Origin of the sequence: Massilia sp. BHUDP2, assembly GCF_046236355.1 — a bacterium.
Classification (GTDB): Bacteria; Pseudomonadota; Gammaproteobacteria; order Burkholderiales; family Burkholderiaceae_D; genus Telluria; species Telluria varians.
The window spans coordinates 1-56,140 of the sequence record NZ_JBJUVW010000001.1 but is presented as its reverse complement, the minus strand read 5'-3'; the positions used below and the strand labels follow the sequence as shown (position 1 = coordinate 56,140).

General features: G+C 66.4%; 51 protein-coding genes and 1 pseudogene (1 of these 52 cut by a window edge). 24 read left to right on the top strand and 28 right to left on the bottom strand.

The annotated features are described in order from the left end of the window. The 3 genes in view from murU to ACK6C6_RS00250 are tightly spaced (each overlapping or abutting the next) and all read left to right on the top strand, a layout consistent with a single transcriptional unit that may run on beyond the window. On the top strand, positions 1-620 hold the 3' portion of the coding sequence (gene murU / locus ACK6C6_RS00260; RefSeq protein WP_209587112.1) for an N-acetylmuramate alpha-1-phosphate uridylyltransferase MurU. It extends 100 nt beyond the left edge of the window; 620 of the gene's 720 nt are visible here — the last part of the coding sequence; its start codon lies off the left edge, out of view; it ends in the stop codon at positions 618-620. Further along, a complete protein-coding gene (locus ACK6C6_RS00255; protein ID WP_409265321.1) occupies positions 617-1,981 on the top strand; it encodes an aminopeptidase P N-terminal domain-containing protein in 1,365 nt (454 codons plus the stop codon). The genes murU and ACK6C6_RS00255 overlap by 4 nt, the downstream gene beginning before the upstream one ends. Next, complete coding sequence (locus ACK6C6_RS00250) at positions 1,962-3,110, top strand: UbiH/UbiF/VisC/COQ6 family ubiquinone biosynthesis hydroxylase (protein WP_409265320.1); 1,149 nt, start codon at positions 1,962-1,964, stop codon at positions 3,108-3,110. Before ACK6C6_RS00255 ends, ACK6C6_RS00250 begins: the two co-directional genes overlap by 20 nt. Before the next feature lie 3 nt (positions 3,111-3,113). Here the strand turns inward: ACK6C6_RS00250 and ACK6C6_RS00245 are convergent, their stop codons facing one another. The 4 genes from ACK6C6_RS00245 to ACK6C6_RS00230 all read right to left on the bottom strand — a co-directional run bounded on the left by ACK6C6_RS00245 (position 3,114) and on the right by ACK6C6_RS00230 (position 6,406). After that, positions 3,114-3,338, bottom strand: coding sequence for a hypothetical protein (locus ACK6C6_RS00245; protein ID WP_409265319.1), 225 nt, complete (start codon positions 3,336-3,338; stop codon positions 3,114-3,116). A gap of 145 nt (positions 3,339-3,483) precedes the next feature. Continuing rightward, the gene (locus ACK6C6_RS00240; protein ID WP_409265318.1) at positions 3,484-4,938 is read right to left on the bottom strand and encodes an NAD(P)(+) transhydrogenase (Re/Si-specific) subunit beta; all 1,455 of its coding nucleotides are present in this window, start codon (positions 4,936-4,938) and stop codon (positions 3,484-3,486) included. Then, a complete protein-coding gene (locus tag ACK6C6_RS00235) occupies positions 4,935-5,270 on the bottom strand; it encodes a proton-translocating transhydrogenase family protein (RefSeq protein WP_409265317.1) in 336 nt (111 codons plus the stop codon). Before ACK6C6_RS00235 ends, ACK6C6_RS00240 begins: the two co-directional genes overlap by 4 nt. 23 nt (positions 5,271-5,293) lie before the next feature. Continuing rightward, on the bottom strand, positions 5,294-6,406 hold the full coding sequence (locus tag ACK6C6_RS00230; RefSeq protein ID WP_409265316.1) for a Re/Si-specific NAD(P)(+) transhydrogenase subunit alpha: 1,113 nt from the start codon (positions 6,404-6,406) through the stop codon (positions 5,294-5,296). A gap of 246 nt (positions 6,407-6,652) precedes the next feature. On the opposite strand from ACK6C6_RS00230, the gene ACK6C6_RS00225 reads away from it, so the two are divergent. Together ACK6C6_RS00225 and mnmA are read left to right on the top strand one after the other, a co-directional pair. Continuing rightward, positions 6,653-7,135 carry an NUDIX hydrolase gene (locus ACK6C6_RS00225; protein ID WP_036213455.1) on the top strand — a complete coding sequence of 161 codons (483 nt, stop codon included), beginning with the start codon at positions 6,653-6,655 and terminating at the stop codon, positions 7,133-7,135. Between the two features lie 15 nt (positions 7,136-7,150). Continuing rightward, a complete protein-coding gene (mnmA, locus tag ACK6C6_RS00220; RefSeq protein WP_209587104.1) occupies positions 7,151-8,254 on the top strand; it encodes a tRNA 2-thiouridine(34) synthase MnmA in 1,104 nt (367 codons plus the stop codon). 34 nt (positions 8,255-8,288) lie between these two features. Here the strand turns inward: mnmA and ACK6C6_RS00215 are convergent, their stop codons facing one another. Then, positions 8,289-10,049, bottom strand: a complete 1,761-nt coding sequence (locus tag ACK6C6_RS00215; RefSeq protein ID WP_409265315.1) for an EAL domain-containing protein — start codon at positions 10,047-10,049, stop codon at positions 8,289-8,291. 157 nt (positions 10,050-10,206) lie between these two features. Here ACK6C6_RS00215 and ACK6C6_RS00210 point away from each other — a divergent pair, with 157 nt between their 5' ends. Next, positions 10,207-10,938, top strand: a complete 732-nt coding sequence (locus tag ACK6C6_RS00210) for a GAF domain-containing protein (RefSeq protein WP_409265314.1) — start codon at positions 10,207-10,209, stop codon at positions 10,936-10,938. 8 nt (positions 10,939-10,946) lie between these two features. Here ACK6C6_RS00210 and ACK6C6_RS00205 read toward each other — a convergent pair whose 3' ends face one another. Genes ACK6C6_RS00205 through ACK6C6_RS00195 form a run of 3 tightly spaced genes read right to left on the bottom strand, consistent with a single transcriptional unit; the run spans position 10,947 to position 12,868 of the window. Continuing rightward, entirely contained in the window at positions 10,947-11,345 is a 399-nt protein-coding gene (locus ACK6C6_RS00205) for a response regulator (RefSeq protein ID WP_209587101.1), read from the bottom strand. A gap of 12 nt (positions 11,346-11,357) precedes the next feature. Beyond that, a complete protein-coding gene (locus ACK6C6_RS00200) occupies positions 11,358-12,143 on the bottom strand; it encodes a 5'-3' exonuclease H3TH domain-containing protein (protein WP_292041280.1) in 786 nt (261 codons plus the stop codon). A 56-nt stretch (positions 12,144-12,199) separates the two neighbouring features. Next, positions 12,200-12,868 carry a glutathione S-transferase gene (locus ACK6C6_RS00195; protein ID WP_036213469.1) on the bottom strand — a complete coding sequence of 223 codons (669 nt, stop codon included), beginning with the start codon at positions 12,866-12,868 and terminating at the stop codon, positions 12,200-12,202. Between the two features lie 82 nt (positions 12,869-12,950). On the opposite strand from ACK6C6_RS00195, the gene ACK6C6_RS00190 reads away from it, so the two are divergent. Continuing rightward, entirely contained in the window at positions 12,951-13,838 is an 888-nt protein-coding gene (locus ACK6C6_RS00190; protein WP_409265313.1) for a DUF72 domain-containing protein, read from the top strand. Positions 13,839-13,882: 44 nt separating this feature from the next. Further along, positions 13,883-14,263 (top strand): hypothetical protein, encoded by a 381-nt coding sequence (locus ACK6C6_RS00185; protein ID WP_409265311.1) that lies wholly within the window; start codon positions 13,883-13,885, stop codon positions 14,261-14,263. Between the two features lie 16 nt (positions 14,264-14,279). Here the strand turns inward: ACK6C6_RS00185 and ACK6C6_RS00180 are convergent, their stop codons facing one another. The 3 genes from ACK6C6_RS00180 to ACK6C6_RS00170 are packed head-to-tail and all read right to left on the bottom strand — an operon-like array spanning position 14,280 to position 16,689. Further along, positions 14,280-14,543 (bottom strand): DUF6587 family protein, encoded by a 264-nt coding sequence (locus tag ACK6C6_RS00180; protein ID WP_292041272.1) that lies wholly within the window; start codon positions 14,541-14,543, stop codon positions 14,280-14,282. A 3-nt stretch (positions 14,544-14,546) separates the two neighbouring features. After that, positions 14,547-16,427 carry a ferrous iron transporter B gene (locus tag ACK6C6_RS00175; RefSeq protein ID WP_409265310.1) on the bottom strand — a complete coding sequence of 627 codons (1,881 nt, stop codon included), beginning with the start codon at positions 16,425-16,427 and terminating at the stop codon, positions 14,547-14,549. A 4-nt stretch (positions 16,428-16,431) separates the two neighbouring features. Next, complete coding sequence (locus ACK6C6_RS00170) at positions 16,432-16,689, bottom strand: FeoA family protein (protein ID WP_027866507.1); 258 nt, start codon at positions 16,687-16,689, stop codon at positions 16,432-16,434. A gap of 221 nt (positions 16,690-16,910) precedes the next feature. On the opposite strand from ACK6C6_RS00170, the gene ACK6C6_RS00165 reads away from it, so the two are divergent. Together ACK6C6_RS00165 and bfr are read left to right on the top strand one after the other, a co-directional pair. Further along, on the top strand, positions 16,911-17,120 hold the full coding sequence (locus ACK6C6_RS00165; RefSeq protein WP_027866506.1) for a bacterioferritin-associated ferredoxin: 210 nt from the start codon (positions 16,911-16,913) through the stop codon (positions 17,118-17,120). 221 nt (positions 17,121-17,341) lie between these two features. Beyond that, on the top strand, positions 17,342-17,812 hold the full coding sequence (gene bfr, locus ACK6C6_RS00160; RefSeq protein WP_027866505.1) for a bacterioferritin: 471 nt from the start codon (positions 17,342-17,344) through the stop codon (positions 17,810-17,812). A gap of 51 nt (positions 17,813-17,863) precedes the next feature. Here bfr and ACK6C6_RS00155 read toward each other — a convergent pair whose 3' ends face one another. Then, positions 17,864-18,796, bottom strand: coding sequence for a PfkB family carbohydrate kinase (locus ACK6C6_RS00155; protein WP_409265309.1), 933 nt, complete (start codon positions 18,794-18,796; stop codon positions 17,864-17,866). Further along, a complete protein-coding gene (locus ACK6C6_RS00150) occupies positions 18,793-19,407 on the bottom strand; it encodes a glutathione S-transferase C-terminal domain-containing protein (RefSeq protein WP_209587095.1) in 615 nt (204 codons plus the stop codon). The genes ACK6C6_RS00155 and ACK6C6_RS00150 overlap by 4 nt, the downstream gene beginning before the upstream one ends. Before the next feature lie 157 nt (positions 19,408-19,564). Here ACK6C6_RS00150 and purB point away from each other — a divergent pair, with 157 nt between their 5' ends. Then, on the top strand, positions 19,565-20,944 hold the full coding sequence (gene purB, locus ACK6C6_RS00145) for an adenylosuccinate lyase (protein WP_409265308.1): 1,380 nt from the start codon (positions 19,565-19,567) through the stop codon (positions 20,942-20,944). 56 nt (positions 20,945-21,000) lie between these two features. Here the strand turns inward: purB and ACK6C6_RS00140 are convergent, their stop codons facing one another. Then, positions 21,001-22,974: a TonB-dependent receptor plug domain-containing protein gene (locus tag ACK6C6_RS00140; protein ID WP_409265307.1), complete on the bottom strand. Its 1,974-nt coding sequence runs from the start codon at positions 22,972-22,974 to the stop codon at positions 21,001-21,003. A gap of 206 nt (positions 22,975-23,180) precedes the next feature. Here ACK6C6_RS00140 and ACK6C6_RS00135 point away from each other — a divergent pair, with 206 nt between their 5' ends. From ACK6C6_RS00135 to ACK6C6_RS00125, 3 genes are read left to right on the top strand one after another with little or no spacing between them, the layout of a single operon-like run. Then, positions 23,181-23,726: a cytochrome b gene (locus ACK6C6_RS00135; RefSeq protein ID WP_409265305.1), complete on the top strand. Its 546-nt coding sequence runs from the start codon at positions 23,181-23,183 to the stop codon at positions 23,724-23,726. Beyond that, entirely contained in the window at positions 23,726-24,277 is a 552-nt protein-coding gene (locus ACK6C6_RS00130) for a YceI family protein (RefSeq protein ID WP_409265304.1), read from the top strand. The genes ACK6C6_RS00135 and ACK6C6_RS00130 overlap by 1 nt, the downstream gene beginning before the upstream one ends. Before the next feature lie 41 nt (positions 24,278-24,318). Beyond that, positions 24,319-24,894 (top strand): YceI family protein, encoded by a 576-nt coding sequence (locus ACK6C6_RS00125; protein ID WP_209587091.1) that lies wholly within the window; start codon positions 24,319-24,321, stop codon positions 24,892-24,894. 75 nt (positions 24,895-24,969) lie between these two features. Here ACK6C6_RS00125 and ACK6C6_RS00120 read toward each other — a convergent pair whose 3' ends face one another. Next, positions 24,970-26,478: a hypothetical protein gene (locus ACK6C6_RS00120; protein WP_409265303.1), complete on the bottom strand. Its 1,509-nt coding sequence runs from the start codon at positions 26,476-26,478 to the stop codon at positions 24,970-24,972. A 283-nt stretch (positions 26,479-26,761) separates the two neighbouring features. Between ACK6C6_RS00120 and ACK6C6_RS00115 the strand changes: the two genes are divergently transcribed. The 4 genes from ACK6C6_RS00115 (at position 26,762) to ACK6C6_RS00100 (ending at position 31,942) form a co-directional block, all read left to right on the top strand. Continuing rightward, a complete protein-coding gene (locus ACK6C6_RS00115) occupies positions 26,762-27,031 on the top strand; it encodes a GlsB/YeaQ/YmgE family stress response membrane protein (protein WP_036212790.1) in 270 nt (89 codons plus the stop codon). Between the two features lie 82 nt (positions 27,032-27,113). Next, on the top strand, positions 27,114-28,400 hold the full coding sequence (gene cls / locus ACK6C6_RS00110) for a cardiolipin synthase (protein ID WP_409265302.1): 1,287 nt from the start codon (positions 27,114-27,116) through the stop codon (positions 28,398-28,400). A 125-nt stretch (positions 28,401-28,525) separates the two neighbouring features. After that, on the top strand, positions 28,526-30,691 hold the full coding sequence (locus tag ACK6C6_RS00105; RefSeq protein WP_409265301.1) for a S46 family peptidase: 2,166 nt from the start codon (positions 28,526-28,528) through the stop codon (positions 30,689-30,691). Between the two features lie 162 nt (positions 30,692-30,853). Then, positions 30,854-31,942 carry an alpha/beta fold hydrolase gene (locus ACK6C6_RS00100; protein WP_409265300.1) on the top strand — a complete coding sequence of 363 codons (1,089 nt, stop codon included), beginning with the start codon at positions 30,854-30,856 and terminating at the stop codon, positions 31,940-31,942. Here the strand turns inward: ACK6C6_RS00100 and ACK6C6_RS00095 are convergent. Then, on the bottom strand, positions 31,923-32,570 hold the full coding sequence (locus tag ACK6C6_RS00095) for a CatA-like O-acetyltransferase (RefSeq protein ID WP_409265299.1): 648 nt from the start codon (positions 32,568-32,570) through the stop codon (positions 31,923-31,925). The two genes, ACK6C6_RS00100 and ACK6C6_RS00095, sit on opposite strands and share 20 nt — an antisense overlap. Positions 32,571-32,574: 4 nt before the next feature. Then, positions 32,575-34,035, bottom strand: a complete 1,461-nt coding sequence (locus ACK6C6_RS00090; RefSeq protein ID WP_409265298.1) for an APC family permease — start codon at positions 34,033-34,035, stop codon at positions 32,575-32,577. A 226-nt stretch (positions 34,036-34,261) separates the two neighbouring features. Here ACK6C6_RS00090 and hmpA point away from each other — a divergent pair, with 226 nt between their 5' ends. Beyond that, a complete protein-coding gene (gene hmpA / locus ACK6C6_RS00085; RefSeq protein ID WP_409265297.1) occupies positions 34,262-35,449 on the top strand; it encodes an NO-inducible flavohemoprotein in 1,188 nt (395 codons plus the stop codon). A gap of 128 nt (positions 35,450-35,577) precedes the next feature. On the opposite strand, the gene ACK6C6_RS00080 is transcribed toward hmpA, so the two are convergent. The 10 genes from ACK6C6_RS00080 to ACK6C6_RS00035 all read right to left on the bottom strand — a co-directional run bounded on the left by ACK6C6_RS00080 (position 35,578) and on the right by ACK6C6_RS00035 (position 50,958). Further along, complete coding sequence (locus tag ACK6C6_RS00080; protein ID WP_409265295.1) at positions 35,578-36,447, bottom strand: head GIN domain-containing protein; 870 nt, start codon at positions 36,445-36,447, stop codon at positions 35,578-35,580. A gap of 127 nt (positions 36,448-36,574) precedes the next feature. After that, positions 36,575-37,687, bottom strand: a complete 1,113-nt coding sequence (locus ACK6C6_RS00075) for an NADH:flavin oxidoreductase/NADH oxidase (protein WP_409265293.1) — start codon at positions 37,685-37,687, stop codon at positions 36,575-36,577. Positions 37,688-37,795: 108 nt separating this feature from the next. Beyond that, complete coding sequence (locus tag ACK6C6_RS00070; RefSeq protein ID WP_409265292.1) at positions 37,796-38,785, bottom strand: succinylglutamate desuccinylase; 990 nt, start codon at positions 38,783-38,785, stop codon at positions 37,796-37,798. 16 nt (positions 38,786-38,801) lie between these two features. Next, on the bottom strand, positions 38,802-43,523 hold the full coding sequence (locus tag ACK6C6_RS00065; RefSeq protein WP_409265290.1) for an NAD-glutamate dehydrogenase domain-containing protein: 4,722 nt from the start codon (positions 43,521-43,523) through the stop codon (positions 38,802-38,804). A 120-nt stretch (positions 43,524-43,643) separates the two neighbouring features. Further along, on the bottom strand, positions 43,644-44,987 hold the full coding sequence (astB, locus tag ACK6C6_RS00060) for an N-succinylarginine dihydrolase (RefSeq protein ID WP_409265289.1): 1,344 nt from the start codon (positions 44,985-44,987) through the stop codon (positions 43,644-43,646). Positions 44,988-44,991: 4 nt separating this feature from the next. After that, entirely contained in the window at positions 44,992-46,473 is a 1,482-nt protein-coding gene (gene astD / locus ACK6C6_RS00055; RefSeq protein WP_409265288.1) for a succinylglutamate-semialdehyde dehydrogenase, read from the bottom strand. Next, a complete protein-coding gene (astA, locus tag ACK6C6_RS00050; RefSeq protein WP_209587078.1) occupies positions 46,466-47,500 on the bottom strand; it encodes an arginine N-succinyltransferase in 1,035 nt (344 codons plus the stop codon). The genes astD and astA overlap by 8 nt, the downstream gene beginning before the upstream one ends. 11 nt (positions 47,501-47,511) lie before the next feature. After that, a complete protein-coding gene (locus ACK6C6_RS00045; RefSeq protein WP_036212825.1) occupies positions 47,512-48,552 on the bottom strand; it encodes an arginine N-succinyltransferase in 1,041 nt (346 codons plus the stop codon). Between the two features lie 75 nt (positions 48,553-48,627). Next, positions 48,628-49,869, bottom strand: coding sequence for an acetylornithine/succinyldiaminopimelate transaminase (locus ACK6C6_RS00040; RefSeq protein ID WP_409265287.1), 1,242 nt, complete (start codon positions 49,867-49,869; stop codon positions 48,628-48,630). 150 nt (positions 49,870-50,019) lie between these two features. Continuing rightward, entirely contained in the window at positions 50,020-50,958 is a 939-nt protein-coding gene (locus ACK6C6_RS00035) for a GlxA family transcriptional regulator (protein ID WP_051996700.1), read from the bottom strand. 173 nt (positions 50,959-51,131) lie between these two features. On the opposite strand from ACK6C6_RS00035, the gene ACK6C6_RS00030 reads away from it, so the two are divergent. The 5 genes from ACK6C6_RS00030 to ACK6C6_RS00010 all read left to right on the top strand — a co-directional run bounded on the left by ACK6C6_RS00030 (position 51,132) and on the right by ACK6C6_RS00010 (position 55,827). Then, complete coding sequence (locus ACK6C6_RS00030; RefSeq protein ID WP_229445950.1) at positions 51,132-51,554, top strand: MarR family winged helix-turn-helix transcriptional regulator; 423 nt, start codon at positions 51,132-51,134, stop codon at positions 51,552-51,554. Next, entirely contained in the window at positions 51,551-51,832 is a 282-nt protein-coding gene (locus ACK6C6_RS00025; RefSeq protein ID WP_409265286.1) for a hypothetical protein, read from the top strand. Before ACK6C6_RS00030 ends, ACK6C6_RS00025 begins: the two co-directional genes overlap by 4 nt. A gap of 76 nt (positions 51,833-51,908) precedes the next feature. After that, positions 51,909-52,754, top strand: a complete 846-nt coding sequence (locus ACK6C6_RS00020; protein WP_209587075.1) for an HDOD domain-containing protein — start codon at positions 51,909-51,911, stop codon at positions 52,752-52,754. 150 nt (positions 52,755-52,904) lie between these two features. After that, positions 52,905-55,247: a family 43 glycosylhydrolase gene (locus ACK6C6_RS00015; protein WP_409265285.1), complete on the top strand. Its 2,343-nt coding sequence runs from the start codon at positions 52,905-52,907 to the stop codon at positions 55,245-55,247. Positions 55,248-55,272: 25 nt separating this feature from the next. Continuing rightward, positions 55,273-55,827, top strand: coding sequence for a PEP-CTERM sorting domain-containing protein (locus tag ACK6C6_RS00010; RefSeq protein WP_409265283.1), 555 nt, complete (start codon positions 55,273-55,275; stop codon positions 55,825-55,827). 30 nt (positions 55,828-55,857) lie between these two features. On the opposite strand, the pseudogene ACK6C6_RS00005 reads toward ACK6C6_RS00010, so the two are convergent. Continuing rightward, positions 55,858-56,140: pseudogene (locus ACK6C6_RS00005) on the bottom strand (IS1595 family transposase); the annotation flags it as partial.

Sequence of the window (56,140 nt, the reverse complement as noted above, 5' to 3'; positions counted from 1 at the left end):
TTACCTACCACGTGCTGAACCTGGTGCGCGCCGGGATCAAGGACATCGTCATCAACCACTCGCACCTCGGCCACATGATCGAGGACGAGCTGGGCGACGGCAGCAAGTACGGTGCGCGCATCGTGTACTCGCACGAGCCGACCCCGCTCGAGACCGCGGGCGGCATCGCCAATGCCCTGCACCTGCTGGGCGACGAACCCTTCCTGGCGGTGTCGGGCGACATCTACGCGCCCTACTTCGACTTTTCCCAGGTGTTCGACGTCCTGAAGGACAAGGACATGCTGGGCATCCCCTACCCGCCGGACAAGCGCGACATCGCCTGGCTGTGGCTGACGCCGAATCCCTGGCACAACCCCGAGGGCGACTTCGCGCTCGACATGTACACCCTGCGCAACGACGGCCCGGCCAAGTGGAACTTCGCCGGCATCGGCGTCTACCGTCCCGAGATGTTCGAAGGGATCAAGGCCGGCGACTTCGTCAAGTTCGGCCCCCTGATGCGCAAGTTCATCGAGCAGGGCCGCGTGGGCGGCGAGCTGTACAACGGCCAGTGGGTCAACGTCGGCACTGCCCAGCAGCTGGAAGAACTCAACGCGCCGCTGGCGGCCAAGACGGGGTCATGACGGCCGCGGTCGCGCGCCATATCGAACGCCGTGCGCGCCTGGCGGCGCGCATGCAGCCGGGATCGGTCGCGGTGCTGGCCACCGCGCCGGAAGTGCTGCGCAACGGCGACAGCGACTATCCCTACCGGCACGACAGCTATTTCTATTACCTGACCGGTTTTACCGAACCGGAGGCGGCGCTGGTGCTGCTCGCCCCTTCGGGCGACACGCCTGCGCGCTCGATCCTGTTCTGCCGCGAGAAGAACCCCGAACGCGAGATCTGGGACGGCTATCGCCATGGACCAGAAGCGGCGCGCATCGCCTTCGGTTTCGACGAGGCCTATCCGGTCGGCGAACTCGATGCGCAGATGGGCAAGCTGCTGGCCAACGTGCCGGCACTGTACTACGCGCTGGGCCACAGCGCCGCCCTCGACGCCCAGGTTGCAAGCTGGCTCAAGGCCGTGCGCGCGCAGGGCCGCAGCGGGATCACGGCGCCCGGCAGCACCCACCACCTGCTCGGCATGCTCGACGAGATGCGCCTGCTGAAGGATGCGGACGAACAGGCGCTGATGGGGCGCGCCGCCGGCATCGCCGCAGCCGCCCACGCCCGTGCGATGCGGTTTACCCGTCCCGGCGTGTTCGAATACGAGATCGAGGCCGAGCTACTGCACGAATTCCGCCGCAACGGCGCCCAGTTCCCGGCCTATACCCCGATCGTCGCTTCCGGCAGCAATGCCTGCGTCCTGCACTACAACCAGAACGACCGCCAGTGCCGCGAGGGCGAACTGGTGCTGGTCGATGCCGGCTGCGAGCTGGATGGCTATGCCTCGGACATCACGCGCACCTGGCCGGTGGGTGGCCGTTTCAGTGCGCCGCAGAAAGCCTTGTACGAGCTGGTCCTGCGCGCGCAGGAAGCGGCGTTTGCCGCGATCGCGCCCGGACAGCCGTACAGCGGCATGCACGAGGCGGCGGTCAAGGTGCTGGCCGCGGGCATGCTCGATATCGGCCTGCTCGACAAGCAGAAATACGGTTCGCCCGAAGATGCGATCGCCGACAAGGCGCACCTGCAGTTCTACATGCACGGCACCGGCCACTGGCTCGGCATGGACGTGCACGACGTCGGCCCGTACCGCGACCTGAGCGTGGCCGATAAACCCTCGCGCCCCCTGCTGCCTGGGATGGCGCTGACGGTGGAGCCGGGCATCTACGTGCGTCCGGCGGAGGGCGTGCCGGAAGAGTATTGGAACATCGGCATCCGGATCGAGGACGACGTGATCGTCACGGACGACGGCTGCCGGGTGCTCTCGTGCGATGCACCGAAGGGCGTGGCCGAGATTGAGAACATGATGAAGGAGCGCTTGAATGGCGGACGAAGGCATTGACGTCGACGTGGCGATCTGCGGCGCCGGCCCGGTCGGACTGGCGCTGGCGGCCTTCTTGGTCCGGCGCGGCGTCGAGGGCAAGCGCATTGCCCTCATCGACGGCAAATCGCTGGGCCAGGCGATCACCGATCCGCGCTCGATCGCGCTGTCCTGGGGCAGCGTGCAGCTGCTCGAAGAAGTGCGCGCCTGGCCGCTGCCGGCCACGCCGATCCACGAGATCCACGTCTCGCGCCGCGGCCAGCTGGGCCGCAGCCTGATGGACCGCGCCGAGCACAGGCTGCCGGCGCTGGGCTATGTGGCGCGCTACGGCGACGTGGTGGATGCGCTGGCGCGCGCCTGCGACAAGGCCGGCGTGGCGACCCTGCGCCCGGCCCGCGTCGCATCCTTCGACGAAACGGGCGATGGCGTGGCGTTGCGCCTCGACGACGGCCGCACCGTGTTCGCCCAGGTGGCGGTGCAGGCGGAAGGCGGCGTGTTCGGCCAGCAGGAAAGCAAGGCGCAGCAGCGCGACTATGGCCAGACGGCCCTGATCGCGCGCGTGAGCGTGAGCGAGCCGCTTGCCCACCGCGCCTTCGAACGCTTCACCGACGAGGGCCCGCTGGCCTTGCTGCCGCAGGACGGTGGCGACGGCCACCAGTATGCGCTGGTGTGGTGCATGCGGCCGGAACGGGCGCTGGATGTCCAGCTGCTCGACGATGCCGGTTTCCTGGCCCAGCTGGGCGAGGCCTTCGGCACCCGCCTCGGACGGTTCACGTCGGCCTCGCCGCGCTTCGCCTTCCCGCTCGGCCTGAACGCCGAAGCGCGCGCCACCGCGCGGACGGTCGCGATCGGCAATGCCGCCCAGACCCTGCACCCGGTCGCCGGCCAGGGCCTGAACCTCGGCCTGCGCGACGCCGCCGTCCTGGCGCGCCAGCTGGGCCGCGGCGCCACCCCAGGCGCGCTCGAGGGCTTCATGCGCGAACGCGCCCAGGACCGCAGTCTGACGATCTCCCTGACGGACACGATGGCCCGCGCCTTCGCGGGCAGCGGCCCGCTGCAGCCCCTGCTGGGCCTGTCGCTGGCGGCGCTGGACGTCGTCAAGCCGGCCCGCCTGCTGCTGGCCGACCTGATGATGTTCGGCCGCCGCTAGGACCTAATTTGCAGGGAGGCGCTCGACCGTATTGCGCCTTGGGGTCGCGTCTTCATGGAACAGGTCGGCCAGGTAGTCGGCCAGCCCATCCTCGGTGACATCGGCGGGAACGATGAAATCGGCCGGCCGGCGCGTGCCGTCGTTGCCGGGATAGAAGGCCTGCCATGCACCTGGCTTGCCGCTGATGGCAACCAGGGTGCCGAAAACATTGAAACGGTGTGTGTTCATGGAGGGGGATTAGGGCAGCGCCGAATGATTCGCCAGGCATCCTGGATCGGTTGAGGAGGCGCCATGTTTGATTCAAGCGCGACCGATCGCGGGATCACCTGGAAAATAATTCAACGCTGACCCTAATGAGGTTTGCAAGAGTTGATCAGTCGACGGCCTTGACCATCGATTCGATCACCTTCTTGGCGTCGCCGAACACCATCATCGTGTTCGGCTGGTAGAACAGATCGTTATCCAGGCCGGCATAGCCGGAGGCCATCGAGCGCTTGTTGACGATGATGCTCTTGGCCTTGTAGGCCTCGAGGATGGGCATGCCGGCGATCGGCGACTTCGGGTCCTTGGCGGCGGGGTTGACCACGTCGTTCGCGCCCAGCACCAGCACCACGTCGGTCTGGCCGAACTCGCCGTTGATGTCTTCCATCTCGACCACCTGGTCGTAAGGCACCTCGGCCTCGGCCAGCAGCACGTTCATGTGGCCCGGCATGCGGCCCGCCACCGGGTGGATCGCGTAGCGCACCTGCACGCCGTGCTCGGTCAGCTTGTCGACCAGTTCCTTCACCGAGTGCTGGGCGCGCGCCACCGCCAGGCCGTAGCCGGGGACGATGATCACCGATTCCGCGTTCTGCAGGATGAAGGCGGCGTCGTCGGCCGAGCCGGACTTCACCGGGCGCTGTTCCTTCGCCGCGCCATCGTCCACCGCCGCCTCGCCGCCGAAGCCGCCCAGGATCACGTTGAAGAAGGAGCGGTTCATCGCCTTGCACATGATGTACGAGAGGATCGCGCCGCTCGAGCCCACCAGCGAACCGGCGATGATCAGCATCGAGTTGTTCAGCGAGAAACCGATGCCCGCCGCCGCCCAGCCCGAATAGGAGTTCAGCATCGAGACCACCACCGGCATGTCGGCGCCGCCGATCGGGATGATGATCAGGACGCCCAGCACGAAGGACAGCGCGGCCATGATGATGAACGGGGTCCAGTTGGGCGCCACGCCATCGGCGAAGCAGAACACCAGCCCCAGCGCGATGATCGCGATCGCCAGCACCAGGTTGAGGATGTGCTGCCCGGCGAAGCGCACCGGCGCGCCCTGGAACAGGCGGAACTTGTATTTGCCCGACAGCTTGCCGAAGGCGATCACCGAACCGGAGAAGGTCACCGCACCCACGAAGGTGCCGATGAAGAGTTCGAGGCGGTTGCCGAAGGGCAGCGGGGTATCGCGCGTGGCGATATTGAAGGCCCAGGGCTCGGACACCGCGGCGATCGCGATGCACACGGCGGCCAGGCCGATCAGCGAGTGCATCGCCGCCACCAGCTCCGGCATCTTGGTCATCTCGACCTTCTTTGCCGCCACCGCGCCGATCGCGCCGCCCACCACCACACCCAGCAGCACCAGGGTGAAGCCCATGCCGCCGGTGGCGAGTTGCGCCTGCAGCTTGAACATCAGGGCGATGGTGGTCAGGACGGCAATCGCCATGCCGGCCATGCCGAAGGTATTGCCGATGCGCGCCGTGGACGGCGAGGACAGGCCCTTGAGCGCTTGGATGAAGCAGACCGAGGCCACCAGGTAGAACAGGGTCACGACGTTCATGCTGATGAAGTTCATGCCTGTTCTCCCGCGGCCGAGCCCGGGGCGGCCTTGGCAGCCTTGGGCTCCTTCTTCTTGAACATCTCGAGCATGCGGCGCGTGACCATGAAGCCGCCGAACACGTTCACCGCGGCCAGCGCCACCGCGACGGTGCCGGCCACCTGCCCGGCCAGGCCTTCGGTAAGGCCGGCGGCCAGCATGGCGCCGACGATGATGATGGCCGAGATCGCGTTGGTCACCGCCATCAGGGGCGTGTGCAGCGCGGGAGTGACGTTCCAGACCACGTGAAAGCCGACGTAGATGGCCAGCACGAAGATGATCAGGTTGATGATGGTGTGGCTGATTTCCATGCTTCGCTCCTCGGGTCCTGTTCTTAGGTACGCAATACCGCGCCGTCCGCGCACACCAGCGTGGCGCGCACGATCTCGTCCTCGCGGTCGATCACGAACCGGTCTTCCTTGTCGATGACGAGCTTGAGGAAGTCCAGCACATTGCGGGCATACAAGGCGGAAGCGTCGGCCGCCACCATCGAGGCCAGGTTCGGCTCGCCGATGATGACCACGCCATGCTTCACCACCGTGCGGCCCAGCTCCGTGAGCGGGCAGTTGCCGCCCTGCTCGACCGCCATGTCGACGATTACCGAACCCGGCTTCATGGCCTGCACCGTCTCTTCGCCGATCAGGATCGGCGCCTTGCGGCCCGGGATCAGGGCGGTGGTGATGATGATGTCGGCCAGCTTGGCGCGCTCGTGCACCAGCGCCGCCTGGCGCTGCATCCAGCTGGCCGGCATCGGGCGCGCATAGCCGCCCACGCCTTGCGCGATCTCGCGTTCCTCTTCGGTTTCGTAGGGCACGTCGATGAACTTGGCGCCGAGCGACTCCACCTGCTCCTTCACCGGCGGGCGCACGTCCGAGGCTTCGATCACGGCGCCCAGGCGCTTGGCGGTGGCGATCGCCTGCAGGCCGGCCACGCCCACGCCCATGATCAGCACGCGCGCGGCCTTGACCGTGCCCGCCGCCGTCATCAGCATCGGCATGAAGCGCTGGTAGGTGTTCGCGGCCAGCATCACGGCCTTGTAGCCGGCGATGTTGGCCTGCGAGGAAAGCACGTCCATCGACTGGGCGCGCGTGATGCGCGGCGCGGCCTCGAGGGCAAAGGCGGTCAGGCCGGCGCCGGCGAGCGCCGCCAGGTTCTCGACATCGAAGGGATTGAGCATGCCGACCAGGACGCTGCCCGGGCGCATCCGGGCGCGCTCGGCGCCGTCCGGGCTGCGGACCTTGAGCACCATGTCCGCGCCGAAGGCGGTGGCCGCGTCGACGATGGTGGCGCCGGCCGCCTCGTAAGCCGCATCGGGGTAGGAAGCGCGCACCCCGGCGCCGCTCTCCACCAGCAGCTGGTGCTTCGCGGCCAGCTTCTTGACGGTTTCGGGAGTTGCAGCAACGCGGGTCTCGCCCGGCCTGGTCTCGGCCGGTATGCCAATTCTCATGAATCCCTCCGTTCAGTGGACACATCGGTCCCCAATCTATCATGTAATTACGCTAATTGCTCAAAAACAAATACTAAAAGTAATATTTGACTGTCACGAAAACCCATCACTGTAACGGGCGCCACGAATCATTTGTTTGCAATGAATCAAGGCCATTTAACGACAGGCAAGCGCACCGTAGCGGAGGTGGATGAGCAGAGATGCCTGCTGTCAAGGTAAAATATCGGCTCATTTTCAAGGACGCGCATGACCGATATCTTCAAACCATCCGTGACCGTCGCCGCGATCATCGAGCGCGATGGACGCTTCCTGCTGATCGAGGAAGAGACGAGCGAAGGCGTGAAGCTGAACCAGCCGGCCGGGCACCTCGACCCGCACGAATCGCTCGAGCAGGCGGTGGTGCGCGAGGCGCTGGAGGAAACCGCGCACGAATTCATCCCGACCGCGCTGGTGGGCATGTACATGTCGCGTTACCATTCGAAGTCGCGCGGCGCCGACGTCACTTACCTGCGCTTCACCTTCTGCGGCCATGCCGGCCGCGAGCTGGACCAGCCGCTCGACGAAGGCATCCTGCGCACCATGTGGATGACGCGCGACGAGATCGCCGCCACCGCCGACCGCCACCGCAGCCCGATCGTGCTGCAGTGCGTGGACGACTACCTGGCCGGCCATCGCACCCCGCTGCGCCTGCTGTACACCCATCCCTCGGTTTTCGAGGGTGGAATCTAAGAATACGGACGTAACATGAGCAAGAAAAAAGTCGTGATCGGGATGTCGGGCGGTGTCGACTCCTCGGTCGCGGCGTGGATGCTGAAGGAACAGGGCTACGAAGTCATCGGCCTGTTCATGAAGAACTGGGAAGACGACGACGATTCGGAATACTGCTCGACGCGCCAGGACTGGATCGACGCGGCCAGCGTGGCCGACGTGGTCGGCGTGGACATCGAGGCCGTCAACTTCGCCGCCGAATACAAGGACCGCGTGTTCGCGGAATTCCTGCGCGAGTACCAGGCCGGCCGCACCCCGAACCCGGACGTGCTGTGCAACGCCGAGATCAAGTTCAAGGCCTTCCTCGACCATGCGATGAAGCTGGGCGCCGACCTGATCGCGACCGGCCACTACGCGCGCGTGCGCGAGAACGACGGCCGTTTCGAACTCCTGAAGGCATTCGATCACACCAAGGACCAGAGTTACTTCCTGCACCGCCTGAACCAGGCGCAGCTGTCGAAGTCATTGTTCCCGCTGGGCGAAATCCCGAAGACCGAAGTGCGCAAGATCGCCGAACGCCTGGGCCTGCCGAACGCGCAGAAGAAGGACTCGACCGGCATCTGCTTCATCGGCGAGCGCCCGTTCCGCGAGTTCTTGAACCGCTACCTGTCACACAAGCCGGGCCCGATGAAGCTCGACACCGGCGAGACCGTGGGCGAGCACATCGGCCTGTCCTTCTACACCCTGGGCCAGCGCAAGGGCATCGGCATCGGCGGCCTGAAATCGCGCAAGAACGCGGACGGCACCAGCGAGCCGTGGTTCGTGGCGCGCAAGGACGTGGCCAGCAACACGCTGTACATCGTGCAGGGGCACGACCATCCGTGGCTGCTGTCGCCGCACCTGGAAGCCGGCCAGGCCAGCTGGACCGCGGGCGAACCGCCTGTCGGCGGCAAGACCCTGTCGGCCAAGACCCGCTACCGCCAGGCCGACGTGGCCTGCACCGTGCATGCCGAGGGCATGGACCGTTTCGCGCTCGATTTCGAGGAAGCGCAGTGGGCGGTCACGCCGGGGCAGTCGGCCGTGCTGTATGACGGCGACGTGTGCCTGGGTGGTGGGATTATCGATACCAGCGCCACCTGAACCACGATGGGCGGCCCGGCCGCCCATTTTTACATCAACGTCCTGCCAGCCAATCGGCCAGCGCCGCGGGCGCCATCGGCCTTCCATAGTAATACCCCTGCGCCTCGTCGCAGCCCGCCGCGCGCAGCAGCTGCGCCACCTCCTCCGTCTCCACGCCTTCCGCCACCACCCGGTGGCCGAGGTCGTGCGACAGCTTGATCATGGTCGTTACCAGGGCAAGCGTGCGCTCGTCCTTTTCCATGCCGCGTACGAAAGACTGGTCGATCTTGACCACGTCCGCCGGCATGTCCTGCAGGTAGGACAGGCTGCTGTAGCCGGTGCCGAAGTCGTCGATGGCGATCTTCACGCCGCCCTCGGCCAGCCGCGCCATCGTGTCATGCGCAATCTTCGGCTTGCGCATCAGCGCGCTTTCCGTCATTTCCAGCGCCAGGCAGGCGGCCGGCAGGCCGTGCCGCGCCAGCCCTTCCAGTACGCGGTCGCTGAAGTCCGGTTCCTCGAGGTTCACCGCGGAGACGTTGACGGCGACCTGCAGCGACACGCCATCAAGGCGCCAGGCCGCCAGCTGGCGCAGCGCCGCCTCCAGCACCCATTCGGTGGTGGCGCGCGCCAGCGCGGTGGTTTCGACGATCGGCATGAATTCGCCCGGCGGGATCGGGCCGGCGTCGGGATGCGTCCAGCGCAGCAGGGCTTCCACGCCGAGGCAGCTGCCGTGGTGCAGGGAAACCTTGGGCTGGAACACGAGATGCAGCTCGCTCGCCTGCGCCAGCGCGCGTCCGAATTCGCTGATCAGCCAGAAGCGGTGGCGGTAGGCGGCATCCTGCTCGGGCGAATACACGCGCAGGCCGGATTCGGCGTCGCGCGCATCGTGGGCGGCGCTGTGCAGGTTGCGCAGCACGTCGAGCGGCGCGTCCTGGCCCACGGCGAAGCGGACCAGGCCGACCGTGGCCGTGGTCAGGAAGCCGCACTGCCCCATCGGCTTGCGTTCGCCCAGCCAGGCCATCAGGGTGCCGCTGAAGCGCGCCAGGGACAGGCCGAGCGGCGCAAGGAAGGCGAACTGGGTCGGCGCGACGTGGTAGACCTTGCCGCCGCCGGCCAGCCTGCGCAGGGCCGGCACGGCATCGCGCACGATGTCGTCGAGCCAGGTGCCCCCCATCACCCGCATGGCGTCGCTCAGCTCTTCCGGCGTGGCCAGGCTGACCAGGGCCGCCAGCTGGGGCGCCCCCTCGGCCGTGACCAGGCCCAAGTCGCGCACGTCGCTGACGAACTGGCTGCGGTTGGGCAGGCCGCTGACCGGATCGATCCGTCCCAGCGCGTGTTGCAGCTCGATCTGCGCCATGACCATGGCCGCCAGGTCGGCCAACGTGGCGCGGTCGGCGTCGCTCACGCTGCGCGGCTCGGTGCCGAGCACGCACATCGCGCCCAGGCAGTGCCCGGTTTTCGTCACCAGCGGCGCGCCGAGGTAGAAGCGGATCCCGCTGTCGGCGAGGGGGCTGTCGCGGAAGCACTCGCTTTCCAACAGGTCCGGCACTTCCAGCATCCGGCCGCTGTCCGCCACCGCGGCGCAGGGCGCCTTGATGCGCGGGATCGCATCCTGCGCGACACCCACCTTCGACTTGAACCACTGACGGTCGCTATCGGTCAGCGACACCGCCGCGATCGGCAGCTGGAACAGCTGCGCGGCCATGCGCGTGATGCGGTCGAAGGCTTCGCTGGGTGCGGTGTCGAGCAGCTCCAGCTGGCGCAGGGCTTCCAGCCGGCTGACTTCCTCGAGCGACGGGTCATACAGTGAATTCATGGGCGGCCTTGGCAGTCGCACACCCAGGAAAGGCGCACGTATTTATCGGAAGTGACGATTACAACGCTATTCTGGCGTTATATAATGCTTACAGTCAACAGTTATTCCAATCGTGCGCGCATTTTCGTCAAATATTGTCGGGTTTCGGTTAGAATAAGTGTATCGACTACAAATTACCAAGAAGATGAGCGAGGACGATCCAATCCTGACGACGCGGGAAGCGGCCCACATGCTGGGCGTTGCCGTCAGCACCGCCCAGCTCTGGATGGAAAGCGGCGCACTGCCGGCTTGGAAGACGCCCGGCGGCCACCGGCGCGTGCGCCTGAGCGCGGTGCGCCAGCTGCAGGCGCGGCAGGGCGGCGCTGGCATGGCGCCGGGTGCGCCGGCGGGCCCGGGCACGGCGTCCCTGCCTGCCCCAACGGCGCCCGCGCCGCGGGAGACCGGCGCGCCGGACGGCCATGCCCTGCTCAATACGCCGCCCGAAGACGTCTTCGACCGCCTGGCGCGGCTGGCCGCGCAGGTGACGGATTGCCCGATCGCGCTGGTGACGGTGCTGGCCGGGGAGCGCCAGTGGTTCAAGGCCCGCGTCGGCCTCGACCTGCAGGAAACACCGCGTGAATGGGCATTCTGCAATCATGCGCTGGCCAGCGGCGAGGCATTCGTGGTGGGCGACGCCGCCCTCGATGCGCGCTTCGCCGCCAATCCGCTGGTGACGCGCGCGCCGCACGTGCGCTTCTATGCCGGGGTGCCATTGGAAGATGCGCAGGGCCGCCGTTTCGGCACCCTGTGCGTGCTGGACCGCGAGCCGCGCCGGTTGCGCGAACGCGAGCTGCGCGCCCTGCGCGAGCTGGCGGCGATCGCTTCGGACGAGATCAAGCGGCGCGGCTGAGCGCCTGGTTATTCCACGCTGCCCGAGGCGGCCTGCTGCTTGCGGACGACCGCGATCACGGTATTGCGGATCGTCTTGAGCACGGCGTCGGCCTTGAAGGGCTTGACGATGAAGCCGTGTACGCCGCGCCCGAGCGCGTCCTGGATGGCGGCGGCGTCGAGCGTGCCCGACACCATGAAGATCATCGCCTTCGGCAGCTGGGCGCGCAGTTCCTCGACGATGCGGCTGCCGTCCTCGACCTGTTCGCGCGCGATGCAGACGATCTGGGGGCGGTGCTTCATCGCCAGGCCGTAGCCGAGCGTGCCGGTATGCGTCTGTGCGACGACGTCGTAGCCGCCATCGGTCAGTACGGTGTTGAGCAGGCCGCGCGCGATGGCGCTGCCGTCCACGATCAATGCCTTCAGCATCGGCGCTTTCCTTCAATGGGATTCATAGGCCAGCATGTTCCAGGTGACGCCCAGCCGCACGTCCAGCTTGAGCGACACCAGGCAGCGCGACATCTCGAGTATCTCACGCTCGGCGCGCAGCCTTTCGCCCAAAGGCGTCTTGAGGATGCCGGCGCCCGCCATCACGGCGTCCAGGCTGCCGTAGGCGTTGAGCAGGCGCGCCGCGGTCTTCATGCCGATCTTGGACACTCCCGGCACACCGTCGGTCGGGTCGCCCATCAGGGCCAGCAGGTCGTGCAGCAATTCGGGGGCGACGCCGAAGCGCTGGCGCACCCAGGCGTCGTCATGCCATTCGTTCTTGAAGTGGTCCCACACCAGCGCGCCGTGCGCGATCAGGATGTGCAGGTCCTTGTCGGTGGTGGCCACGATGGCCTCGCCCCGCCCTTCCCCCAGCCAGCGCATGACGCCGGTGGCGATCACGTCGTCGGCCTCGACCTCGGGTATCGCCAGCACGTGCAGGCCGGCCTGGCGCAGGCGCTCGTGGAATTCCGGCAGGGCTTCGCGCAGCGGCGCCGGCATGGCGGCGCGTCCTTCGCGGTAGCGCGGATAGAGGGCATGGCGCCAGTTGGGGCCGCCGTAGTCGAAGGCCGCCAGCACGTGCGTGGGCGCGTGCGCTTCCAGCACGTTGCGGAAGGACGAGAACGCGTGGCGCAGCGCGATGCTGGCCTTCAGGTCGGAGTCCGGTTCGGGGCTGGCTTCGTACACGCGGCGCACGATGTTCAGGCCGTCGATGGCGAGCAGCTTTCCCTGTTTGCTCATGGTGGTGCGTCTATCGGAGTAATCACTGGCGCCGCCATGATAAACCGAGGGGCCCGTCAGGCATAGTCGTACTTGCCGCCGCGCTCGAGCGCGCGCGCGTAGGCCGGGCGCGCGTGGATCCGCGCCAGGAAAGCGGACAGCTTCGGATACTGGCTGCCCAGCCCTCCGCGCGAGGCGGCCGCTTCCAGCGCAAAGCTCATCTGGATGTCGGCGGCGCTGAATTCCTCGCCGGCGAACCAGGTCGACTTGCCCAGTTCGCCCTCCAGGAAGTCGAGCTGGCTGCGGATGTTCGGCATGACGAAGCTGTCCTTGACCTTGCGTGCGATCGAGCGCGCGATCGGCTTGGCAAAGAAGGGCATCGGGCTGTTCTCGACCTTGTCGAACACCAGCTTCATCAGGAGCGGCGGCATGGCCGAGCCCTCGGCAAAGTGCAGGAAGTAGGTATAGCGCAGGCGTTCCGGGGTGCCGGGCGCCGGCACCAGGCGTCCGTTGCCGTAGCGGCCGGTCAGGTATTCCACGATCGCGCCGGATTCGGCCACCACCAGTGCATCGTCGGTGATCACCGGCGATTTGCCGAGCGGGTGAACCGCCTTCAGTTCCGGCGGCGCCAGCATGGTCTTCGGGTCGCGCTGGTATTTCTTGATCTCGTAGTCGAGCCCGAGCTCTTCGAGCAGCCAGAGGATGCGCTGCGAGCGCGAATTGTTCAGGTGGTGGACGACGATCATGAAGTTTTCCGGATAGTTCGACAGGCTGTCAGCTTAGCATGGGTGCGCCTGACAACGGACGAGGCAGAGTAAGCTTGAGCCCATGAACGGATCGGTCTACATCGGCATTTCCGGCTGGCGCTACGTGCCGTGGCGCGGCGTGTTCTACCCGAAGGGGCTGGTCCAGCACCGCGAGCTCGAATACGCGGCCGGGCAGCTGCCCAGCATCGAGATCAACGGCTCCTTCTACTCGCTGCAGCGGCCCGAGAGCTATGCCGCCTGGCATGCGGCCACCCCGCCCGGCTTCGTGTTCGCGGTCAAGGGCAACCGTTTTCTCACCCACATGCTCAAGCTGAAGGACATCGAAGGCCCGCTGGCCAATGTGCTGGCCTCGGGCGTGTTCGAACTGCGCGACAAGCTCGGTCCCTTCCTGTGGCAATTCCCGCCCGTCGTGAAATTCGATCCGCAGCGCTTCGAGCACTTCCTGTCGCTGCTGCCCCGGGATACCGATAGCGCCCGCGAACTGGCGCTGCAGCACCAGCCGCGCATGGAAGGCCGGGTTGCGCTCGAATCCGGCCCGAACCGCCCGATGCGCCATGCGGTCGAGATCCGGCACGAGAGCTTCCTGGATCCCGCCTTCATTGCCATGCTGCGCCGCTACAATGTCGCGCTGGTAGTGGCCGATACCGCCGGCAGGTGGCCGCTGTGCGAGGACCTCACCGCGGACTTCGTCTACATCCGGCTGCATGGCGACAAGGAGCTGTACGCGAGCGGCTATGAAGACGAGGCCATCGCGGCCTGGGCGGCGCGCATCCATGCCTGGCGCCGGGGCCGGCAGCCCGAGGGGGCGCGGCTCGTCTCCGACAAGCCGCCGCCGAAGGCCAGGGTGCGCGACGTCTACTGCTACTTCGATAACGACATCAAGGTGCATGCGCCGTTTGACGCACGTCGCCTGATCGCCGCGGTAGAAAGCCTTGCAGGGAACGGCTGACTGAAACTGTTGTCTATCCAGGCATTCATAGCCTGGAGACCACCATGACCCTGCTTCGTGTTGCCAGTGTTGCCGCTGCCCTGTTACTTTCAACCACTGCCAGCGGCGCCGATGCGCCGCCCCTCAAGGCCTCGAACGGCGTGCTGGTGAATGCCGCCGGCATGACCGTCTACACCTATGACAAGGATGAAGCCGGCAGCGGCAAGAGCAGTTGCGTCGCCGCCTGTGCGAAAAACTGGCCGCCCGTGAAGGCCGATGGCAGCCCGCGCCCGCCCTACTCCGTGATCACGCGCGCGGACGGCAGCAAGCAGCTGGCGCATGGCGGCAAGCCGCTGTACACCTTTGTGAAGGACAAGAAGGCCGGAGACAAGACCGGCGATGGGGTGGGTGGCGCCTGGCACGTGGTCAGCGTGGCGACGCCTTGAAGCGCTGCCGGCGCCGCTAGCGGCGCTCGTGGATCTTGATGACCTTGCCGTTGCCCTTGCCGGGCGGCGGCGCGGGTTCGGTCGGCCCGCAGGTATTACAGCTATTACAGCCGCTGCCGCAGCTGGCCGAGGTATCCAGCCACTTGACCAGTCTCGATTGCTGTCCGCCCCTGGAGAGGCGGTGCACGATCGCGCGCCGCCAGCTGTCCGGCAGGTACTTCGCGCCGGCGTACAGCACGGCCAGCGCGACGATGATCCCGGCGACCAGTTCCTGCCACATGTCCTAGCCCCCCGTGAAGAACAAGGTGGTGCGGTAGACGATGAAGGCGGCCACGTAGGCCAGGCCGAACATGTAGCCGGCCATGATCCAGGCGTAGCGGCGGCTGCCGGTTTCGCGGGCCACGGTGGCCAGCGTCGGCAGGCAGTGCGGCGCGTAGACGTACCAGGTGAGCAGCGCCAGGCCGGTGGCGAGCGACCACGACTGGGCAATCACCGGCGCCAGGGCGTTGGCGGCTTCGTCGCCGCCCGACAGGGCGTACACGGTGCCCAGCGCGCCGACCGCCACTTCGCGCGCGGCCATGCCGGGCACCAGGGCGATCGCGATTTCCCAGCCGAAGCCGATCGGGGCCAGGATGACTTCCAGCGCGCGGCCGATCATGCCGGCCACGCTGTAGTAGATCGGCGGGTGGGTCGCGCCTTCCGGTGCGCCCGGGAAGCTCGACAGCAGCCAGAGCAGGATCATCATGGTGAGGATCAGGGTACCGACCCGCTTCAGGAAGATCTTGGTACGCTCCCACAGGCCGGAGGCCAGCGCACTCAGCTGGGGCCAGTGGTAGGCCGGCAGTTCCATCATGAGCACATGCTGCTTGTAGTCGCTGCGGCGCTTCATGAACCAGGCCACCGCCATGGCGCTCAGGATGCCCGCCATGTAGAGGGCGAACAGCACCAGGCCCTGCAGGTTCATCAGGCCGGCCACTTCACGGTCCGGGATGAAGGCGGCGATCAGGAGCGCATACACCGGCAGGCGTGCCGAGCAGGTCATGAGCGGGGCGATCATGATCGTCACCAGGCGGTCGCGCGGATTCTGGATGGTGCGCGCGGCCATGATGCCCGGGATCGCGCAGGCGAACGAGGACAGCAGCGGCAGGAAGGCGCGGCCCGACAGGCCGACGCTGCCCATCACGCGGTCGAGCAGGAAGGCGGCGCGCGGCAGGTAGCCCACGTCTTCCAGCAGCAGGATGAAGAAGAACAGGATCAGGATCTGCGGCAGGAATACCAGCACGCTGCCGACGCCGGCGATGATGCCGTCCACGATCAGGCTGTGCAGCACGCCTTCGCCCAGCAGCGCACCGACCTGCTCGCCGAGGGCGCCGACGCCCGCCTCGATCAGGTCCATCGGCGTGCCGGCCCAGCTGAACACGGCCTGGAAAATCAGGAACATCAGGGCGGCCAGGAGCGCCAGGCCGAATACCGGGTGCAGCACCACGTTGTCGATCTTTTCCGTGAGGTTGCCGCGGTCTCCGCTGGTGGAAACGGCGAGCTCGAGGATGCGGCGCACTTCGCGCTGGGTTTCCTCGACCGGCACGGCGTCGATCGCGGACAGCGGATTCGGCTTGACGGCGGTCTCGAAGGCCATGCGGTCGAGCTGGGCCAGCAGGGCCTGCTCGCCGCCGGCCTGGATGGCGACGGTTTCCACCACCGGCATGTCCAGTGCGGCCGACAGTTTTTCCTTGTCGATGGTGATGCCGCGCTTCCTGGCGACGTCGACCATGTTCAAAACGAGCACCATCGGCAGGCCGAGACGCTTGAGCTCCAGCACCATGCGCAGGTTCAGGCGCAGGTTGGTCGCGTTGACCACGCACAGCACCGCATCCGGCGCCGCTTCGCCCGCGCGCAGGCCGGCCACCACGTCGCGCGTGATGGCTTCGTCCGGGGTCTGGGCGCTCAGGCTGTAGGCGCCCGGCAGGTCGAGCACGCGGAAAGCGCGGCCCGCCGGCGAGGTGAAGCTGCCCTCTTTGCGTTCGATGGTCACGCCGGCGTAGTTCGCGACTTTCTGGCGCGAGCCGGTCAGGCGGTTGAAGAGTGCGGTCTTGCCACAGTTGGGATTGCCGAGCAGTGCGACCAGGGGCGTGCGCGACGCCACCTGTTGTTCCATGACACCCATCCGATTATTCCGGCTTGATCGACACGAGGGCCGCTTCGAAGCGGCGCAGCGCGAAGGTCGACTCGCCGACCTTGACGGCCAGCGGGCCGCCCAGCACGCGCTTGAGCACACGGATGCGCTCGCCCGGCACGAAGCCGAGCTCCATCAGGCGGCGCTGGACGTCGAAACCACCCTGTTGCGCCGGCGGCGCCAGGTGGATCACGGTAGCGCTCTGGCCGGCCGGGAGGGCGTCGAGCGTGGTGAGGGAGGGAGCAAGAGTCATGGTCGCGTCCAGTAAGTGTAGCGCTGATGAGACAGATAGCTAGCATCATAAACCTAAATGCGAATTATTTCTATTTGCGGTTTGATCACACCCCTAAAGAAAGACCACGTCAATACAAAATTCCTGTTGCAAACGCCGCCGAGTTTACGGAGAATAGAACACGAATGAGATTGATTCTCATTTAAATGACAAGTGAACAAGTAGCGCCAAGGAACCTCAAGATGATCGTCTGTGTCTGCAACAACATCTCCGACCGCGAAATCCGCCAGGCCGTCGACCTGGGCATCAGCTCGGTCGCCGAACTGCACAAGGAACTGGGCGTCGGCACCATGTGCGGCAAGTGCGTGAGCTATGCACGCGAAGTCCTGCACGAACACATCGAGAGCAAAACCACGATCACCGAAGTGCGCCGCGTCCCGCAGGCGGCCTGAACATCACCACCGTCTCTCTCCATGCCCCGCTTTCGCGGGGTTTTTTTTCGCCCGCGCCGGGGTACTGAGAAGCGTTCGCACAGTGGAACGAGAACGCTTGTCATTCCCGCCGGTTTTTTCGATTTTCACTGCATTTCCCGGGCTTTTTCAGCGTTTTCGACCCAAAAGCGGGCTGCTTGTTTGTTATCATGGAGCCCATTCAACATCATCAAGGGCATCACATGAAAGGCGACCAGAACGTTCTTCGTCTGCTGAACGCGCAGCTGACCAACGAACTCACCGCGATCAACCAGTACTTCCTGCATGCGCGCATGTACCGCCACTGGGGCTTCGGCAAGCTGGCGAAGAAGGAATACGACGAGTCCATCGGCGAAATGAAGCACGCAGACAAGCTGATCGACCGCATCCTGATGCTCGACGGCCTGCCGAACCTGCAGGCGCTGCACAAGCTGCTCATCGGTGAATCGACCCAGGAAATGCTGGAATGCGACCTCAAGCTCGAGCGCGCGGCCCAGGTGACGGTCAAGGAAGGCATCGCGGCGGCGGAAGCGGCGGCGGACTACGTGACCCGCGACCTGTTCCTGATGATCCTCGAGGATACCGAGGAGCACATCGAGTGGCTGGAGACGCAGCTGGACCTGATCGTGAAGGTCGGCATCCAGAACTACCTGCAGAGCCAGATCAGCGAATAAAAAACACAACCCCGCCTGTGCGGGGTTTTGTTTGTCGGGCCGGGCTGCGGCTCAGCGCCACTTCCTCATCCACTGGTCATAAAACCCCAGATCCCGCGGGACCGCCCCCGGAATCGCGCAGATCGCCCCCGCGAACTCGTTGGCGCGCGCCAGCGACAGGTCGAGCGGCCAGCCGCGCATCTTCCCCAGTAGGAAAATCGCCGAGAAGGCGTCCCCCGCCCCCACCGTGTCGATGACGAAGGGCGGCGCCGGGTTATCGCGGTGCATCAGCACCTGCCCGTCGGCGCCGAAGTACACCGAGCCGCGGTGCCCCAGCGTGACGATCAGCGCATCGAGCGAGAACATCTGCAGCAGCGCCTGGCACGAGGCGTGCACTTCTTCGGCCGCCATCGCGGCATCGTCCGGCTTGATCTGGAAATACCAGCCGAACATTGCCTGCAATTCTTCCTCGTTGACCTTGGCGATGTTGGCTTCCTGCAGCGAGCGCGTGACGGTGCGCTCGTCCACCTGGCCTTCGCGCAGGTTCAGGTCGAGGTAGCGCAGCGCCGGCGTGGCGCGCAGCAGCGCCATCAGGGTGGCGCGCGAGCGCTCGTGGCGCTGGGCCAGGGTGCCGAAATAGAAGATGCCGGGCTGCGCATGTTCCACTGCCGCCTCGGCCTGGGCCCGGTCGATGAAATCGTAGGCCTGGTTCGGCAGGATGGTGAAGCGGTGGCCGCCGCGGGCGCCGCGTTCGACCAGCACGCGGCCGGTCTCCTCCATCGCATCGACCTGCAGGCCGGCCTCGCTCATTGCGAAGCGCTCGAACTCGGCGCGCACCGCCTGGCCCGGCTGGTCCTTGCCGATGCGGGTGAGCATCAGCTGCGGCGCCATGAAGGCCGCCAGATGGCGCGCCACATTGAAGGGCGCGCCGCCGACCACCTGCTCGGTGGTGAAGTCGTCGACCAGCGCTTCGCCGAAGACGACGGTGGTGGCGGGCGGGTTCACGCGACGAAAGGAACGGTGTCGCGGAACGACGGACGCTCGGCGAGTTTGTCGGCCAGGCGCGCCAGGTTCGGGTAGTCGCCGCGCCAGTCGATGTCGGGGAAGCGGAAAGCCAGCCAGCCCAGCGCGCAGCCGACGGCGACGTCGGCCAGCGTGTAGTGGATGCCCATGCAGTAGCTCGACTCGCCCAGGCGGGTGGACATCTCGCGCAGGCCGGCATGCACCTTGCCCATCTGGCGCTCGATCCACTTGGCGCTCTGCTGCTCCGGGGGGCGCTCGCGCCGCTCGAGGAAGACCAGGATCGCGGCATCGAGCACGCCATCGGCCAGGGCTTCCCAGACCTTGACTTCGGTGCGCTCGCGGCCATTCGGCGGCAGCAGCTTGCAGACCGGGGAGATGGTGTCGAGGTATTCGGCGATCACGCGCGAGTCGTACAACGTGCTGCCGTCTTCCATGATCAGGCAGGGGATCTTGCCGAGCGGGTTGACCTGCTGGATGGTGGTCTCCGGGACCCACACGTTTTCTTGCACAAAGCTGACATCGAGCTTCTTGTCCGCCATCACGACGCGGACTTTACGCACATAGGGACTGGTGAAGGAACCGATGAGTTTCATACATGCCCGAATTTGAGGATTGGATGCCAGTATAGCATCGCCATTTCGGCGCCTGTCTGCGCCGGACGAGCCTCCCGGGCCGTCCGCGGCGTGGCCTGCACAAGGCTGCGCGCGCCTCCCGGTGGTAAAATCCGCGTTTTTGCACGGACCGCCCGCCATGACCTCTACCGTCCCCTCCCCTACCCTGTCGGCCCTGTCCCCGCTGGACGGCCGCTATGCGTCGAAAACCGACAAGCTGCGCCCGATCCTGTCCGAAGCCGGCTTCATGCACCACCGCGTGAAGGTGGAAATCGCCTGGCTGCAGGCGCTGTCGCAGGCCGGCTTCCCGGAGATCAAGCCGTTCTCGAGCGAAGCGAACGCTCATCTCGAGCGCATGGCCGCGAACTTCGGCGACGCCGAAGCGGCGCGCATCAAGGAGATCGAGGCGGTCACCAACCACGACGTCAAGGCGGTGGAATACTGGCTCAAGGAGCAGGTGAAGGACGTGCCGGAGCTGGTGGCGGCGAGCGAATTCATCCACTTCGGCTGCACCTCGGAAGACATCAACAACACCTCGCACGGCATGATGCTGAAAGCCGCGCGCGACGGCGTGCTGCTGCCGGCCCTCCAGAACATCATCGCCAAGCTGACCGAGATCGCGCATACCAATGCGGCGCTGCCGATGCTGTCGCGCACCCACGGCCAGACCGCCAGCCCGACCACCCTGGGCAAGGAATTCGCCAACGTGGTCGCGCGCCTGCAGCGTGCCGTCAAGCGCATCGCCGACGTCGAGATCCTCGGCAAGATGAACGGCGCGGTCGGCAACTACAACGCGCACCTGTCGGCCTACCCGGGCTTCGACTGGCCGGCCTTCTCGAAGGAAGTCATCGAGCAGCGCCTGGGCCTGGTGTTCAACCCGTACACCATCCAGATCGAGCCGCACGACTACATGGCCGAGATGTTCGACGCCATCGCGCGCGCCAACACCATCCTGCTCGACCTGAACCGCGACATCTGGACCTACGTCTCGCTCGGCTACTTCAAGCAGAAACTCAAGGCGGGCGAGATCGGTTCGTCGACCATGCCGCACAAGGTCAACCCGATCGACTTCGAGAACTCGGAAGGCAACCTGGGCCTGGCCAACGCGGTGCTGCGCCACATGGCCGAGAAGCTGCCGGTCTCGCGCATGCAGCGCGACCTGACCGATTCGACCGTGCTGCGCAACATCGGCGTCGGCTTCGGCTACGCGCTGCTGGCCTACGACAGCTGCCTGCGCGGCCTGAACAAGCTGGAAGTGAACGCGGCGCGCCTGGAAGCCGACCTGGACGCGAGCTGGGAAGTGCTGGCCGAGCCGGTGCAGACCGTGATGCGCCGCTACGGCATCGAGAACCCGTACGAGCAGCTGAAGGAGCTCACCCGCGGCAAGGGCATCACCCGCGAAGCGCTGCAGGAGTTCATCGGCAAGCTGGCGATCCCGCAGGAAGCCAAGGACCTGCTGCTGCACATGACGCCGGCGAACTACACCGGCCTGGCAGCCGACCTGGCGAAAGCCATCTGATCCGCGGGACGGGCGGCCATGCCGCCCGTCCCATGCCGCGCATGTTCATGCGCGGTTCAATACTCCCACAACAGCTTCACCCCGAGCCGGCGCTCGATCTCGGCCCGCGCCAGGATCGTCCCGTATTCCGCATGCCCGCCGGTGAGGTTCTCGCCGGTCAGCGCCAGCTCCAGTCCCGGCCGGATGCGCCAGCCGAAGCGCGCGTCGAGCGCCGTATAGGACGGCACGTCCGGGAAGGACTTGCCCGCCACCTTGCGCAGCGCGAGCTCGATGTCGCGCCGGTCGTCGATGCCGTAGATCGAGCGCAGCTGGAAGGTATGCGCCGGGTCGCGCTCCGCCACGCGGGTGGCGTTCACGTCGGTGCTGCCCGGCTTCAGGCGCAGCTTCTGGTGCATGGCGGTCCAGCCGGCCGACAGGCGCCAGCGCTCGGCCGCCTGCCAGTTGCCCCAGGCCTCGATGCCGCTCGAGCGCCCTTCCATCAGGCTGTCGAAGGTGATGAAGCCGGCCGGATTGGTCTCGGTCGTGCGCAGGTAGTCGTAATCGTGGTGGAACAGGGTCACGGAATACGCGAGCGCAGGCACCGGGTTGCCGCGGTAGCCCAGCTCGAACACCCGGGCCACCTCGCCGCGCACCTGCGGTCCGCCGCGCAGCAGGTAGGGCGGGCGGCCCGGCAGGAAGGCGTCGACGTCGAGGCGCGAAGGCGCGCGCACGGTGCGCGAGGCCGCCGCCCACAAGGCGTGCTGGGGCGACAGGCGCCAGGACAGGCGCGCGCTCGGCAGCCATTCGGTGCCGGTGTATTCGTTGTACTCGAGGCGGCTGCCCAGGGTCAGGTACCAGTCCTGGCGCAGGTTGATCTCGTCCTGCGCGAACAGGCTGGCCCATTGCTGGGTGGTGCGCGCCGGCAGGAAGGCGACGGTGGCGCTGTTGTCGACCCGGTCGCGGCTGTGGCGGTAGTTCGCGCCCCAGACGATCCGGTGCCGTCCGAGCTGCGCCAGGGTGTGCTGGAACTGCAGGTCGGTGGTGTACAGGCGCTCGCCGAACAAGGGCGCGGTGCGGCGCAGCGTGTGGTCGAAATAGGCCTGCGCCATCAGGCTGGCGCCGTCGTCCAGGGCACGCTCCCAGCGTGCGCTCAGGTTGACGCCGTCCGAGCGTACCCGGCCCAGGGTGGCGGGCACGCCGGGCGCGGCGATCTCGCCCGGGGCCGGCTGGTCGAAGCGCCCGCGGTAGGCATTGCCGACCAGGCTGAAACGATCCGTGCCGCGCTCCCAGTCGGCGCGCACGCCCACCAGGCTGCGCCGGTAGGCGTCGTCGACCAGGGCGCCGCTGGCCAGCTCGCTGTCTTCGCGCCGCGTGGTCTTGCCGAACACGCGCCAGGCGATGCCGTTCTCCAGGGTGCCGCCGTGGCGGTAGGAGACGGTGGCGCCGTCGGTCGCGGCCTGCACGGCCGCCAGGCTGCCCTGGGTGTCGCGCGCGGAGCGGGTGGTGATGTTGATGACGCCGTTGACCGCGTTCAGGCCCCACAGCACCCCACCGGGGCCGCTGACCACTTCGATGCGCTCGACGTCTTCGAGCAGCACTTCCTGGGCATCCCAGAACACGCCGGAAAACAGCGGCGTATACACCGAGCGGCCGTCGATCAGCACCAGCAGCTTGTTCGAATAGCTGTTGCCGCTCTGGTTCATGCCGCGCGCACTGATCGAATAGCTGTAGCCGTTGATGCGCGCCACGTGCAGGTTCGGGGCCAGGCGCAGCACTTCCGGCAGGGTGGCGGCGCCGGAGCGGCGGATGTCCTCGGCGGTGATGACGAACACGGCCGCGGCGGCGTCCTGCAGGCGCTCGGGGCGCTTGGAGACCGACATCACCGGGATGTTGGCCAGCTCTTCGATCGACAGGTCGGCCAGGTTGTCGGGGCGGCTTACAGGCACTTCTTCCGCATTGGCGCCGAGCGCGATCACCAGGCCGAGGCAGGCCGCGGCCACATGCTTGAGTAGCCCCGGGCAATGGCGGGTCGGCGGTGTGAGGGCATTCATATTCTTGCTCCCTGGCTTTACATACTGTCGCCAGTTATCTTTGATAAACAATGCGTTGGTTGAATTTTACATTCCGGACACCCCGGCTGTGCAGCTTTTGCAATCCGTGCTAGTGTACTCGGCGGAAAAATGTCCCTTTCAGCAGCATAAGATAAAGACTGGTATAGTTAGTTCTAACACGTACGACTTTCCTAAATATAATCTTTATGCATCGCTATACCATCCCGGCCATCGTCCTGCACTGGCTGATCGCCCTGCTGATCATCGGGACCTTCACGCTCGGGCTGGTCATGACCGATATCCCGGGCATCACGCCGACCAAGCTGAAGTATTTCAACTGGCACAAATGGGCCGGCGTGACGGTGCTGCTGCTTGCCGCCCTGCGCCTGCTGTGGCGCCTGTTTCGTCATCCGCCGGCCTACGCCGACGAAATGCCGGCCTGGCAGCGCGGCGCCTCCCATGGCCTGCATTGGCTGCTGTACATCCTGATGTTCGCAGTGCCCCTGTCCGGCTATTTCTACAGCCTGGCGACCGGCTATCCGATCGTCTGGTTCGGCGTGGTCGAACTGCCGGTGCTGATGGGGCCGGATCCGGCCCTGAAAGTCATCCTGAAGGATGTCCACTACTGGCTCAACATGCTGCTGGCGCTGCTCGTCGGCCTGCACGTGGCGGCCGCGTTCAAGCACCTGCTCGTCGACCGCGACGGCGTGATGGCGCGCATGCTGCCTTTCTCTACCCGTAAGGAGTCTTGATGAAACCCATGAAAAGCCTGCTGCTGGCCTCGCTGCTGGCCAGCGCCGTCGCCATCGCGGCGCCCCTGAAAACCGACCCGGCGAAAAGCAGCGTGACGGCCACCTTCAAGCAGATGGGCGTGCCGGTCGAGGCGAAGTTCAAGCAGTTTGCTGCGCAGATCGACTACGACGCCGCCAAGCCGGCCGCGTCGAAAGCGAGCGTCGAGATCCAGACGGCCAGCCTCGACCTGGGCGACCCGGACTACAACAAGGAAGTCGCCAAGAAGGAATGGTTCAACACCGCCCAGTTCCCGAAGGCGAGCTTCGTGTCGACCGCGATCGCCCCGGCCGGCGCGGGCAAGCTGAACGTGAGCGGCAAGCTCACCATCAAGGGCCGCAGCGCCAACGTCAGCTTCCCGCTGAGCGTCAAGGCAGAAGGCGGCAAACAGGTATTCGAAGGCCAGCTGCCGATCAAGCGGCTGGCGTTCAACATCGGCGAAGGCGAGTGGAAGGACACGAGCATGGTCGCCGATGAGGTTGTCATCAAGTTCCGCGTCACGGCGGGCCAGTAATCACCCCAGCAAACATCTCAACACACGCAAGGAATCATTCCATGAAAATCAAGCACCTGATCGCCGCCCTGGCCGCTTCGAGCACCCTCGGCGCCGGCATCGCCTTCGCCGCCGACACCTACAAGATCGAGCCGAACCACACCTATCCGAGCTTCGAGGCCGACCACATGGGCATCTCGGTCTGGCGCGGCAAGTTCAACAAGACCGACGGCACCGTGACCCTCGACCGCGCGAAGAAAACCGGCACCCTCGACATCACCGTGTACATCGACAGCATCGACTTCGGCCACGACAAGATGAACGAGCACGCCAAGAAGCCGGACATCTTCGACGCCGCCCAATTCCCGACCGCGACCTTCAAGTCGAAGTCGATCAAGTTCACCGGCGACGTCCCGACCTCGGCCGAAGGCGAGCTGACCCTGCACGGCGTGACCAAGCCGCTGACCCTGACCATCAACAAGTTCAAGTGCATCGACCACCCGATGCTCAAGCGCGAAGTGTGCGGCGCCGACGTGACCGGCAGCTTCCAGCGCAGCGACTTCGGCATCAACTTCGGCCTGCCGAAGTTCTCGCCGGAAGTGAAGCTGGCGATCCAGGTGGAAGCGGTCAAGCAGTAATCGCTCGCTCAGCATGGAAAAAGCCTCGGTCCCGCAAGGAACCGAGGCTTTTTTACGTCAGGACGCCGTCAGCGATCAGCGGCCGTCGCGGTCCGCATCACCCGGGATGGCGCGCTCGACCTTGTGCCATGCGGCGCGCGAAGCGTGCTTGGCCTGCTCCCAGCTCAGGCGCGAATTGCCCTTGGTGCGTTCCCATTCGGTCGACAGCTCGTTTTCGTGCATGTCGTAGCCGCCCGGGTAGCGGCCTGCCGAGTTGTAGCCCAGCGCATAGGCCGGTGCGTAGTCGTCGTAGGTGTAGCCCGGGGTGTAGTACGGCTGGGTCTGGTAAGCATTGCGCCAGTGGGCGTCTTCCTCCTGCGGGTTGACCATCTTGGCCACGCCCTTGCCGGCCATGCCGCCGACGGCCGCGCCGATGCCGGCGCCAGCCACCGCGCCGACCGGGCCGCCGACCGCGCCGCCCAGCACCGCGCCGCCGACCGCAGCGCCGCCAGCCGCACCGACGCCGGTGCCCAGGTGGTGGTCATGCAGTTCGTCGCCCGGTTTCGGGTTCACGACTTCGCCGGTGCCCTTGCCTGCCGCGCCGCCGGCCAGGCCGCCGATCACGGCGCCCGCTGCGGCGCCGACCGGGCCCGCCACCGAACCGGCAACCGCGCCGGCCGCAGCGCCGCCGGCGCCGCCGACGCCCTGCGCCAGGTTATGGTCGTGCAGCTCATCGCCCGCTTTCGGGTTCACGACTTCGCCCGCGCCCTTGCCGGCTGCGCCGCCGGCCAGGCCGCCGACCACCGCACCGGCAGCCATGCCGATCGGGCCGCCGGCCGCGCCGGCCATCGCGCCCACGGCCGCGCCGCTGCTGGCGCCGACGCCCTTGGCCAGGTAGTGTTCCGACAGGTCGTCGCCCGCTTTCGGGTTGACGACTTCGCCCACGCCCTTGCCGGCGATGCCGCCGGTGACCGCGCCGATGGCGGCGCCCGCCACGGTGCCGACCGGGCCGGCCGCCGAACCAATGGCGGCGCCGGCTGCCGCGCCACCCAGGGCGCCGACGCCGGTGCCGATGATGTGGGTGCCGCCGCTGTCGGTCCAGGATTGCTGGATGTGGCGCGCATCTTCGTCCGAACGGGCGTTCACGCCCATCACGATGCCGCCGCGCTTGATGCCTTCTTCATAGTGGGCAGCACGGTCTTCCGGGATGCCGGCGCCGATCAGCGCGCCGATCAGGCCACCGGTGATGCCGCCGGCGCCGGCGCCGGCCAGGGCCGCTGCCAGCGGGCCGGCGACGACCACGCCCAGGCCAGGCAGCACGAGGGTGGTGCCGACGGCGGCGATGCCTGCCAGGACGGCGCCGATGGTGCCGCCGATGCCGGCGCCGATGCCGGCGCCTTCGGCGGCCTTGCTGCCCAGTTCAGTATCGGTGTCGCCGAAATGGGTCTTGCGTGCTTCGTCCGACATCATCAGGTTGACGTCGTCTTTGGTGTAACCGCGGGTCGAGATCGAGGAATATGCACGTTCTGCGCTGGCACGGTCGGGGAACAGGCCAGTGACCATGCGGGAATTCTGGTTGGTGTTATTCGAATCGTAGTTGCTCATGGCGAATCCTTTCAGAAGGTTCAGGTGCTGGGTCCTGCAGACAAAATCGATCTTGCAAGTGTTGAAACCTTATGCCCGGCACAAGACCTCTTCTGTTCGCTGACGCACCCTACCCGGTTCTTTTCGCTCAACAATTCGAAGCGGCAGAACAGGCTTGCAGATTCGCCGTCTAACGTTCGTTGCCGCACCGACCTGAAGGGGACTGGTCTCTAGACTTTTCTCCATGGCCACGGCAATTCAAGGGCCTGGGGGTATGTTTTCTTACACTTGAAGGAGGTACACCATGTTATTCATCATTTGGATCGTTGTCGGTGGCATTCTGGGCTGGCTGGCCAGCATGGTCATGAAGACCGACGCAGAGCAAGGCATGATTCTCAACGTCGTGGTTGGTATCGTTGGCGCCTTCCTGGGTGGCTGGCTGCTGTCGCCGCTGTTCGGCACCGGCACCATCAACTCCGATGACTTCAGCGTTTCGTCGCTGCTGGTTTCGTTCCTGGGTGCTGTCATCCTGCTGGCGATCGTGAACCTGCTGCGTCGCGGCCGTGTTCGCTAATCGGCAATCGGGTAGCCCTAGCTAAAAACCAACGCTTCATGCGTTGGTTTTTTTACGCCCGCAGTTCCATCGGTCTTTCCGTATGTCCCTACTATCACCCAAACGATTCTGGACCATCCTCGTCACGGCCGCCCTCACGCTGGTCGGCGGGGTGCTCGCGCTCAATTTCATGCCGAGCGAAACGCAAATCGACACCCGCCTGACCCGGCAGTACGATACCAACGACCCGCAGTTCCGCCGCTCGCTCGGGGTCCTGCTCGGCCCGCCCATCCTGGAAGGGAACAAGGTCGAGGTCCTGCTCAACGGCGACCAGATCTTCCCGGCCATGCTCGATGCGATCCGCTCGGCCAAGAAGAGCATCACCTTCGAAACCTATATCTACTGGTCCGGCTCGATCGGCAAGGAATTCACCGAGGCCCTGATCGAGCGCGCCCGCGCCGGCGTGAAAGTCCACGTGATGCTGGATTTCATGGGCAGCCTCAAGCTCGACCTGGCCCAGATCGACGCCATGAAACAGGCCGGCGTGCAGGTGCAGCGCTACCACAAGCCGGTCTGGTGGAAGCTGGCGCGCCTGAACAACCGCACCCACCGCAAGCTCCTGGTGATCGACGGCAAGGTCGGCTTCACCGGCGGGGTCGGCATCGCCGACCAATGGCGCGGCAATGCCCAGGACAAGGACCACTGGCGCGACACCCATTTCCGCATCGAAGGACCGGTGGTCGGCCAGGTGCAGGCCGTGTTCAACGACAACTGGACCAAGGCCACCGGCACCGTGCTCGACGGCGCCGATTACTTCCCGGCCCTGCAGCACGTGGGCGACATGCCGGCCCAGATGTTCTCGAGCTCGCCGACCGGCGGCGCCGAGTCGATGCACCTGATGTACCTGATGGCGATCACCTCGGCGCGCAAGACCATCGACTTGTCCGCGGCCTATTTCGTGCCCGACGAGCTCACCATCCGCACCCTGATCGAAGCGGCGAAACGCGGCGTGCGCGTGCGCATCCTGATGCCGGGCAAGATCATCGATTCGGACCTGGTCAAGGCCGCTTCGCGCGAGCGCTGGGGCGAACTGCTGGCTGCGGGCGTCAAGCTGGCCGAATACCAGCCCACGATGTACCACGTGAAGGCCCTGATCGTCGACAACCTGCTGGTGTCGGTCGGCTCGACCAACTTCGACAACCGCTCCTTCAGCATCAACGACGAGGCCAACCTCAACGTGCTGCACGAAGGCTTCGCGCGCGAGCAGACCGCCATCTTCGAGGATGACTGGAAGCACGCGAACCCGGTCACGAAAGCGGAACATCGCGAGCGGTCCTTATGGGAGCGCCTGACGACGGGCGTGGCCTCCGTGTTCAGCGCCCAGCTATAGTTTCTGTTGGAAAACTACGCGTTTGTCGGTACGAAATATTGGTTGACGATGCATATATGGATTACGGATACTCACGGATGCTCCGCGGAGCCCAAGAGTTCCCACTTCCATAAAGACAGACGCGAATGAAAAAGACCCTCCTCTCGCTGGCCATCCTGACCAGCTTCGCCGCACACGCGGACGAAGGCATGTGGATGCCGCAGCAGCTGCCACAAGTAGCCAAGCAACTGAAAGCCGCCGGCCTCAAGCTGGATCCGTCCACCCTGACCAAGCTGACCGAATTCCCGATGGGCGCGATCGTGAGCCTGGGCGGCTGCTCGGCCTCGTTCGTCTCGCCGCAGGGCCTGGTCGTCACCAACCACCATTGCGTGTACAACAGCATCGCGGTCAACTCGACCCCGGAACGCGACCTGCTGGCCAACGGCTTCCTGGCCAAGACCCTGGGCGAAGAGCTGCCGGCCGCACCGGGCAGCCGTGTCTACGTGACCGAGGAAGTGGCCAACGTCACCAACCAGATCATCACCCCGGACGTCGCCAAGCTGACCGGCAAGGCACGTATCGACGCCATCGAGAAGAACCAGAAGAAGCTGGTGGCCGAGTGCGAAAAGGATGCCGGCTACCGCTGCACCGTGGCCAGCTTCTACGGCGGCCTGGAGTTCTACCGCCTGAAGCAGCTCGAGATCCGTGACGTGCGCCTGGTGCACGCACCGCCGGCCGGCGTCGGCAAGTTCGGCGGCGACACCGACAACTGGATGTGGCCGCGCCACACCGGCGACTACGGCTTCTACCGCGCCTATGTGAGCAAGGACGGCAAGGCCGCCGAGTTCTCGCAGGACAACGTGCCGTACAAGCCGAAGCACGTGCTGAAGATCGCCGACCCGAGCGCCAGCGCCAAGGAAGGCGACTTCGTGATGGTGCTGGGCTACCCGGGCCGCACTAACCGCCACCGCCTGCCGTCGGAAGTCGAATCGACCTTCACCTGGAACTACCCGGCCTTCGTGCAGGCATCGGGCGAGACCCTGGCGATCATCGAGCGCGAGACCAAGAACGACCCGGCCGCCAAGCTCAAGTACGCAGGCCAGATCGCCGGCGTCAACAACTACTACAAGAACCGCAAGGGCATGCTGACCTCGTACGCGAACAGCGACTTCCTGCAGCGTAAGACGGCCGAGCACAACGCCCTGAAAGCCTGGGTCAACGCCACCCCGGCGCGCAAGGCGCAGTACGCCGCCGACATCGAGCAGGCCGAGAAGCTGATCGCCGAGCGCGACGCCAACGCCAAGAAGGGCTTCTACCTGTCGTACGCCCAGCCGAAGTTCCTGTCCTCGGCGCGTTCGCTGTACCGCCTGGCCAACGAGCGCACCAAGCCGGACGCCGAGCGCAAGACCGGCTTCCAGGAACGCGACCTGGCGCGCTGGACCTCGGTCATCACCGGCCAGGACCGCACCTACGACGAAAAGGTCGACAAGGCGCTGGTGCTGAACTTCCTCACCAAGTACAACGCGCAGCCGGCTGCCGAGCATGACGCCGCCTTCGATGCCGCCCTCGGCATCAAGCCGGGCATGAGCGACGCCGAGCTGAAGGCCGCGCTGGACCGCATCTACGCCGGCTCCAAGCTGGCCAACAAGGAAGAGCGCGCCGCATGGCTGAAGAAGTCGCCGGCCGAGTTCCAGGCCTCGAACGACAGCTTCATCAAGGCCGCCGTCGCGATGTACGACGCGTCGATGCGCGATGAAGCCAAGGAAGAGGAAATGGCGGGCAAGATCCAGCAAGCCTACGGCAACTACATGCGCGCCAAGATCGCCTACATGAACAGCAAGGGCCAGGCCGTCTACCCGGACGCCAACGGCACCCTGCGCGTCACCTTCGGCAAGGTGATGGGCCGTGACGTCGGCGCCGACGGCACCGGTTCCTGGACCGCGTTCACGACCCCGAAGGGCATCGTGGCCAAGCACACCGGCGAAGGCGAGTTCAACGCGCCGGAAGCCCAGCTGGCGGCGATCCAGTCCAAGGACTTCGGCAAGTACGTCGATCCGAAACTGAAGACCGTGCCGGTCAACTTCCTGGCAACGCTGGACATCACCGGCGGCAACTCGGGTTCGGCCGCGCTGAACTCGAAGGGCGAGCTGATCGGCCTGGCCTTCGACGGCACCCTGGATTCGATCATCTCGGACTGGGACTTCAACAAGGCCATGACCCGCTCGATCCAGGTCGACAGCCGCTACATGCTGTGGAACATGAAGCATGTGGACAAGGCCGACAACCTGCTGAAGGAAATGGGCGTGCAATAAGCCTGCCGGCGCCTCGGGGCGCCATGCATGAGGAAGCCACGCGCTCGCAAGACCGCGTGGCTTTTTTCGTTTCATACCGCCGTTCGTGCACTTCGTCACACATCAGTTGTAGGCATACAAGCCCGGCGCTATGCTCCATTTTTTTACAGTGAAAGGAACGGCATGAAAAAGACCTGGCTGCTCTGCGGCGCACTGTTTGCGCTGGCCTGCTCCGCCGCGACGGCGCAGGAAACGCCTGATCCGTACGCGAAGGCGCGCACCATCATCGAGGACCTGAGCCGCATCAGTGCCCCCACCGGCGTGCAGGAGTCGTACAAGACCCGCATCGGCGGCATCGACCAGTGGCTCAGCGTGCGTGGCCAGGACCGCGACAATCCGATGATCCTGTTCGTGCACGGCGGCCCGGCCTCGCCGGTGACGCCGACCATGTGGCAGTTCCAGCGCCCGATCGAGGAATATTTTACGGTCGTAAACTGGGACCAGCGCGGCGCAGGCAAGAGCTATGGCGAAGCCGATCCCGACAAGGTCGGCGAAACGATCCGCATCGAGCGCTATGTCGACGATGCGATCGAAGTGGCGGAACACCTCAAGGCGCGCTACGGCAAGCGCAAGCTGGTCCTGATGGGCCATAGCTGGGGAACGATCGTCGGCATGCGCGCGGCGCTCAAGCGCCCCGACCTGTTCCACGCCTACGTCGGCATCGGCCAGGTGCTGAACGTGCGCGAGAACGAACGCATCAGTTTCGAATACGGCTACGAGCGCGCCAAGCGTGAGAACAACGAGCAGGCGATCAAGGAGATGGCCACGATCGCGCCCTACCCCGGCGACCGGCCGATCACGCGCGAGCGCATCGTCGTCGCCCGCAAATGGCCGCAGCACTACGGCGGCCTGTCCGCCTTCCGCAGCGAGTCCGGCTACTTCCACCGCGGCCCGCTGCTCTCGCCGGAATACACGCCGGCGCAGGTGAAGGACATCGACAAGGGCAGCATGCTGACCTTGGGCCGGGTTCTGCCGGAATTCCTCGAAGTCGATTTCTCAAGCGTGAAGCGTTTCCCGATCCCGGTCGTGATGTTCCTGGGCCGGCACGACTACACGACGCCGGCCGCGCCGACGATCGATTGGATGAACAAGGTGGACGCCCCCCACAAGCGCATCGTCTGGTTCGAGCGCTCGGCCCACATGGTTCCGTGGGAAGAGCCGGGCAAGCTTCTCGTCAGCCTGCTCGAGGTCGTCAAGCCGCTGGCGAAATGATCGCCTCCAGCTCGCCGGCAATCTGCTGCGCAAGCTGGTGGATGTGAAAGCCGTCGACGAATCCGTGGTGGGCCTGCACCGAGAACGGCAGCTCCAGGCGGCCGCCCGGCGCGTCGCGGAACTTGCCCCAGGCGAGCGAGGGAATGTCCGGATGCGCCAGCGAGGCGCTGGGGTGCTGGATGGAGGTGAAGGCCAGCCAGGGAATGCAGGTGATGAAGACCTGCTCCTTTGCTTCGCGCGGGCCGAGGCTGCGGTAGGCTTCGTTCAGTTCCGTCATCGCCGAGGCTTGTTCGCGCGCCGCAATGCCGCGCGCCACGAATTCGCGCAGGTCGTCGCTCCAATCGAACAGGGCGAAATTCAGGTCCTGGTGCTGGTTGATCACGGTGAAGGACGGCCGCAGGCGCTCGATCCGGAATACCTCGCCGTCCAGCAGGCGGTAGCGGAAGTTCTCCACCTTGAGCACTGCGCGCAGCACCGCGCACAGCAGCACGTGGAAGGGGGCCAGGCCCTGTTCCTTGCACCAGGGCCGGAAATCCGGCAGCTCGAGCGGGAAGCAGATGTTGACCGCGGCGCTGTCCATCGCATTGAACAGCGCGAAGCGGTCGCGCCGCCGTTCGAACGCCTCCATTTTTCTACCCCTTGTTCAGGCGGCTGTGGCGCACGCTGTACAGGAAGTAGGTGGCCACGGCCACGCCCATCCAGATGAAGAACACGCGGAAGGTGGCCGGCGACAGGTCCTTCATGATGTACAGGCAGGCGCATACCGACAGGCCCGGGATCACGTAGGGACCAAAGGGCACGCGGAAATGGCCCGGCTCGCCGGGGCCCTGCTTGGCGCGGATCACCGGCACGGCGATCGACACCACGATGAAGGCGGTCAGGGTGCCCATGCTCACCATGTCCCACAGGAAGGTGGCGTCGACCAGGCCGGCTACCGCGCCCACCACCAAGCAGACGATGATGGTGTTGGCGGTCGGGGCCAGGGTGCGCTTGTTCACCTTCTGGAAGGTCTTCGGGATCAGGCCGTCGCGGCTGATCGCATACAGGATGCGGGTCTGGCCGTAGATCGTCACCAGGGTTACCGAGAACACCGACACCACGGCGCCGGCCGACAGCACCAGCGCCGGCCAGGCCTGGCCGGTGACGTTCTGCAAGATCACCGACAGGCCGGCTTCCTGGCCTGCGAACATGCGGGCGGGCTGGGCGCCCATCGCGGCCACCGCCACCAGCAGGTAGAACACGGTCACGATCAGGAGCGCGGACAGGATCCCGATCGGCACGTTGCGGCGCGGGTTGTTCACTTCCTCGCCGGCGGTGGCGATGGTGTCCAGGCCGATGAAGGAGAAGAACACGGTGCCGGCGGCCGCGGTCACGCCGGCCATGCCCACGAAGCCGCTGTCGGGGTCGGGGCTGAAGAAAGGCGTGAAGTTGGCGGAATCGAAACCGGTGAAGGCGATCACGGCGAAGAAGATCAGGATGGCCAGCTTGACCAGCACCATGATGGAATTGGTGGTCGCCGATTCCTTGGTGCCGCGGATCAGCAAAATGCAGCACATCGCCACCAGGATCATCGGCGGCAGGTTGAAGTTGCCCGGGCTGAAGTGGACGTTGTGGTGGTCGGACACGAACATCGGCGAGCGCAGGTGGGCCGGGATCTCCCATCCGAAGGCATTCGACAGGAAGTTGTTCAGGTAATCCGACCAGCCGATCGCCACCGCGCTTCCCGCCAGGCCGTATTCAAGCAGCAGGCAGGCCGCCACGATGAAGGCGGCGAACTCGCCCACGGTGGCATAGGCGAAGGAATACGAGGAACCGGCGGCGGGCACGCGGCCGGCCAGTTCGGCGTAGCACAGCGCGGTCAGGCCGGCGGTGACGGCGGCGAGCAGAAAGGACAGGATCACGGCCGGACCGGCCTTCGGCACCGCCTCGACCATCGTGAAGAAGATGCCGGTGCCGATGGTGGCGCCGACGCCGATCATGGTCAGCGGGAACAGGCCGAGCGATCGCTGGAGGCCGCCGCCGCTGCTCTCTTCGTCATGCTGACGTTCGGCTGTTTTGGTGCGGATCAGCTTTTGGCCAAGGGTCAGATTCACGGCGTGTCCTTTGTGTGGAAGCTTCGGCGGCGCTCCGGTCAAGCGCTCATCTAAAAGCAGCGATTATATGGGTTTTGTGTTCTCGCAATAAAATTGTTTGCTCAAAGATGCATTTACTCAGCATCTTTTGCTAGAATGCTCCCGTCCGCACCGATTGCCCATCGCGTCCGGGGCAATTTTTTGGCCTTAAACATGCATAACTGATACATCTATCAAGGAACACATCATGATCTCGAGCGCTTCCCGTCCGTACATCGACGCTTCCGTCCCCGTCCTGCGCGACCACGGCCTGGCCATCACCACCACCTTCTACCGCAGCATGTTCGAGGCCCATCCGGAGCTGAAGAACCTGTTCAACATGGGCAACCAGGCCAGCGGCGTGCAGCAGCAATCGCTGGCCTCGGCGGTGTTCGCCTACGCCGCCAACATCGGCAACGCCGCGGCGCTCGGCCCGGTGGTGAGCCGCATCGTGCACAAGCACGCCGCGGTTGGCATCCGTGCCGACCATTACCCGATCGTCGGCCACCACCTGCTCGGCGCCATCAAGACCGTGCTGGGCGATGCCGCCACCGAGCCGCTGCTCAAGGCCTGGGAAGAGGCCTACACCTCGCTGGCGCGCCTGTTGATCGATGCGGAAGCGAAGATGTACGAGGAAGCCGGCGTGCAGCCGGGCGAGACGCGCGCGATGCGCGTAACGGAAGTGGTGCGCGAGAGCGACAACGTGGTGTCGATCCGCTTCGTCCCGGCGGACGGCGGCGCCCTGCCGCCCTTCAAGGCCGGCCAGTACCTGAGCGTGGCGGTCGATTTCAGCGACGGCCGCCGCCAGCTGCGCCAGTACAGCCTGTCGGACGCGCCGGGCAAGGACAGCCTGCGCATCTCGGTCAAGCGCGAGGATGGCGGCGCCGCACCAAGAGGTGAAGTGTCGACCTGGCTGCACGACAACGTGAACGTGGGCGACGTGCTGCACGTGATCCACCCCTTCGGCGACTTCCTGCCGGATACCGAATCGAACGAACCCGTGGTGCTGCTCTCGGCCGGCGTCGGCATCACGCCGATGATCGCGGCGCTGAACCGCATCGCGACCGTGAACCCGGAGCGCCGCGTGATCTTCGCCCACGCCGCACGCAACGCGGCGCACCACCCGCACCAGGCGGACATCGCCGCCGCCAAGGCGCGCATGCCGCACCTGCACGTAGTGACCTTCTACGAAGAGGAAGAGGCAAGCGCCGCCCTCAAGGGCAAGATGGAACTGGCGCGCCTGCCCTCGTGGCCGCGCGGCGAGACCGATGTCTACATGTGCGGCCCGCTGCCCTTCATGCAGGCGCAGTGGAATGCCCTGCTGGCGGCAGGCGCGCCGGCGAGCCGCTTGCACCGCGAGGTGTTCGGGCCGGACCTGCTCGATAATTTGCTCTAAGCGAGGCCTTGCTTTACGTAGGGTGGGCGGGTCTCCCGCCCACGCGTTCAACTGCCGCCAGCACGGCCGCGATAGATCCGGTTGCACGTATCACCGCGTGGGCGGCAGAGCCGCCCACCCTACAAATATTAATCAAGCAGATGCACGTTACGACCCGTGACACTGCGCTGCGCCGGATGCCCATACACCCGGATCCCGCCCGAGCCGCCGCCATGCGCCACCAGCGACTGCTTGACGGTGGCGCGAATCCCGCCCGAACCGTCGGCCGCCAGGTCGGCGTCCTGCGTCGACAGCGCGGCCAGGTCCACGTTGCCCGAGCCTGCGACACGGGCATTCAGCGAACGCACCGCGCCGCCGGCCTGCAGCACGCCCGAACCGGCCACGCTGGCGCGCACGTAGTCGCCGCGGATCTCGCCGACGTTCATGCGACCCGAACCCGCCAGGCTCAGGTCGGCGCTGGCGCTGCGCAGTTGGCCCGCATCGAGGACGCCCGAGCCGCTCACGCGCGCATGCAGGCTGTCGACCTTGCCGGACAGGGCTACCGTCCCGGAACCGCTCTTGCGCACCTCCAGCGGCGCGCCGTTCAGGTCGCGCACGACGACCTGGCCGGAACCGCCGGCACGCACCTCGGTCAGGCGCAGCGTGGTGTAGACGATGCGCACCGGCGTCCTGCTGCGCAGCTGGCGCTCGTTGGAGATCTTCAGGGTATTGCCCTGCGCCTCGGTGCGGATATAGGGCAGCAGGTTGCCGTCGGCTTCGACCAGCAGCGAAGGCGCCTGGCCGACCCGCACCTCGACCTGCATCGACCCGCTCACTTCCAGCACGCCGTGCGCCGCGACCTGGCGCTGGTCGCGCGCGGCGATGCCGTCGCCCTCGACCGCGTTGTCGCTGAACACCGTGCGCATGCGCACGTCGCCGTCGTTCGGCGACACGATGATGGCGCAGCCGCTCAGGGAAGCGACAGCCGCGGCGATGGTGGCAAGGGCGATGAGACGCATGGCGAAAATCCTCTGTGGTTGTTAACTGGTGCGACTTTAACAATCACCTCGCCTGCCCGCCTGCCCCGTGCGACAGGCTGCAAGAAACGATAGCTGAGCTGCGGCTGCGCGCCGCCAGCCGCCCGCGTCAGCCCACGCGCATGCTGCCGAACAGTTCCTTGTATTCACGCGGCTGCGAGCGCCAGTACTGGGGCGGCGCGAACACCTGCTCGCCCAGCTGGGCCGCCGCATGCCAGGGCCAGCGCGGGTCGTACAGCATGGCGCGCGCCAGGCCGATGAGGTCGGCCTGGCCCTGCTGCAGGATGCTTTCCGCATGCTGCGCCTCCGTAATCAATCCCACGCCGATGGTCGGCATGCCGGTCTCCTCCTTGATGCGCTGCGCGAACCCGACCTGGTAGCCCGGCCCCACCGCGATCTTCTGCTGCGGCGACAGACCGCCGGTCGAGACGTGGATGAAGTCGCAGCCGCGTTCTTTCAGCTCGCGGGCGAAACGCAGGCTCTGCTCGATCTCCCAGCCGCCCTCGACCCAGTCGGTGGCCGAGATGCGCACGCCCACTGCCATCTCCCGCGGAACCGCGGCGCGCACCGCGTCGAAGACCTCGAGCGGAAAGCGCATGCGGTTTTCCAGGGAGCCGCCGTAGTCGTCCTCGCGCAGGTTCGACAGCGGCGACAGGAACTGGTGCATCAGGTAGCCGTGGGCCGCATGCAGCTCGATGCCGTCCAGGCCCAGGGCAGCTGCGCGGCGCGCGCTGGCGACGAAGGCTTCCTTGACACGCACCAAGCCCTCGGCATCGAGCGCAAGGGGTGGCGCCTCGCCTTCCGCGTGCGGGATGCTTGAGGGCGCAAGGGTCTGCCAGCCGCGCGGCTGGCCCGGCGCGATCTGGGCGCCGCCTTCCCATGGCACCTTGGTCGAGGCCTTGCGGCCGGCGTGGGCCAGCTGGATGGCGATCTTGATGGGGGAATGCCGGCGCATCGCACGGATCACGGGCGCCAGCGCTTCCTGGTGGGCGTCGGACCACAGGCCCAGGTCGTCCGGAGAGATGCGGCCCTCGGGCGTCACCGCCGTCGCTTCGATGATGAGCAGGCCGGCGCCGGACAGCGCCAGGCCGCCCAGGTGGATGGTATGCCAGTCGGTCGGCAGGCCGTCGACGGCCGAGTACTGGCACATCGGGGCGATCGCGATACGGTTCGGAAGTTGCAGGGGACCCAGGGTGACTGGGGAGAAAAGCATGCTGCTCATGAGGCCTCCGCTCGGGGCAAAGGCTTCAGTCTAGCGTCGTGGGATTTTTCGTGCTGCGAGCTTGCCGGAAGAAACAAGGGGGAGCAATGCTCCCCCTTGTTCGTCTGCTCAGCCGATACGCGTGACCATCAGCCCTGCGCGCAAGCCGACCCGCACATCCGGGTTCGGAAACACGACCAGCTCCTCGTCATGTTCCACGCGGTACACGGTCTCGCCATCGGTCGCGATCACCTCACCCTTCTTCATCGGCGTGAAGTTCCAGGTGTCGCGCCCCACCGACATGGTGAAGGCATCCGACAGCTTGATCACCTGGCGCGCCGTCGCGAACACGTGCGGCGCCGCCCTGGCGGCAAGGCCGGGCTGCCCGCGCAGCAGGCGATCCAGCGCGCTCGACGCATCGGCGAACTGCGACAAGTCGTTCTGCCCCAGCGTCCCGACCCGCCCCAGCTCCACTGTGCTGCCTGCGGCGCCATGGTGCTCGCTTGAATAGTAGCTGTAGGTGCCCACCGACTTCGGGTTCATGATGACGGCGCCGATCGCCGCCTGCCCCAGCCAGTCGATGAGCGCCTTGCGCGGCGCATCGGGAATGATCTCGGGCACGATCGCGAACATCGGATAGTGCGACGGCCGGATCGCCGTGTGCAGGTCGAGGTGCCAGCGCTGTGGCCCCGCACCTTCGAAGAAGGCGCAGGTGGCGGCGATGAGCGCATCGGCCCGCGTCGCTTCGAAGGCAGAAGCCAGCGACCCGCGATCCGCACGGAACATGCGGTTCAGGTCCGCGTCGATGAAACGCTTCCCTTGGGCGATGGCGTCGATGTTCCCGACGCACAGCATCAGGTCCACCGCCAGCTCGCGCGGGGTGCGCGACAAGGCTTCGATCAGCCAGGCCACCATCTCGATCGGCCCGGTCTCGTCGCCATGCACGCCCACCGACACCAGCACGCTCGCGCGTGCCGGGTCAGGCGTCGCCGCTTTCACCGTCAGGATGCCGGGCGCCGGCAGGCTAACCGCGAAGCCGGCGCCTGAAAAGCGCTGCGCGACCGAAGCGAAGTCCGCCTCGGCCAGTGCGCGCACCGCTTCCGGCAGCGCGGAACCCATGTTCGCGCTCATCCGCTTACGCAGCCAGACGGTCCGGGCTCGAACCTTCCGACAGCGCCCAGACGTCCAGCATGGCCTGCTCGAGCTCGACCGGCTGTGCGAAGCCGGTCAGGCCGCGCGCCTCGGTGACTTCCTTGACGGCCGCCAGCGGGTCGCCGCCCTGGCCGGTACGCTCGATCACCTGCAGCAGCAGGCGCTGCTGGGTGCGGCGCAGGGCCTGCATCGCGTAGTTGCGCAGCTGTTCCTGGGCCTTGCTCTGGGCCGGCAGCTTCAGGCCGCGCTCGAGCATGTCGATGCCGGCCTGCTGGCGCAGCGCCATGCCGACCTGCAGGAACTGGGCCAGGCTCATGCCGCCCGGACGCTGCACCGACACCGCCGCGAACAGGAAGGTAGCCAGCGACTCGATGGTCTCGACCGTCTTCCAGGCCGCGGTGAACGGCGCCGGCAGGCCGCTGTGGCCATCGGCTTCCGAACGGGCCGGGCTCAAGACGCGGAGCTGGTCAGCTTGGGCGAACAACGTCGACAGCTCGGCCATGCCGTCGGCGCCGGCCGGCAGCGAGAGCACGCCTTCGATCACGGCGCGCATCAGCGCACGGGTGCGCATGTCGACCGCCATCGAGACGTCACGCGGCACCTTCAGCGCATCGGCGTCGAGCGCGTCGAACACCGGCGCCAGGTGCAGCGCCGACCAGGCGCGTGCCCATGCCTTCACCACTTCGGTCTCGTCGACGCGGTGCTCGGCCGCCAGGTCGCGCAGCATCAGCGGACCGCAGCGGTTCACCGCTTCGTTGGCCAGCACGGTGGCCAGGATGGCGTTGGCCAGCGGGTGGTTCAGCGGGTTGCGGGTGGCGACCATTTGCGCCGGGAAGTATGGGCGCAGCAGCGATTCGGCCCACGACTCCTCGACCAGCGGCAGCGCCAGCAGGGTGCGCTTGAAGCGGTTCTTCACGTTGGCGATGACCACCGCCAGTTCCGGCGTGGTCAGGCCCAGGCCGAGGGCCTTGCGGCGGGCCAGCTCGGCGTCGGTCGGCAGCTGCTCCAGCTCGCGGTTGACGGCGCCTTCCGATTCCAGGTTGGTGATCAATGCCGCGTAGCCGTCCACCACGGAGGCGGTGGCTTGCGCCTGCGCTTCGCGGGTCAGCAGGTGGGTCTGCTGCTTGTTGTCGCGCAGGACCAGGTCTTCCACCGCGCCGGTCATCTCGTTCAGGATGCGGTTACGGTCGGCTTCCGGCAGCTCGCCGGCGTTGACTTCGGTGTCCAGCCAGATCTTGATGTTCACTTCGTGGTCCGAGCAGTCCACGCCCGCCGAGTTGTCGATCGCATCGGTGAAGATGCGGCCGCCGTTCAGGGCGAACTCGATACGGCCGGCCTGGGTCGCGCCCAGGTTGCCGCCCTCGCCCACCACCTTGCAGCGCATCTCGCCGCCGTTGACGCGGATGCGGTCGTTGGCGCGGTCCTTCACCTGGGCATGGGTCTCGTTCGAGGACTTGATGTAGGTGCCGATGCCGCCGTTGTAGAACAGGTCCACCGGCGCCAGCAGGATGCGGTGCATCAGCTCTTCAGGCGACAGCGAGCTTTCCTTGATGTCGAGGACGGCACGCACTTCCGGGCTCAGCTCGATCGAGCGCGCGGTGCGCGGGAACACGCCGCCGCCCTGCGAGATCAGGCTCTTGTCATAATCTTCCCACGAGGAGCGCGGCAGCGCGAACATGCGCTGGCGTTCCTTGAACGAGACTTCGGTATCCGGGTTCGGGTCCAGGAAGATGTGGCGGTGGTCGAAGGCCGCCACCAGCTTGAGCTGGCGCGACAGCAGCACGCCGTTGCCGAACACGTCGCCCGACATGTCGCCCACGCCGACCATGGTGACCGGGGTGGTGTTCATGTCGTGGCCCAGTTCGAAGAAGTGGCGCTTGACCGCTTCGAACGCGCCCTTGGCGGTGATGCCCATCTTCTTGTGGTCGTAGCCGTTCGAGCCGCCCGAGGCGAAGGCGTCGCCCAGCCAGAAGCCGCGCTTGACGGCGATGCTGTTGGCGATGTCCGAGAAGGTCGCGGTGCCCTTGTCGGCGGCCACCACCAGGTAGGGGTCGTCCTGGTCATGGCGCACGGTGTTGTCCGGTGGGACGATTTCGCCGCGCACGCGGTTGTCGGTCACTTCCAGCAGGCTGGAGATGAATTCGCGGTAGCAGGCTTCGCCCTCGGCGGCCACCACTTCACGCGGGGCGCCCTGCGGCATCTGCTTGCACACGAAGCCGCCCTTCGAGCCGGCCGGCACGATGACGGCGTTCTTCACCATCTGCGCCTTCACCAGGCCCAGCACTTCGGTGCGGTAGTCTTCCATGCGGTCCGACCAGCGCAGGCCGCCGCGGGCGACTGGGCCGCCGCGCAGGTGCACGCCTTCGAAGCGGCGCGAGAACACGTAGATCTCGCGGTACGGACGCGGTTCCGGCGCCAGCGCCAGGTTGCTGGTGTCGACCTTGAAGATCATCTTCTCGCCAGCGTTCTGGAAGTAGTTGGTGCGCATGGTGGCCAGGGCCAGGTCGACCAGGGCCGCCATGATTTCCTCGGTGTCGGCGTGGTTCACGGTCGACAGGCCGGCCTTCAGCGCGGCCAGCTTGGCGGTGCCGGCGGCGTGCTCGGCCTGGTCCAGCCTCGGATCGAAGCGCAGCAGGAAGGCGGTGACGAATTCCTTCACCAGGGCCGGCTGGGTGCGCAGGGTTTCGGCCATGTAGCGCACCGAGAACTTCGAGCCCAGCTGGCGCCAGTAGCTGATGTAGGCGCGCACCAGCTGCACTTCGCGCAGCGACAGGCCGCCTTCGATGGTCAGGCCGTTCATGCGGCCGTCTTCGGCGTCGTTGTTGAACAGCGCGGTGAACAGCTCCTCGGCCACCGGGATGATGCCCGGCTTGACCAGCTTGGCGCCGCTCTCGTCATCCACGGCCAGGGCGGTCACGTTGTGCACGGCGCCGTCGGCGGTCTTGAAGGTCCAGGTCTGCTCGCGGTCGACCGCGATGCCGGCGTTCTGCAGGGCCGGCAGGATGCGCGACAGCGAAGGCACGACCTCGCCCGAGTACAGGCGGATCGAGGCGTCGATGCCGTTGGCGGCGTCGCCCGGCTCCACGCGCACGGCGACGCGCTGGTTCTGGCCATCGGTCCGGCCGTTCTTCAGCAGGGCCTGCAGGTCGCGGAAGGCGGTTTCCGGCGCGGTGTTGGTGACGAAGCTGACCGGCAGGTTGGCGCCGAGCTTGCGCAGGCTGCTGCGCAGGCCGGCGTCTTCGATGGTGTTGGTGGCGGCGGCGAAGCGGTCATGCCAGCCGTCCAGCACCGCCAGCAGCGGCTGCTGGATGTCGGTTTCGAGGTCGAGCGGATAGCGGGCGGCATGCGCGATCAGGTAGACGCGGGCCAGCGGGCCGTCGGCCACCAGGGTCTGGACGCGCACGTCGCGGGCGCCCGAGCTGTCCTTCAGGGCCGAGGCCAGGCTGGCGGCGACGGCGGCGCTGTAGCGCTCGCGCGGCAGGTAGACCAGCACGTTCAGGTGGCGCGCATACACGTCGCGGCGCGCGAAGACCTTCGGGCGCGGCTGCTTGTACATCGACACGACCGAGGAGCACACCTGGGCCAGCCATTCTGGATCGGCTTCCAGCGCTTCGGTGCGCGGCAGCGACTCGAGGATCTCGACGAACTTCTCGGCGCGGAAGCCTTCCTGGCGCACGCCGGCGATCGACAGCACCTTGGCGACGCGGCCGCGCGCGAACGGCAGGCGCGCCAGCGGGGTCGAGGTGGCGGCGCGGGTGAACAGGCCGACGAAGCAGTGCTCGCCCAGGATCTTGCCCTGGGCGTCGGTGTTGCGCACGCCGATGAAGTCGAGCGGCTGGTCGCGGTGCAGGGTGCCCTCGACGTCGGCCTTGACGATCGACAGGGTGTCGGCGCGGCGGGACAGGGTTTCGAAGTCGCCCGGAATGTTGGCCAGGCAGGTGCCGTAGACTGGGTGGGCGGTGTCGGCCAGTACGCCGATGCGGCTCGGGATGTCGCGCTCGAGTTCGCGCGCGCCTTCCTTCACCACGTAATAGGCGTAGCCGAAAGGCTCGAAGCCTTCGTTCTTGGCCCACTCGAGGAAGGCGGCCACTTCCTGGCCTTCGGCGCTGCCGGCCTGCGCGGCTGCGGCGGCCACCGCGGTCATGCGGTCGGCCATCTTGACGGCGTCGCGGTGCACGGTGGCGGCATCGTTGGCCACCATGCGGATGCGCGCGGTCAGGGAATCCAGTTCGGAGAATTCGAGCTCGTCGCTCATCAGGATCAGGACGATCGACTCCAGCGGCGCGCCGGCTTCGCCGACGGCGCTCGCCTGGCCATTGGCGTCACGGCGCACCGGCAGCACGGCGTTCATCACGCCGCTGGCGGTCTGGCGCTCCTTGCGCAGGGCCATGACGAAGGAATCGACCAGGTAAGGCATGTCGTCATTCAGGATCAGCAGGGCAGTCGCCATGCCGCCACGGCCGTCGGAATAGCGCATCGTGGCGATCTGGCAGCCGGGGCCGCTACGCTGGGCCAGCTGCGAGAATCCTTCCCACAGCACCGGGGCCAGGCTTTCGGGCGCGGTGCCGGCCAGGTCTTCGTCGTCGAGCGATCCGAGCCAGGCGCTGATGAGCGCTCCTACCTGCGCATTGGCGCCGGCGGCGGACTGGTTCGCGTTGACCAGGTTGAGCGTCTGGCTGCGCAAATCTTGAGGCATGTCTTTCATGTTACTTCTCCAAAGTTTGTGTGCCCGGGTGCGCTCTTGCTTGTGGCTTCGCGCCACCCTGGCTTTATATGGACGGGGGTGTCCCGTCCGAATCCGTTATTAGAACATGGCCACCGGGCCTTACGACAGGTCGTACAGGCCCGGCAGGCCGAGGATGCGTTCCAGTTCCTCAAGCGCGGTGTTGCATTCGATCGCCAGCTGCGGGTCGGCCAGGTCCTTCGGCTCGACCCGGTCGCGGTAGTGCTTCTCGACCCAGGACGTCAGGAGCCCGTACAGGGTCTCGGTCATGACGACGCCGCCGTGCATGGCCTGCGCCTCGTCCTCGGTGAGGGCCACGCGCAGGCGCAGGCAGGCCGGTCCGCCGCCGTTGCGCATGCTCTGGCGCAGGTCGAATTCCAGCAGCTCGTCGATCGGGCCGCCGCTCGCGACCATCTCGGTGAGGTAACGCGCCACCGCTTCGTTCTCGCGGCATTCGTGCGGCACCACCAGGGCCATGCGGCCATCCTGTTTGGTGAGCAGCTGGCTGTTGAACAGGTAGCTGGCCACCGCATCGGCCACCGGCACCTGATTGCTTGCGACCCGCACCGGCACCAGGTCGGTGTCGACGCTGCCCAGGGCGCCGCGCAGCGCGTCCAGGGTAGCGGCTTCGTCGAAGAAGGCCTGCTCATGGTAGAACAGCACGTTGCCGTTGCCGACCGCGATCACGTCGTTGTGGAACACGCCCTGGTCGATCACGTCCGGGTTCTGCGAGGCGAACACGGTGCGCGCCGGGTCCAGTCCGTGCAGGCGGGCGACTGCCTGCGAGGCTTCCAGGGTCTGGCGTGCCGGGTATTTCTTGGGCGCCGGAGCGGCAGGATCGAATTCGGCGCGGCCGTAGACGAAGAACTCCACTCCGGCCGCGCCATGTGCGGCGGCGAAACGGGTATGGTTGGCAGCGCCTTCGTCGCCGAAGGCAGGGACCGGCGGCAGCGCATCGTGCACCACGAAGCGGCTCGAATCCCCAAAAATGGCGCGCAGGGTGCGCGTGGCCTGCAGGTACTCTTCCGAGCGGTGCAGCTTGTTGTTCAGGTTCGCCGGGGTGAAGTGCACGCGGCCGTCCGCGGTGTCGCTTGATGGGCTGACGGTGGCGGCATTGGCGGTCCACATCGGCGCGGCCGAGTAGGCGCAGGCCAGGATCACCGGCGCTTCGCGCCACGCGCGCGCCAGCACGTCGGCGTCGGTGCCGGAAAAGCCGATGCGGCGCAGCAGGCGGAAGTTCGGGCGCGCCTGCGGCGGCATCACCGCCTGGGCGAAGCCGCGCGCGGCCAGCTCGCGCATCTTGGCCAGGCCCTGCAGGGCGGCCTGGCGCGGGTTCGAGGCGCTACGCACGTTGCTGAACGAGGCCACGTTGCCGAACGAGAGGCCGGCGTAATTGTGGGACGGCCCGACCAGGCCGTCGAAATTGTATTCGCGAGCGATACGCATAGTCTTAGAAAGTCAGGCCGGGCGACAGCTTGGCCGGCATCTCGAGTTCCGCCGTCTCGATCGAGGCGACGGGGTAGGCGCAGTAATCGGCGGCATAGTAGGCGCTCGGGCGGTGGTTGCCCGACTTGCCGACGCCGCCGAACGGGGCAGAGCTGGCCGCGCCGGTGGTCGGGCGGTTCCAGTTGACGATGCCGGCCCTAGCGCGCACCGAGAAGCGCTTCCACAGTTCTTCCGATGGCGACAACAGGGCCGCGGCCAGGCCGTACTCCGTGGCGTTGGCCACGCGCAGGGCCTCGTCGAAGTCCTTCACGCGGATCACCTGCAGCAGCGGGCCAAACCACTCTTCGTCCGGGATGCCTTGCGCGTCGGTGGTGTCGACGATGCCGGCGGTGACGAAACCGGCCTTCGGGTCGAGCTGTTTCATCTGCAGCAGCACCTTGCCGCCTTTCGCGGCCATATCGGCCTGCGCCTCGACCAGGCGGGCAGCGACGGCGCTCGACACCACCGGACCCATGAAGGGCTGCGGGTCGGCGTTGGACGGCCCCACCTGCAGGGTCGCTGCGATTTTTACCAAACGGTCAAGAAATGCCTGGGCTTGCGACGTATCCTGGATGACCAGGCGGCGCGCGCAGGTGCAGCGCTGGCCGGCCGAGATAAAAGCCGACATCACGGTGTGGTGCACGGCCGCGTCGAGAAACTTCGGATCTTCCGGAATGTCCCACACCACCAGCGGATTGTTGCCGCCCATTTCCAGCGCCAGCATCTTGCCGGGCTTGCCGCCGAATTGCTTGTGCAGGGCGATGCCGGTCTGGCTGCTGCCGGTGAACAGGATGCCGTCGATGTCGGCATGCTGGCCGAGCGCCACGCCGGTGTCGCGGCCGCCGTTGACCAGGTTGAGCACGCCCTTCGGCAGGCCGGCCTGCTCCCACAGCTGCACGGTCTTCACCGCGGTGCGCGGCGCATATTCGCTCGGCTTGAACACCACGGTGTTCCCGGCGATCAGGGCCGGCACGATGTGGCCGTTCGGCAGGTGGCCCGGGAAGTTATACGGGCCATAGACCGCGAACACGCCGTGCGGGCGGTGGCGCAGCACGGCATTGCCGTCGGCGACCTTGGAAGCCGTTTCGCCAGTGCGCGCGCCATGGGACTGGACCGAGATGTCGATCTTGTTGGCCATGGTGGTCACTTCGGTGCGCGCTTCCCACAGCGGCTTGCCCACTTCCTCGGCGATGATCGCGGCCAGTTCTTCGCTGTGTTCCTTGAGCAGGTCGCGGAAGCGCGTGCAGACGGCGATGCGCTCTTCGAGCGGGGTGAGCGCCCAGGCTTCGAATGCCTTGCGTGCCGCTGCGGCCGCCTGCGCCACATCCTCGGCGCTGGAGGCATTGCTGGTCCAGGTCTGCTTGCCGGTCGACGGGTCGACGGTCGCCAGCTCGGGGCCACTGCCGGCGAGCCATTCGCCGCCGATGTAATTCGAGAGATTAGGCATTCGCGTTCTTCCTTGTGTTGAGGGGCAGCGTGCGGACTTCTTCGCCGGCCTGCACGTGCAGCTGCGACATCTCCTGCGCCGACAGCGCGATGCGGGCGGCGCCCGGCACGCCGCGGGTCAGGATCATGCGGAAATCGGTGAGCCTGGTGTTCGACACCAGCAGATGTTCGGTCTCTTCCTCGTGGACGCCTTCGACCGCCTCCGCCAGCACGCTGTCGCGCACCGCGCGCAGCTCGGACACGCGGCCCTGCAGCACCGGACCGGCATCGAAAATGTCGACGTAGCCTTCGTAGTGCATGCCCTCGTTCTCCAGGAGTTTTCTCGCCGGCTGGGTCGAGGTATGGACCTTGCCGATGACGTCGCGCGCCGACTCCGGCAGGTAGTCCACGTAGAGCGGCTGGCGCGGCATCAGCTCGGCGATGAAGGACTTCTTGCCGAGCGCGGTCAGGCCGTCGACGTGGTCGAAGTCCATCTTGAAGAAGTGGCGGCCCAGGCCCTCGTAGAAGGGCGATACGCCGTTCTCGTCCTGGTAGCCGCGCATCTCGGCGATGATCTTCTCGGTGAACAGCTGCTGGAACTGGGCGATGAACAGGAAGCGGCTTTTCGACAGCCACTTGCCGTTGAAGCCGGCGCGGTACTGGGGCAGCAGGAACAGCGAGCACAGCTCGGACGAGCCGGTCAGGTCGTTCGACAGGTACAGGGTCTCCATCCGCGTGAACACGTTCAGTTCGCGGCTGCAGTGCACCAGGGTGCCGATGCGGTAGTTATAGAAAGGTTCGGTGAGGCCGACCGCGCCCTTGATCGCGCACACGCCGGCGATGCTGCCATCCTCGGTATGCTCGAGCACGAACATGTAGTCGCGCTTTTCGGGCGGGATGCTTTCGTTGAACGAGGCCACCGCGGTCGCGACGCGGTCGCCCAGCATCTTGCGATCGGGTTTCAGCGTGGTCATGCCGCTGCCGGCCTGGCGCGCCATCTCGATCAGGGCGTCCAGGTCGTCGGTTTTCACTGCACGGATTACGAGCATCAATTCCCCTCTCAGATGCGCACGCAGGTGACGCTGTCGCCGGGCGACACGCCGAGCGCCTGCTGGGCGTCGCGCGACAGGCAGACCACCTGGCTGGATTCGGCCGGCGGGCAGGCGGTGATGACGGCGCGGAAGTTCTGTTCGCTGCTGGCCACCGCGTAGGTCACCAGTTCGTCGTGCCCGTTTGCGCTGCCGGCCGCGCGGCCGGCGCTCTCGACCTGGCGCACCTGCGAAGCGCAGAAGGAGCGCAGCGCGTTCCTGTGGGCCTGCAGGATCGGGCCGCCGTCGAAGATGTCGATGTACTCGTCGGCCTCGAAGCCTTCCTGCGTGAGCAGCTGGAAGGCCAGCTGGCCGCTCGGGTGGATCTGGCCAAGGGCAGCCTGGGCGTCGCCCGGCAGCAGCGGCACGTAGACCGGATAGTGCGGCATCAGCTCGACGATCAGGGTGCGGTTGCGGGCGCCGTCGATGACGCGCTCGGCCTCGAGGAAGTCCATCTTGAAGAACTTGCGGCCCAGCGCGTTCCAGAACGGCGACTGGCCCTCGGCGTCGGTGACGCCGGCCAGCGGCACGAAGAAGCGGTCGCCGAAGCGGTGCGGCGCCAGCACGGCATACAACAGGCGTGCGCGCGACAGCAGCGCGGCCTCGAAGCCGGCGCTGTCGCGGTTGCGGATGTAAAAACCCGAGAGGTGCGAGTAGGCCGTCAGTTCCGAGCACAGGGTCAGCGCGTGCACACTGTGGCTGATGTTCAGGTCGCGCGAGACCTGCTGGATCACGTCGTTGCGGAACGCGAAATAGGTGCCGTTCGAACCGGCCGAGGCGTGGATCGACGCGGTGCCGACCACGTCGCGCGTGCGCAGGTCTTCCAGCACGAACTGGTAGGACTCCTCGCTCGGGATGTCGACGTGCGCGGCGAACGAGGCGATGGAGCGCTCGACCGCCGCGACGATGGCTTCGCGCGTGCGCGGCAGCGTGTGCACGCCGGGGATCGTGACCCCAGCCATGGCCTCGAGGGCCCCGATATCCGCGCGTTCAACCGGTCGGACTACAAACATGCGAACTCCTGGAAGAGATCAAACAGCGAAGCCGGCGCACCCCGAAAAGCGCGCCGGCCGGATGCCTGCCGTGGATCAGCCTGCGATGAATGCCTCGACCGCTTCGCGCATGATGCGGTCGGCTTCCGCGATCTGCTCGTCCGACACCACCAGGGCCGGCGCCAGGCGCACCACGTCCGGGCCCGCGATCAGGAGCATCAGGCCCATTTTTTCGCAGATCTTGGTGTAGTCCTTGGAGCGGCCCTTGTAGTCGGCGGCCATCGGCAGGCCGATCAGGAGGCCCAGGCCGCGCGGCTTGCCGAACACCTGCGGGTAGTCGGCGGCCAGCTTCTCCAGGTTGGCGAAGATCTTGCCGCTGGCTTCACGCACGCGCGCCAGGAAGCCCGGGGTGTTGATGGTCTCGACGACCTTCAGGCCGACGGTGCCGGCCAGCGGGTTGCCGCCGTAGGTGGTGCCGTGCGAACCGACGTTGAGATGCATGCCGATTTCCTCGGTGGTGATCATGGCGCCGATCGGGTAGCCGTTGCCCAGGGCCTTGGCCGAGGTCAGGATGTCCGGGGTGACGCCGGTGTCCATGTAGGCATAGAAGGCGCCGGTGCGGCCGACGCCCGACTGCACTTCGTCGAACACCAGCAGCGCGCCGGTCTGGTCGCACAGCTCGCGCAGGGCCTTGAGGTAGGCGTGGTCGCCCGGGATCACGCCGCCCTCGCCCTGGATCGGCTCGACGATCACGGCGGCGACGTCGTCGGTGATGGCGGCGCGCGCGGCCTCGATGTCGTTGTACGGGATGTGGCTCAGTTCCGGCGGCAGCGGCTCGAAGCCTTCGGTGTACTTCGGCTGGCCGCCCACCGAGACGGTGAACAGGGTGCGGCCGTGGAAGGACGACAGGCAGGACACGATGCGCGACTTGTGCGGGCCGAACTTGGTGTGCGCGTACTTGCGGGCCAGCTTCAGGGCCGCTTCGTTGGCTTCGGCGCCCGAGTTGCAGAAGAAGGCGCGGTCGGCGAAGGTGGCTTCGACCAGGGCGCGGCCCAGACGCAGCACCGGCTCGTTGGTGTAGCCGTTACCCAGGTGCCAGACGGTATTGAGCTGCTCGGTCACGGCCGCGACCAGTTCCGGGTTGCAGTGGCCCAGGCTCGAGACGGCGATGCCCGAGGTGAAGTCCAGGTAACGCTTGCCTTCCTGGTCCCACACGTCCAGGCCCTTCGCACGCACCGGCACCATGGCGGCCGGGGCGTAGGTCGGGAGGAGGACTTCGTCGAAGGTCTGCCGGGTGACAGGCCGCGTGGTGACACCGGAGTCAAGGTTTGCGTTCATGGCTGCTTCCTCATGGATGATCGTTGTACGCGGACCGATTGCCGCGCAGGTTCAAGCCATTATAGAAAGCCACCCTGACAAGTTCTTGCAGAAGTGCGACAGGGATTTTCGTTTTTGGTCGGGGAAATATTACGTAATTACTAACAAAGCTTACTGTCCCAACTTCCTCTGCCGCTCTTCCCGCGGCGTATTCCCGAACAGCGCCCCGAAAGCCGTCGAAAAGTGCGAGCCCGACGAGAACCCGCACATCAGCCCCACCTGCACGATCGAGTAATTGGTTTCCAACAGCAGCTTGCGCGCCCGCTGCAGGCGCAGCTCGAGGTAGTAGCGCGAGGGCAGGCTGCCGAGGTATTGCTTGAACAGGCGTTCCAGCTGGCGCCGCGAGATGCCGGCCAGCTGCGCGATCTCGTCGGTGGACAGGGGCTCTTCGATGTTGGCTTCCATCAAGGCGACCGCCTCGGTCAGCTTCGGCTGCAGGGTGCCGAAACGGGCCTGCAGGGCCACCCGCTGGCGCTCGTCCTTGCCGCGCACCCGGTCCACGCACAGGATCTCCTTCACCTGGGCCTGCACGCCCGCGCCGAACAGCATCTCGACCAGGGTCAGGGCGAAATCGATGCTGGCCGCGCCGCCGCAGCAGGTCAGGCGGTTGCGGTCGAACTCGTACAGGTTGGGGGTGAACAGGGCCTGCTCGGCCAGCGCATTGGTGTCGGGATAGAGCGCCCAGGGCAAGGCGGTGCGCACGCCGTGCAGGGCGCCGGCATCGGCCAGCCACAGCACGCCGGCCCCCACGCCGCCCCAGAACGGCGCCGCGCGGCAGCGGTCGACCAGGGCGCGGCAGTTGGCCGGCCTCAGGGCGGCCTCGGCCTCGTCGGCCACCAGCAGCACCAGGTGCCAGTGGCGCTGCGAATCGCTGAACTTGTCGGGACTGCGCACGTCGACGTGCAGCAGCTCGGGGCCGAGCAGCTTGGCGGCCAGGCGCAGCGGCTGGACCAGGCCGGACCAGGTCAGCATGTCCGGCTCGCCGGCGTTCACCAGCAGCACGCGCAACGGACGTTCCTGTGCCAGGAGGGACAGGTCAGAAGGCTGCATCGGAACGGACGGGCGGTGTCATCAAGGGATAATGATACCGGAGATACCTCGACTGGGAGCAAGTGCCGTGGTCCGGCCCGTTCGATGCCGTTCCGGAAAAACGCCTGCGGCCAGCTATAATCCTGCCCATGGGGGAACGATATTTAAAGAGCGTCCGGCTGCTGGCCGAGTGCATGCAAGGCTTCGAGCGTTTTTCCGGCGAATCGGTGCGCCAGCACGGGTTGACGCACGCGCAGTTCGATATCATTGCCACGCTGGGCAACACGCCCGGCATGAGCTACAAGGAACTCGGCGAGCGCACCCTGATCACCAAGGGCACCCTCACCGGCGTGATCGAACGGCTGGAACAGAAAGGCCTGGTGCTGCGCGAACGCAGCAGCGACGACAAGCGCTCCTTCTTCGTGCGCCTCACGCCTGCCGGCGACGGCATATTCCGTGATGTGTTCCCAAGGGTAATCGCGCATGGCAAGCAGCTGTTTTCGAGCTATGGCGAAGCCGACTTCGACGCCCTGGAAAACGTCCTGCGCAAGCTGCGCGACCAGATCGCCGCCGGCAGTCTTCCTCCCCAACCACCACAAGCAAAGGAATTGCCTTGAAAACATCCCTGATCGAAGGCAAGAAGCCTGCCCATTTCGACAAGCACATCATCGGTAACATCCTGCTGGATGTCGCTCCCCTGGAAGAAGTCAAGCAGGAAGCCATGCTGATCGGCGTGCGCAACGAAGCCGGCGAGATCTACCGCCTCATCGGCGCAACCAAGCTCAACAGCTTCATGAATGCGAGTGAAGAACTGCTCGACATGGGTCTGGTCGATGAGCTGGAAGACCGTGAAGAACAGAAGGAAGGCTGCGACGCCATCTTCAGTGAATCTTGATGCAAATCAAACACTAGAATAATTCCACAGGGAAAGTTTTCCCAGCTGGACGGGGCGATGGGGGTATAATTTTTTGATGGACCGACTCTCCGCCCTCAAGAGCATCGCCGCCCAGGCCAGCCGCGGCGAACTCAGCTTTCCCACCAACGTCGATGCCACGCTCAAGCTGCAGCGTGCGCTGAACGAGCCCGACTGCCACACCGACATGGCGGCGCGCCTGGTGCAGGCCGAACCCCTGCTCGCCGCGCGCACCGTGGCGATCGCCAACTCGGTGGCCTACAACCGCGCCGGCCATGACGTCACCAATGTCCGCGCGGCCGTGCAGCGCGTGGGCTTTCGCACCCTGGGCGCACTGGCCGCCTCGGTCATCGTGCGCCAGCTGGCCAGCGAAATCGTCGATCCCGGCCTGCGCGCCAAGGCCGACGCCCTGTGGATCCATTCGGCCCACGTGGCCGCGCTGGCGCAGGTGATCGCGCGCCGCGTCTCCTTCGTCGATCCGGAAACCGCGATGTTCGCCGGTATCGTGCACGAGGTGGGCGGCTTCTACCTGCTCTCGCGCGCCGGCGAATTCCCCGGCCTGCTCGACGATTCCACCGGCGACAGCGCCGCGGAGTGGATCGAGCACGGCGAAGTGGCGATCGGCCGCGGCGTGCTGCTCAAGCTCGGCGTGCCGGTGCCCGTGATGGGCGCCATCGAGGCGCTGTGGAACGGCATGCGCGCGCTGCCGCCGGAAACCCTGGGCGACACCCTGCTGCTGGCCAAGGACCTGGCCCCCTTCCCCTCCCCGCTGCACATGCGTCCGGGCGCGACCACGCTCGACTCGGCCGCTACCATCGATTTCACCATCGGCGAAGGCACGCTGGCCCAGGTGCTGGCCGAATCGGCCGACGAAGTCAAGAGCCTGACCGCGGCCCTGCTGTAAGCCGGTCGCGCCAACACTTCCCTGCCGTACACGGCTGCCGATACCGATACGGGTATCGGCCGCCGCATTAATCTCATTAGTAAAAAGGCAAAGACTTCTTCAATCTTGCATGCGCCGGCATCACGCTACATAACGATCACGGAGACATGCATGAAGAACACCCTTTCGCTATGGGGGCTGGGGGCGCTATTGGCCTCGTCCCTGCTCGCCACGGATGCCGCCGCCCAGGCCGGATTCACCCCGATCACCTTCAAGAACGCTGCCGTCCACGATCCGTCGATCGTGAAGGCGGGCGACACCTGGTACGTCTTCGGTTCCCACCTCGCTGCCGCCAAGTCCACCGACCTGATGAACTGGCAGCAGGTCGCCAGCGGCGTCAGCGCCACCAATCCCCTGTTCCTGAACGGCACGGCGAACGTGTTCACCGAGCTGGCGGAAACCTTCAGCTGGGCGCAATCGGATACCTTGTGGGCGGCGGACGTCAGGCAGCTGGCGGACGGCAGGTTCTACATGTACTACAACGCCTGCAAGGGCGACTCGCCCCGTTCCGCCCTCGGCATTGCCGTGGCCGACCGCATCGAAGGCCCCTATGTCGACAAGGGCATCATCCTGCGCTCCGGCATGTGGGGGCAGGCCAGCCATGACGGCAGCATCTATGACGCGATGAAGCACCCGAATGCCGTCGATCCCCACGTGTTCACGGACAATGCGGGCCGGCTGTGGATGATCTACGGCTCGTATTCGGGCGGCATCTTCATCATGCAGATGAACCCGACCAACGGCATGCCCCTGCCGGGCCAGGGCTACGGCAAGCGCCTGATGGGCGGCAACCACAGCCGCATCGAGGGCGCCTTCGTGATGTACAGCCCGGCCACCTCCTACTACTACATGTTCACCTCGTTCGGCGGCCTCGACGCCAACGGCGGCTACAACATGCGCGTGGCGCGCTCGCTCAAGCCCGACGGCCCCTACCTGGACGCCCAGGGCAACGACATGGCCAATGTCCGCTCGGACCCGAGCAAGCCCCTGTTCGACGATGCCTCGATCGCGCCCTACGGCGTCAAGCTGATGGGGAACTTCCTGTTCGAGCGCAAGCTGGGCGAGCCGGGCACCGGCATCGGCACCGGCTACGTGTCGCCCGGCCACAACTCGGCCTACTACGATGCCGCGACCGGCAGGCATTTCCTGGTCTTCCATGCGCGCTTTCCGGAGCGCGGCGAACAGCACGAAGTCCGCGTCCACCAGATGTTCATGAATGCCGACGGCTGGCCGGTCGTCGCGCCCTACCGCTACGCCAAGGAGAATGCGACGGCGGTGCGGCGCGAGTTCGTGGTCGGCGACTACCTGCTCGTCAACCACGGCAAGGACATCTCCGCCACCGTCAAGAAGTCGCAGTCGGTCACGCTGGGCAGCGACGGCGCCGTGAGCGGCGCGGTAACGGGTACCTGGCTGCTCTCGGGCGCGAATGGCGTCGAGCTGCGCCTGGCCGGCTCGCCTTCGCCGTACAAGGGCGTCTTCCTGAGCCAGTGGGACGAGACCTCGAAAAGCTATGTCATGTCCCTGTCGGCCCTGTCGCGCGAAGGGGTCGCGGTGTTCGGCAGCCGCCTGATTCCGCGTACCGATGCGCAGGTGGTGAATGCCATCTACGCCGAGCTCAGCCTGGGCAACACGGCGGCCGTGAGCGCCAACCTGAACCTGCCGACCACGGCGACGCGCGGCGCGACCATCGCCTGGAGCTCGTCGCATCCCGCCGTCGTGAGCAACAGCGGCGTCGTCACCCCGGGCGCCACCGACCTCACCGTGACCCTGACTGCCCGCATCGGCAAGGGCACAGCCAGCGCCACCAAGCTATTTACGGTCACGGTGCGCAAGGCCGGCGGCCTGCTGGCGCATTACGCCTTCGACGGCAACCTGGCCGACACCAATGGCGCCGCGGCGCCCGGCGCCGTGGTCGGCGCCAGGCTCGACCTCGCCGGCGGCAGCATCGGCTATGAAGCAGGTGTGAGGGGCCAGGCCGCCGTCTTCAACGGCGCCAGCGGCATCCGCCTGCCGAACGGCCTGATCTCGACCAATGCCTACACGGTCGCGCTCTGGCTCAAGCCGGCGCAACTGACGGCCTTGAGCACCACCTTCTTCGGCGCCCGGACCAGCGACGCCTGGATCAGCTTCCTGCCGATGGGGCATGGCTTTGTGAACGGCGCGTCCATGCTGTGGTCGGGAACGGCCTGGTACGACGCCGGACTGGGCATGAACCTGCCGGTCGGCCGCTGGTCGCATGTGGCCTTCAGCGTCAGGAACGGCGCGGTCAATGTCTACGTCGATGGCATGAAGCGCTTCAGCGGCAGCAACTTCCCCAACGTGTTCACCACCGCGAGCGGCGTGTTCGCACTGGGCGTGAACTGGTGGGACGCGCCCTACAAGGGCGCGATGGACGAGCTGCGCATCTATGGCGCGGCCCTGAGCGATGCCGATATCGCGGCCCTGGCCCGCTGATCACCCAAGCATAAGGAATACGAGCATGAAACACACCATTTTCTCCCTGCTGCTCCTGCTGGCCTCGGCCGGCGCCTGCGCCGGCGTGATCGGCTTCGATGACCTGGCGGGCGATGAAAGCGCGCCGATCGCCAAGGGCTACGAGGGTTTCGACTGGGATAACCTGGGCGCGATCCGGGCCGATGCCTATCCCGGCAGCGGCTACGCCGCCGGCACGGTCTCGTTCGCGAACACCGCCTTCAACCGCGACGGCGGCGTCGCGGCGGTGTCGAAGGCAGGCGGATTCGACTTCGTCGGCGCCTTTTTCACCTCCGCCTGGCTCGAGCAGGAACTTGCCTTCGACGGCTGGCGCGATGGGCGGCTGGTCCATTCCACCGCCGTGTCCTATGTGATCGATACGGCCACGCCCTTGTGGATCGGGCTCGGATGGAAGGACATCGATACGCTTGTCATCTACAACAGCAGCGGCACGCAATGGGCCATGGATGACTTCACGGTGCCGGAACCGGCTTCGCTCGCCCTGTTCGGCACGGCCCTGGCCGGCCTGGCGATGGCGCGCCGGCGCAGGGTCAAAGCTTGAACGAAAACCGGCGCAAAAAAAATGGCGCTGTCACCGTTCGATGTTGGACGTGCCCAGCGCTATTCGCAACATCGCCTCCGCCGATCCGATACGACGTCCGTCGACCGCCCACTGCCAGCCGAGATAATTGGGCAGATAGGGTGAGGCCACGCCATTGAAGCGGGCAAGCCATTGGCGGAAGCGCCGGTGGTAGGCATTCACGTTCTGGACATGGACGGCGCCGCGCACGCGTTCGCCAGCCCGCAGGTTCACCGCTTCGTGCGAGATGGCGGCAGTTCGGGCGAACGCCTTGTAGGCCGGATGGGAATCGGTG

Coding starts and splice junctions, on each gene's coding strand:
- ACK6C6_RS00150 (WP_209587095.1), bottom strand. CDS start 19,407: ATGAAACTCATCGGTTCCTTCACCAGTCCCTATGTGCGTAAAGTCCGC.
- astB (WP_409265289.1), bottom strand. CDS start 44,987: ATGCGTATCGCTCGCGAATACAATTTCGACGGCCTGGTCGGGCCGTCC.
- ACK6C6_RS00120 (WP_409265303.1), bottom strand. CDS start 26,478: ATGAGCAACTACGATTCGAATAACACCAACCAGAATTCCCGCATGGTC.
- ACK6C6_RS00200 (WP_292041280.1), bottom strand. CDS start 12,143: ATGAGCAAACAGGGAAAGCTGCTCGCCATCGACGGCCTGAACATCGTG.
- ACK6C6_RS00130 (WP_409265304.1), top strand. CDS start 23,726: ATGAAACCCATGAAAAGCCTGCTGCTGGCCTCGCTGCTGGCCAGCGCC.
- ACK6C6_RS00070 (WP_409265292.1), bottom strand. CDS start 38,785: ATGGGTTCCGCGCTGCCGGAAGCGGTGCGCGCACTGGCCGAGGCGGAC.
- ACK6C6_RS00185 (WP_409265311.1), top strand. CDS start 13,883: ATGACCCTGCTTCGTGTTGCCAGTGTTGCCGCTGCCCTGTTACTTTCA.
- ACK6C6_RS00190 (WP_409265313.1), top strand. CDS start 12,951: ATGAACGGATCGGTCTACATCGGCATTTCCGGCTGGCGCTACGTGCCG.
- ACK6C6_RS00235 (WP_409265317.1), bottom strand. CDS start 5,270: ATGGAAATCAGCCACACCATCATCAACCTGATCATCTTCGTGCTGGCC.
- ACK6C6_RS00045 (WP_036212825.1), bottom strand. CDS start 48,552: ATGTTTGTAGTCCGACCGGTTGAACGCGCGGATATCGGGGCCCTCGAG.
- ACK6C6_RS00065 (WP_409265290.1), bottom strand. CDS start 43,523: ATGAAAGACATGCCTCAAGATTTGCGCAGCCAGACGCTCAACCTGGTC.
- ACK6C6_RS00115 (WP_036212790.1), top strand. CDS start 26,762: ATGTTATTCATCATTTGGATCGTTGTCGGTGGCATTCTGGGCTGGCTG.
- ACK6C6_RS00250 (WP_409265320.1), top strand. CDS start 1,962: ATGGCGGACGAAGGCATTGACGTCGACGTGGCGATCTGCGGCGCCGGC.
- ACK6C6_RS00075 (WP_409265293.1), bottom strand. CDS start 37,687: ATGAGCAGCATGCTTTTCTCCCCAGTCACCCTGGGTCCCCTGCAACTT.
- ACK6C6_RS00105 (WP_409265301.1), top strand. CDS start 28,526: ATGAAAAAGACCCTCCTCTCGCTGGCCATCCTGACCAGCTTCGCCGCA.
- ACK6C6_RS00020 (WP_209587075.1), top strand. CDS start 51,909: ATGGACCGACTCTCCGCCCTCAAGAGCATCGCCGCCCAGGCCAGCCGC.
- ACK6C6_RS00230 (WP_409265316.1), bottom strand. CDS start 6,406: ATGAGAATTGGCATACCGGCCGAGACCAGGCCGGGCGAGACCCGCGTT.
- ACK6C6_RS00195 (WP_036213469.1), bottom strand. CDS start 12,868: ATGATCGTCGTCCACCACCTGAACAATTCGCGCTCGCAGCGCATCCTC.
- ACK6C6_RS00030 (WP_229445950.1), top strand. CDS start 51,132: ATGCAAGGCTTCGAGCGTTTTTCCGGCGAATCGGTGCGCCAGCACGGG.
- ACK6C6_RS00080 (WP_409265295.1), bottom strand. CDS start 36,447: ATGCGTCTCATCGCCCTTGCCACCATCGCCGCGGCTGTCGCTTCCCTG.
- ACK6C6_RS00040 (WP_409265287.1), bottom strand. CDS start 49,869: ATGAACGCAAACCTTGACTCCGGTGTCACCACGCGGCCTGTCACCCGG.
- ACK6C6_RS00175 (WP_409265310.1), bottom strand. CDS start 16,427: ATGGGTGTCATGGAACAACAGGTGGCGTCGCGCACGCCCCTGGTCGCA.
- ACK6C6_RS00245 (WP_409265319.1), bottom strand. CDS start 3,338: ATGAACACACACCGTTTCAATGTTTTCGGCACCCTGGTTGCCATCAGC.
- ACK6C6_RS00140 (WP_409265307.1), bottom strand. CDS start 22,974: ATGAATGCCCTCACACCGCCGACCCGCCATTGCCCGGGGCTACTCAAG.
- ACK6C6_RS00015 (WP_409265285.1), top strand. CDS start 52,905: ATGAAGAACACCCTTTCGCTATGGGGGCTGGGGGCGCTATTGGCCTCG.
- ACK6C6_RS00165 (WP_027866506.1), top strand. CDS start 16,911: ATGATCGTCTGTGTCTGCAACAACATCTCCGACCGCGAAATCCGCCAG.
- ACK6C6_RS00095 (WP_409265299.1), bottom strand. CDS start 32,570: ATGGAGGCGTTCGAACGGCGGCGCGACCGCTTCGCGCTGTTCAATGCG.
- astA (WP_209587078.1), bottom strand. CDS start 47,500: ATGCTCGTAATCCGTGCAGTGAAAACCGACGACCTGGACGCCCTGATC.
- ACK6C6_RS00035 (WP_051996700.1), bottom strand. CDS start 50,958: ATGCAGCCTTCTGACCTGTCCCTCCTGGCACAGGAACGTCCGTTGCGC.
- ACK6C6_RS00215 (WP_409265315.1), bottom strand. CDS start 10,049: ATGAATTCACTGTATGACCCGTCGCTCGAGGAAGTCAGCCGGCTGGAA.
- ACK6C6_RS00225 (WP_036213455.1), top strand. CDS start 6,653: ATGACCGATATCTTCAAACCATCCGTGACCGTCGCCGCGATCATCGAG.
- cls (WP_409265302.1), top strand. CDS start 27,114: ATGTCCCTACTATCACCCAAACGATTCTGGACCATCCTCGTCACGGCC.
- mnmA (WP_209587104.1), top strand. CDS start 7,151: ATGAGCAAGAAAAAAGTCGTGATCGGGATGTCGGGCGGTGTCGACTCC.
- bfr (WP_027866505.1), top strand. CDS start 17,342: ATGAAAGGCGACCAGAACGTTCTTCGTCTGCTGAACGCGCAGCTGACC.
- astD (WP_409265288.1), bottom strand. CDS start 46,473: ATGCCTAATCTCTCGAATTACATCGGCGGCGAATGGCTCGCCGGCAGT.
- ACK6C6_RS00205 (WP_209587101.1), bottom strand. CDS start 11,345: ATGCTGAAGGCATTGATCGTGGACGGCAGCGCCATCGCGCGCGGCCTG.
- purB (WP_409265308.1), top strand. CDS start 19,565: ATGACCTCTACCGTCCCCTCCCCTACCCTGTCGGCCCTGTCCCCGCTG.
- ACK6C6_RS00100 (WP_409265300.1), top strand. CDS start 30,854: ATGAAAAAGACCTGGCTGCTCTGCGGCGCACTGTTTGCGCTGGCCTGC.
- hmpA (WP_409265297.1), top strand. CDS start 34,262: ATGATCTCGAGCGCTTCCCGTCCGTACATCGACGCTTCCGTCCCCGTC.
- ACK6C6_RS00170 (WP_027866507.1), bottom strand. CDS start 16,689: ATGACTCTTGCTCCCTCCCTCACCACGCTCGACGCCCTCCCGGCCGGC.
- ACK6C6_RS00240 (WP_409265318.1), bottom strand. CDS start 4,938: ATGAACTTCATCAGCATGAACGTCGTGACCCTGTTCTACCTGGTGGCC.
- ACK6C6_RS00125 (WP_209587091.1), top strand. CDS start 24,319: ATGAAAATCAAGCACCTGATCGCCGCCCTGGCCGCTTCGAGCACCCTC.
- ACK6C6_RS00010 (WP_409265283.1), top strand. CDS start 55,273: ATGAAACACACCATTTTCTCCCTGCTGCTCCTGCTGGCCTCGGCCGGC.
- ACK6C6_RS00255 (WP_409265321.1), top strand. CDS start 617: ATGACGGCCGCGGTCGCGCGCCATATCGAACGCCGTGCGCGCCTGGCG.
- ACK6C6_RS00180 (WP_292041272.1), bottom strand. CDS start 14,543: ATGTGGCAGGAACTGGTCGCCGGGATCATCGTCGCGCTGGCCGTGCTG.
- ACK6C6_RS00135 (WP_409265305.1), top strand. CDS start 23,181: ATGCATCGCTATACCATCCCGGCCATCGTCCTGCACTGGCTGATCGCC.